The following is a 54,186-nucleotide window of genomic DNA, read 5'->3' on the forward strand; positions in this document are numbered from 1 at the left end:
GTTCGCAAATTTAAGACACGTATTGAAGGACAAATACCATGCTCAACAAACAAACATTGATCAGTATAGAAGATGCCTTGCCAGGTAGAGATCAACCAATGCAGATTGACGATCATCATTTTGTAAATAAATCTAACCTAAAGGCGCCTCTGACGTCACACCAACAGCAGATCTTGCTCGGAATGGGCTGTTTTTGGGGCGCTGAGCGCGTATTTTGGCAACTCGACGGCGTTGTATCTACTTCGGTCGGTTACGCTGGGGGTTACACACCCAATCCCACGTATGAAGAAGTCTGTACGGGTAAAACGGGTCATACAGAAGTCGTTCGAGTCGTTTTCGATGAACGCGTCATCTCATTAGAAAAGCTACTGGCTGTTTTTTGGGAAAAACACGACCCAACTCAGGGAATGCGTCAAGGTAACGACTTAGGTACTCAATATCGTTCTGCAATTTACACTTATTCGACGGAGCAGCTCGAGAGCGCAGAGAAATCGAAACTCTTGTATCAGCAAGCACTGCAAGAAGAGCAGCGCGCGAACATCACCACCGAAATACAACCAGCAGGTCCGTATTACTTTGCGGAAACCTACCACCAGCAATATTTGGCGAAAAACCCTGATGGTTACTGCGGCATCGGAGGAACGGGAGTTTGCTTCCCACCAAGCCTCCAAGGATAAACCTAACCAGCAACAAAAAGAGCGACCGATATGGTCGCTCTTTTCTAAATCTAAGTGGGTACCAAGCTAACTAAGCCGATAATGATGCTATCACTTGGTTGACTTCTTTAAAGATGGTGAGTCTTTTATGATCGTTGACGTCAGGTAGTAACACTTTGCCATTGTCGAACTGAAAACAGCCAACCCCAACAATAAAAAATTGACCTTTGAACAACGTTTTAACAAAACGGGCCACTTGTAATGGTCGATATACAGCAAACTCACGTAGCATAACTCACCTCAATTCCTTTGAGAAAACACGGATTGCTTATTTTTCCTCTGCAATCTTAATGCGCAATTTGCGACGGAACTCATTTTAGCAAATTCTAAATATAACGCAAGATTACACCACTCCATACGTTAAATAAATGTTATCAACGGTCCTACAAATTTCTAGGATCTGGATATATACTGGAAGCTTCCAAACCTCGTACGGAATATAACAATATGAAAACTAAGACTCTCCTACCTCTATTACTGGCCTTAACGCCAAGCTTGACCTTTGCACACAACTTGTCAGTGGGAAAAAGCGTTCCTCCTGTCAATGTTGCCGCTTACGGCGAGATTGTTTTACAAGGCGAAGGCGTTGCATACCAACCCTGGGCAACTCAACATATGCAAGGCAAAGTTCGTGTCATTCAAGCCATTGCAGGCCGTAGCAGTTCAAAAGAGATGAATGCCCCTTTAATGTCAGCAATAACAGCGGCAAATTTTCCACAAGAAAGCTACCAGACGACGACTATCATCAACCAAGATGATGCAATTTGGGGGACAGGCTCTTTCGTGAAGTCTTCAGCTCAAGACAGCAAAAAAGAGTTTCCTTGGTCATCCATGGTTCTTGATGAAAATGGCGTAGTTGCTAATACTTGGGACCTGAAAGAAGAAAGCTCGGCTATTATTGTTCAAGACAAAACGGGCAAAGTTCTGTTTGTCAAAGAGGGCGCACTTGAGCAAGATGAGATAACAAAAGTTATTGAGCTTATTAAACAGAACATCTAGCTTCATTGAATGGCTCCTTGCTCTTGTTGTAAGGAGCTATATGAATTTGATTAGAAGCATGGGCAGTGACAACTCTGCTCTTTATAAGTGCGACACTTCCATCAGAGAGTATTACCAATATTTTTCGGCACGTATGTGTTGAGTTAAATTTTTCTGCTAGCCAACAAAAGAGTGAACTTTTACTCATTATGGGTGTTATATTATAACAGTCGGTAAGAGGAGCTCAGATGTACCACCACCAGCAAAAAACACTAAGATATTGGTATCGCACTGCTTTATTTTTCAGTGTTGCGTTGCTGATCGCTTGGAACTTTGCGGTTGTACTTCATCAAGTTGATCTGACGCCCGACCATCATACCCATCATCATTGCCAATTATTTTCTGGTGTTCAGCACGGTATAGCAAAGGTACAACCTACCCTCTCTACACCGACTTTTACGCGCGCCCAGCATCATCATGTTTTTTTGCATCTCGTGTACGGCGAAGAAGTTCTTGGCGCTGCTCGTGCCCCTCCTTATTTTGCTTAATTTCCAAACTATTCCACACTCAAAATTATTGAGTTCATTTCCGCACCTAGTGTGTCAGGGAACAATAACTTAGTGAAACTCGAATCTGAGCAATACCGCCTTTGGTTAATGCCAGTAAAATTAGGAAAAATACAATGTCATCAAAACACGTTTTAGCCCTTGCTATTGGCCTCACTTTATCGACAGCAGCGAATGCAAACGAATACCGCCAGCATGGTGCTCATGTGCATGGTCACGTCGAGTTTAATATCGCCCAAGATGGCAAAGATCTGTTAGTAGAGATCACAGCTCCTGGAGCTGATGTTGTGGGTTTCGAACATGCTCCAGAAAACGCACAACAAGAGCAAGCGCTTAAACAAGCCGTCGCTACACTCGAAGACAGCAACGCATTGTTCGCTATTAACTCACAAGCTGATTGTAATATTGAAGAAGCTTACGTGAGCCACAACCTAAGCGAAACTCATGAGGAACATGATCATAGTGAGCACGACCATGATGACCATGCACATCACGATCATGAAGGGCACGAACATCATGATCATAATGATAAACATGACCACCATGACGATCATGATGAGGCGCACGATCATGGCAGTCACGGTGAATTTTCGGTGCAATATCGCTTCAATTGCGAACAAGTTAATCAGCTTAGCCAAATCCAAACCGATTGGTTTAACCAATTCCCAACTACAGAGTCCATCAGCGTCAATATATTCACTGATACCATGCAATCAGCAATTAAATTAAGCAAAGATAACACCCAAATCGTAATCAAATAACACGAGTGGCGTGTAAGTACCCACTTACACGCCACAGCTTTGGTGATTTAATATGACTGAAACCACACCAAATGTTGTCGAGCTAGAGGATGCCCAATTTTTCTGGCCCGGTTCAACCAACGCGACCATCCACATCCCCAAATTACACATTACACAAGGCGAACATGTGTTTATCAAAGGTCCAAGTGGCTGCGGTAAATCGACCTTGCTCGCTTTGTTGACGGGGATTAACACATTAACTTCAGGCTCTCTATCTGTACTCGATACTGACCTTGCTAGTTTAAGTGCCAGTCAGAGAGACCGCTTTCGCGCCAATCATATTGGCTACATCTTTCAACAGTTCAATTTATTGCCGTACCTTAACGTACTTGAAAACGTATTATTGCCATGTCAGTTCAGTAAAATACGACGTGACCGTGCCCATTTAGGTGCCTCATCTCAAACGTTAAATGAACAGGCTCAGGCCCTACTAGAACGACTGCACTTGCCAAACGAGCTTCATACACGCCCTGTCTCTGAATTGAGTATTGGTCAACAACAACGTGTGGCTGCGGCTCGAGCTCTGATAGGACATCCAGAGTTAGTGATCGCTGACGAACCAACCTCAGCTTTAGACTATGACAATCGTAAAGCATTTATTGAGCTCCTTATGGAGCAAGCGAATCAAGCCAATGCCACACTGGTATTCGTTAGCCACGACCCAACACTCGAACCCTTATTCGATCGCACGCTCAATCTACCCGACATTAATCAAGTATCTAGCCTAGGAGCCATATCATGAGTGCTGTTGTAAAGCTCGCCTGGAAAAGCTTGATGAACCGCAAAGCGACGGCAATTCTAACCATCATGACCGTTGCGATTTCAGTGGTACTCCTCTTGGGCGTCGAGCGTATCCGAACTCAAGCCAAGGATAGCTTCGCCAATACAATTTCAGGCACAGACCTCATTATTGGTGGACGCTCTGGGCAAGTGAACCTATTGCTCTATTCTGTGTTTCGTATTGGTAATGCGACCAACAACATCGATTGGAAAAGCTACCAAGAGTTTGCCAATCATCGTTCAGTCGATTGGGCTATTCCAATCTCGCTTGGCGACTCGCATAAAGGCTTCCGAGTTATGGGAACCAATCACAGTTACTTTGAGCATTACAAGTTTGGAAGTAAGCAACCACTAACATTTGGCAAGGGTAGAGAATTCAATGGTTTATTTGAAACCGTGCTAGGTTCTGATGTCGCTAAACAACTTGGTTATGATATCGGTAGCGAAATCATCATTGCCCACGGCATTAGCGACGTTGGCTTTAGCCGTCATGACAATCTGCCATTTAAAGTTGTCGGTATCCTTGCTCCTACAGGAACACCAGTCGACAAAACTGTCCATGTATCATTGGAAGCCATCGAAGCCATTCACGTTGGGTGGGAAAGTGGTGCGCGTTTGGGCCCGACACCCAAGGCACAAGATCTCAAAAACAGAGACTTTCAGCCCAAACAAATTACCGCTATGCTCGTTGGTTTGAAATCTCGTATTCAAACTTTCGCCCTGCAAAGACAAATTAACACCTACCCCAAAGAGCCGCTTAGCGCCATTATGCCCGGCGTTGCGTTGCATGAGTTATGGGGAATGATGTCGGTTGCAGAGCAAGCCCTAATGGCAGTATCTGGTTTTGTCGTGATTGCAGGGTTGTTAGGTATGTTAAGCAGTCTATTAACTAGCCTACAGGAACGCCGCCGTGAAATGGCGATTTTGCGTGCCATGGGAGCAAGGCCTCGTCATGTTTTCTCACTCTTAATTAGTGAAGCTAGCTTGCTTACTGCTGCTGGTATTATTACTGGCGTTACTGGGCTGTATGCCATTCTTGCTATCGCGCAGCCGATCATCCAACAGCACTATGGAATACATCTCACCTTAAGCATCTTATCTACTTATGAGTGGATGCTATTAGGTTTCGTACAATGCGCTGGTATTGTGATTGGTTTCATTCCCGCACTCCGCGCCTACCGACAGTCACTGAGTGACGGAATGACAATAAGGATTTAATAAAATGTGGAAAAAAATACTCGCAAGTTGCTTGCTGGTCGTCGCATTCACAGCGCCTGTTATGGCCAGCGAAGAACCATTAAAGCTTGACTGGATTGACCTTGTTCCAGAAAAAGAGCGTAAATTGTTCGACAGTATAGGCATGCCTGCATCTGATCACAGTGGTGGCGCAGCCCAGCAGTCCAAGATTGGTAACGTTCGACCAGAACTGAACGGAAGCCAAGTTAAAATTCCGGGGTTTGTTATCCCACTTGAAGGTGATGCCGATACCGTCACCGAATTTTTATTGGTGCCATATTTTGGAGCTTGTATTCACGTGCCACCACCGCCTCCAAACCAGATCATTTACGTGAAGTTTCCGAAAGGCGCGCCTGTTCAAGAGTTGTGGGATGTCATATATGTGGTTGGAACGTTGAAAACCGAGACGATAAACCACGAACTGGCAGAAACGGCTTACGTTATTGAGGGATCAAAAATAGAAGCCTACGACGATATGTAATTTAAGTCGTCGATAAGCCTCGCTACACCTAAGGCGTCACACTGGCGCCTTTTTTAGCTTTGTGCTACACGATATAACGAGATAAATACGCTAACACGCCCACATAAATAACCAAAAGAAACGCTATCGACAGGTGCTTTTTGAGTTTACCTGCTTCTGAGAACTTCATAGCCCCTCCAAAATAACGATAACAATTTTAACAACTCATTATCATTTTGAATAGCCCTATTCGTTCAAAAACTGAGAACTCCTGTCTGGTCGCTTGGTCAGATAAGGTGTAAATTTAAACGTGCGAACCGCGCAGTTCTTGGTAGGAAAACGAATGGCAGACCCGACAAAGCAACCTGTTGTCATCGAACATCAGTCAGACACAAAAAAAAATACGCAACAAGAAAAGAAACAAGGCTACATAAAAGACAGTGCTAGTAAGGTAAAAACCATAGCCCAAATACACGGTCTTGACGCCTTACTGCAAACTGAACCGCCAGCCAAATCTGCGTTTGAAAGAGCCCAATTGCGAGAGCAAAGACGCCAAGAACAGCGACAAAAAAACTTAGAACAGATTTTAAAATTAGCGCACAGTTCATGCCGAGATGAGACAGCGGGAGAGCCAGACCAAGATTGGTTGCATCGATTTTTTGAGATGGCTCAAGACATCCATAACAGCGCGATGCAAAAGCTATGGGCTCAAGTGATGAAGCGTGAAGTGACCAATCCGGGTTCAACGTCCATGAAAGCGTTGAAAACCCTCAAGGATATGTCACCAAAGGAAGCACAAACTCTGCAAAGAGCCGCCTCTTTAGCGTGCAGTTTTGGAGGGGATCACAGCAGAAAACTGCTGATTGGTTACAAAGCCCAAGGAGGCATATTTAGCTTCGGCAAGCGAGACGTCGCTAACAGCCTAAATATGGGAAGTTTTCAACTGCCGTATTCAAGCTTGTTGCTCTTAATTGAATTAGGGCTGCTGCACAGTGCCGAACTTGAATCTGGCGAAATTAGTATCGAGACACCGTTGGTCCTCACCTACCAAGGTAAAAACTTGTCACTGAACGTAAACAGTAAAGGTGTCCGCCTTTTATATTACCGCTTCACACCCACAGGTAATGAGCTCTGTACCTTACTCGGAAACAAACCACATGCCAAATACTACGATCAAATGCTTGCACTGTTAAATCATAGATTTAGTGTCCATAGTGAAGCTAAAAGTACGGTTCATCATACCGTCTAGCCAGCTTGAGAAGCATTTGACCACCTATGATCCAAATACTTCTCCAGCTGCTCAAAGAGCTTTAGGTCACCTATGATCTAAATGCTTTTTTATCGGATCACACCGCGTTGTTTAAGATCGATTAAGCACAAATCCACCAGCCCATCGACACTCTTTTCTCCCGCGGGCAAATCGATTTCAGGGTTCTCTGGCGCTTGATATTCCGAATCAATACCAGTGAAATTAGGAATCTCTCCCGCACGGGCTTTACGGTATAAACCCTTAGGATCTCGACCTTCGCAAACCTCTAGAGATGCATTGACATACACTTCAATAAACTCGCCTTCTGGCAATAAATCGCGTACTAACTTCCGCTCTGCACGATGCGGTGAAATAAACGCCGACAGAACAATTAAACCCGCATCTGCCATCAACTTCGCCAGTTCACCAATGCGACGAATGTTCTCGCGACGGTCCTGTTCAGAAAAACCTAAATCGCTACACAAACCATGTCGTACATTGTCACCATCCAATAAATAGGTGTGGTAACCCAATGCTGCAAGGCGATTTTCCAACGCCCCTGCTACGGTTGATTTACCCGCTCCAGATAAACCAGTGAACCACAATACGGCAGGTTTTTGCTTCTTTAATTCAGCACGAAGCTGTTTATCAACCGAATGCTGGTGCCAAACAATGTTTTCATCTTTTACCGTCGTTTCGGCAGTCATAACGTATCCTTGTAAATATCGGAATTAAAACGGGAAAAAGACCGGGATCAAAGTAAGTACTAATACAGAGTACACAATCGAAATTGGCACTCCAATTCTCACGTAGTCGGTCAATTTGTAATTTCCTACGCTGTACACCAGCAGGTTAGTTTGGTAACCGTAGGGAGAGATAAAGCTCGCACTCGCGCCGAACAAAACCGCCATGATGAATGGCATCGGATCCACGCCATAACCCACCGCCATGCTATAGCCGATAGGAAAAGAAAGCGCAGCCGCGGCATTGTTTGTCACCAATTCAGTGAGTACCAATGTCATGATATAAGTCGCCACCAAGGCACCAAATACTCCCCAGCCATTAAACGCTTCAATAAACATCACTCCCATTCGTTCTGACAATCCAGAAGAGATCATCAGTTGAGCAATAGACAAAGCGGAACCGACAATCACGACGATATCAATCGGAAAACGGCGGCGCAGTTCTGAAATCTGCACAATACCAAACGCAATAAGCGCGATAAGGTACGTTGCTAGACCTTTAATAATCGGTACTAACTCTAATAGAGCGCATCCAATTACGGCTGCAAAGCCCAGTAATACAATGGAAGACTTATTAGTATCAAGCCGAGCGCTAGAGTCCAAGTCATGCACTAAAACAAACTCTTTACGATGAGCTCGGCGTTCAGACTCAAAACGCTTGCCTGGAACCAGAACTAACGTGTCCCCTGGCGCTAAGGTAATGCTACCCAAGCCACCTTCTAGGCGTTCGTGGCCTCGGCGAATCGCCACAACAACGGCATCGAATCGGTCGCGGAATCGGCTCTCTTTGAGGGTTTTGTAGCAAAACGTCGCCGACGAGCTCACCACAACTTCGATAAAGTTTTGCCCATTTAAGTGCTGCTGACCAAACAACTTGAGGCCCGGAATTTCTTGCAGGGTCGCGACGCTCTCAACATCGCCACAAAATAACAGGCGGTCTTTTGCATTGAGCACAAAATCCGGCCCCACAGAAGAAACAGTAACACCATCGCGCACCACTTCTGCAAGAAACAGTTTGCGCAGCGCACGTAAATTATTCTCGCTGATCGTACGCCCAACTAACGGTGAGCCTGGCTCAACGCGAGACTCAAGAAAGTAAGGTAAATCTTCTTGGTTTTGATCATCATAATTCGGTAGCAAGTAGCTGAGCGGGATAAGAATCAGCATCCCTCCCACCAGCACAGCCAAACCTATCATCGTGGGTGTAAAAAAGCTCAGGCTCGGTAAGCCTGCGTCTTCGACAAAGCTGTTGATGATTAAGTTAGTCGACGTACCAATCAAAGTTAATGTGCCACCAAAAATGGCGGCGTAAGACAAGGGAATAAGTAATTTCGAAGGTGCATGCTGCTGATTACGCTTAATCGCCCCAATCAATGAGACAACCACAGCGGTATTATTCGTAAATGAAGAGAGCAAGGCTGTCGATACACCGAGCTTAGCAATCACGCTGCCTAACTGGCCCTCAGAGATACTTCGGCTCACCCAACTGATCAGCAGTGTTTTTTCTAGAGCACAGGATGCAAGAATCAATAGAACCAGGGTTAACAATGAAGAGTTGGTAAAATTGGATGCGATAGTGGCTGAATCCATCATCCCAGACATGAATGCAATAAAAGCGGCACCCGCAAAGACATAACTAGGCTTAATTTTCGTGACAAGCAAGCAAGTGATAATGCCAAGCAAAATCGCTAACACAAACCCTTGTTCCCACATAGCCTTTCCTTACCAAATAGCCCTAAAGGGCACAACAACGACTCATTTATCCATGAATCACCGACAAACGAGCAAACAGACAAAAATCAGCGCAAGCGAAAAGAACATCAGAATGCTCGGTTTCTTGGGCTCCACCGAAGCATTCTGGTATTAGGAGAATACCTAACGACATTTCGCAATTCAGTTAGGTAGCGACACCCCAAGTACAACAGCAAACAGTGCCTGAAATTATCGTACTTGGGTGAGCCAGTTACTTTTTCAGAAACTGGCTGACGTCTTTTGCTTCCCAGTGTGGGAAGTGTTTACGGACAAGCGCATTAAGCTCAACTTCAAACGCAGAGATGTCCGTCAAATCGCGCTCAACCACGGCGAGGCTCTCTTTAACCATGCCAGCACCAACCGTCACGTTTGTCAGACGATCGATAATGATAAAGCCACCGGTATCTGCACAGTCTTGATAATTGTCCAGCGCGACTGACTCATTAAGAGACCATTCACACAAACCAATACCATTCAATGGCAGCTCTGCCGAGCTATGAGTCGAGAGATTATTAATGTCATATTGATGACGAATCGCTTCAACATGACCTACGGTTTTCTTACCTGCGATTTTGATGTCATAGTCACGACCCGGTTGCAGGGGTTGCTCTGTCATCCACACCACATCGGCAAGCAAATGGTTTGTGGTTTCCACTTGAGCATTATCTAGAACAATCAAATCGCCACGGCTAATATCGATCTCATCGCTTAGCGTCAGAGTGACAGCTAATCCGGCACGAGCTTCTTCGATATCACCATCAAAGGTCACAATACGTGCCACAGTTGACGTTTTACCCGATGGCAATGCTTTAATGGCATCACCGACTTTGATCGAACCAGAAGAAATGGTCCCCGCAAAACCACGGAAATCGAGGTTAGGACGATTAACGTATTGCACAGGGAAGCGGAATTCACCCGCGCCTTTTTCTTGATCCACATCGACCGTTTCAAGAAGCTCAAGCAATGATGGGCCTTTAAACCAAGTCAGGTTTTGGCCTTTATCCACCACATTGTCCCCTTCAAGCGCTGAGATCGGGATGATTTGAATATCAATATCCCCTGTCAGATTCTCAGAGAACTTCAGATACTCATCGCGGATCTCTTCAAAGCGCTCTTGGGAGTAATCCACTAAGTCCATCTTGTTGATCGCCACAACAAAGTGCTTCAAACCCAACAGGTTGGAAATGAAAGAGTGACGACGAGTTTGATCGAGAATGCCCTTACGTGCATCAACCAGAATCACAGCTAAGTCACATGTCGATGCGCCTGTAGCCATGTTACGTGTGTACTGCTCGTGTCCAGGAGTATCTGCAATGATGAATTTACGTTTCTGCGTCGAGAAATAGCGGTAAGCCACATCAATCGTGATCCCCTGCTCACGCTCAGCTTGTAAGCCATCGACCAACAACGCAAGGTCAGGTTTTTCACCCGTGGTGCCCACACGTTGGCTGTCTGAGTGCACTGCCGCTAGCTGATCTTCATAAATTTGTTTTGAGTCATGGAGTAAGCGACCGATTAATGTACTTTTACCGTCATCCACCGAGCCACAAGTCAAGAATCTAAGTAACGACTTGTACTGGTGTTGTGTTAAATAGCCTTCGATACCAAGCTCGGCTAATTGAGCTTCAACTGCACTGTTCATTATCTTTCCTTAGATCCTTTAGAAGTAACCTTGACGTTTCTTAAGCTCCATCGATCCTGACTGATCGTGGTCGATCGCTCGGCCTTGGCGCTCACTCGACGTTGCCACCAGCATCTCTTCAATAATGCCAGTTAAAGTGTTTGCTTCAGACTCGATGGCCCCGGTCAATGGATAACAACCAAGGGTACGGAAGCGCACACTCTTCTCTTCAATCACTTCACCCGGTTGAAGCTCCATACGATCATCATCAACCATGATCAGCATGCCATCGCGTTCAACAACTGGACGTTTGTCCGCGAGGTAAAGCGGCACGATCTCGATGTTTTCTAAATAGATGTATTGCCAGATATCAAGCTCAGTCCAGTTAGACAGCGGGAATACACGAATGCTCTCACCCTTATTAACCTGACCGTTGTACGTCTTCCATAGCTCAGGACGTTGGTTTTTAGGGTCCCATGTATGGTTCTTATCGCGGAATGAATACACGCGCTCTTTCGCCCGTGATTTCTCTTCATCGCGGCGCGCGCCACCAAAGGCCGCATCAAAACCGTACTTGTTAAGCGCTTGTTTTAAGCCTTGAGTCTTCATGATGTCAGTGTGCTTAGAAGAACCATGAACAAACGGACTACAGCCCATGGCTAGACCTTCTGGATTCTTATGTACCAAAAGCTCAAAACCGTATTTGGCCGCGGTGCGATCACGAAATTCAATCATCTCGCGGAACTTCCAATCGGTGTCGACATGCAGCAATGGAAATGGAATCTTACCTGGGTAAAAAGCTTTACGCGCTAGGTGCAGCATCACTGATGAGTCTTTACCAATCGAATACATCATGACTGGGTTATCAAACTCAGCCGCAACTTCACGGATGATGTGGATACTCTCCGCTTCGAGTTGTTTAAGGTGAGTTAAACGTTGTTGGTCCATGTTTTGTATTTCCTTTTTAAGCTTGAAGGCGCATTACGTCTCTAATCTTTGGTCTGAAATTATATGGAGTTGGCAATAGCACTTTTGTTGAATTCAGTACTAGACAAAAACCAGTCTAACTTTTGAGACAGTCGCACTACCTCTCCGACAACAATCAAAGATGGCGATTGTGCTTCCTTCGATAAATCAGAGAGTTGGGAGAGTTCTCCCGTAAATACTTTTTGTTGAATCTGCGTGCCACGCTCAATAATGGCAATCGGAGTCGACGCTGAACGGCCATGCTTAATGAGTTGATTCTGAATATAGTGTGATTTCATCAGCCCCATGTAGATCACTAAAGTCTGATTCCCACGCGCCAACGTGGACCAATCCATCTCATCACTTTCTTCTTTCAAGTGGCCAGTCACAAAGATGGCCGATTGCGCATAATCACGATGAGTCAGTGGAATACCAGCATAAGCGGTTGCGCCAGCTGCTGCGGTAATGCCAGGGACAACTTGAAAACGAATGCCAGCATCTGCAAGCACTTCTAACTCTTCACCACCACGACCGAATACAAACGGATCACCACCTTTAATGCGCACTACTTTGTAGCCCTGCTTGGCAAAATCCACCAAAAGCTGATTCGTCTTCTCCTGCGGCACACTGTGATGCCCAGCTCGCTTCCCAACGCACACTAAAATCGTATCGCTTGGAATCAATGCCATGATTTCTTCAGACACCAAGTAGTCGTACAAAACCACGTCAGCTTGCTGCAAGCAGTTCAGTGCTTTCACCGTCAGAAGTTCAGGATCGCCTGGTCCTGCACCTACTAAGGCAACTTCACCAGGCTGTAGCGATTGCTTTGCAAAACGAGTAACACCAGCGACTGGGTTGTCAGAAACTAACCGGGGCTTTGGTTTAGGAAAAGAAGTGACTGAATCGTTCGTTGCCATGTGCTTGCTCATCGTCCATTGATATCGTTATGCAAGCATTATGGCGGGGCGTTTATATTACCTGAAATTCTAAAATTTCATTTTTTATTCAAAAATCTGCTAAGAAGTTTTTGTTTGGTCTCATTCAAAAGCGTGAAAAAGTCGGCGGTTAATATGAATAAGGTTCAGTAAACTGATTAATGTTCACAGTTTTCTGTATCTTTATCATCGAGTTGCACCTGTGTTTGATACATTACGCAGTACGATTTCCCCTTATCATTGAATTGGAGCACCAAATGAAAGTGGCAGTTCATCCTATTTCCCTCGCAGTATTAAGTGGCATGCTAACGCTTGCTGGCCCAGCAATGGCCGATACCATCAAGCTTCGTATTATCGAAACCACCGACATTCACACCAACGTGATGGATTACGATTACTACAAAGACCAACCATCACAGCAAATCGGTTTAAGTCGCGCTGCGACAATAGTGAGACAGGCTAAGTCCGAGACAGAAAACACGGTACTAGTAGATAACGGTGATTTAATTCAGGGCAGCCCAATGGGCGATTACATGGCGGCGAAAGGGATTAACGCTGGCGATGTGCACCCAGTCTACAAGGCGATGAACCAACTAGACTACGATGTGGGCAACATTGGCAATCATGAGTTCAACTATGGCCTAGACTTTCTACAAAAGACGTTGGCGGGCGCTAACTTCCCTTACATCAACGCAAACGTATTTGTTGAACAAACCGGTGAGCATTACTTCAAGCCTTATCTCATCAAAACTCACACCTTTAAAGACACAAACGGCGAAGCGCATCAAATAAAAGTGGGTTACATCGGCTTTGTACCACCACAAATTATGGTCTGGGATAAGAAGAACTTAGAAGGCAAAGTCTTTGCTAAAGACATTAAGGAAACAGCAGAGAAACTGATTCCTCAAATGAAGAAAGAAGGCGCAGACGTGATTGTGGCGATTCCACACTCGGGCATTTCTACTGATCCATACAAACTAGGCGCTGAAAACTCTGTTTACTACCTCACAGAAGTTGAAGGTATTGATGCGATTGCTTTTGGCCACTCTCACGCCGTCTTCCCAGGGAAAGACTTCGCAAACCTACCTGGTGTTGATATAGATAAAGGGACCATCAATGGTGTAACGTCCGTGATGCCGGGCCGCTGGGGAAGTCACGTAGGTGTGATGGATTTGATGCTAAAAGAGAAAGACGGCAGATGGCAAGTCGTCGAAGGCCAAGCAGAAGCACGCCCTATCTTCGATAAAGTAAATAAGAAGTCATTAGCTAAAGCCGATGAAGATATTGTGAAAGCGTTAGAAGAAGATCACAAAGGCACTCGTGAATTTGTAAATCAACCAATCGGCAAAGCAAATGATGTCATGTACAGCTTCTTGGCATTAGTGCAGGACGACCCCACCATTCAAATCGTTAACCTTGCTCAGAAAGACTACGTAGAACGCTTTATTCAAGGCGACCCAGACCTTTCTGACATTCCAGTACTGAGTGCGGCAGCACCATTTAAAGTCGGCGGTCGTAAGAACGATCCGAATAACTTTACAGAAGTAGAATCCGGTCAGCTCACCTTCCGTAATGCGGCCGATCTTTACTTATATCCAAACACCTTGGTTGCGATGAAAGTGAAAGGTAAAGAAGTTCGCGAATGGCTAGAGTGCAGTGCGGGTCAATTCAACCACATCGACATCAACAATCCTGAACCGCAATCTTTGATTGATTGGGATAATTTCCGTACGTACAACTTCGATGTTATTGATGGGGTTAACTACCAAATCGACGTTACCCAACCACCGAAGTACGATGCGGATTGTAAAGTGATTAATCCAGCTTCTCAGCGCATTGTGAATCTGACGTTCAATGGTAAGCCTGTCAATCCGAAGCAAGATTTCATCATCGCAACCAATAACTACCGTGCTTATAGCAATACTTTCCCTGGTACAGGCCCAGATTTCATTGCATTTGACGCACCAGATGAAAACCGCTCTGTCGTCGCCACTTATATTTCTCGCGTGAGTGAAGAAAAAGGAGAAGTGACACCAAGCGCTGACAACAACTGGTCTTTCGCACCGATTAAGTCCAATAACAAGCTAGATATTCGTTTCGAAACCTCCCCTAGCGATAAAGCGGCGCAGTTCATCAAAGAGAAAGGACAATACCCAATGAAACGCGTGTCAACAGACGACATTGGTTTCGCAATTTATCAAATCGGTCTGAATAAATAAGGTTGATTTGACAACAACACTAAGCGGCTCTCATGAGCCGCTTTTTTGTTATCAATAAAACCCGTTAAAATAAAGAAAACCGTTTCTGAGTTATCACATGCACAGCGATCTTTTTTCAGACTTAGTCAATCATGGCTTTTTAGAGACAGAAGCAAACCAACTTATTGAAAATGGTGAGTTGCTCGAACTGCCTACACGCCACATTCTTAATCACCAAGGGGAGTTGAGCTCACACCTTTACTTCATCATTGAGGGGTTATGCCACGCAAGCTATCTCACTGAGCACGGCAAAGAATTCAGTAAAGAATTTTATTGGGAGAAGGACTGGGTTATCGGCTTTGAGAGCATAATAAAGGACCAACCTTCGCCTTACTTATTGGAAACGCTGAGCGCTTGTCAGCTATTTTGCTTGCCAATTGAAACGTTGCATCACTGGCGAGCAGAAAAGCACGCCATTTACTTAAAGCTACTCGAAAACCAACTGGTTAATAAAGAGAATAAAGAACGCTTTATGTTGCTCTACTCTCCAGAGGAACGATATCAATTATTTTGCGCTCATTACCCAGATTTAAAGCAACGTATTACCGATAGTCAAATTGCGGCCTACCTGGGCATTACGCCAATCAGTTTGAGTCGAATCAAAGCACGCTTAACCAAAGATCACACTCTCAAATAAACTCAAAAAAGAAAAAAGCTCTTCAAACGAAGAGCTTTGTCTCTGCTATTTGAGCTATTTAAGAATTCGCGCCCGGAACTGGCGCCCTTTCATCTTGCCGTTACTAATGGTCTGTAGAGCCTTTTTAGCCACAGACTTTTCGACGGCAACATAAGCGCGCACAGGGAATAGGTGAATCTTTCCGACTTGAGAGCCTGGAATACCATTTTTTCCTGTCAAACAACCTAAAATATCACCCGGTCGGACTTTCTGTTTCTTACCGCCATCAATGTTAATCGTCACCATTTTCGCTTGGTATGGCTGCTGATTTGATTTGGCAGGCAATGTTGCTGGTACCACGTCCATCTCTAGGTATTCTTCAATACGAGCTACACGTAAACCGTCTTTCTCACCAAAAAAGCTAAACGCTAAACCTTTACTACCCGCACGACCTGTACGACCAATACGGTGCACATGAACCTCAGGATCGCGCGATAGCTCAAAGTTAAAGACTGCGTCAAGATTATCAACGTCCAAACCACGCGCTGCAACGTCTGTTGCAACAAGGATAGACACACTCTTGTTAGCAAACTGCACCAATGCTTGGTCGCGTTCACGCTGCTCTAAGTCCCCATGGATATCGATAACGCTGAATCCTTTGTGATGCAACTCATCTGCGACACTTTGAACTTCTTTTTTGGTATTACAAAAAACCACCGCGGACTCTGGTTGGTGAGTCAGCAGCAAATTCGCCAACGCTTCATCACGTGCTTCCGAGCCTTCAACTTTATAGAAGTACTGCGCAATGCTTGAGGTATCATGCGTCGATTCCACCTTAATCACTTCCGGTGTCTGCATTATACGCTGCGCAATTTGCTCAATTTTTTCTGGAAAAGTAGCACTGAAAAGTAGAGTTTGACGCTGCTTTGGCGCTGCATCGATGATTGCATCTAATGCGTCTTGGAAACCCATGTCCAACATGCGATCAGCTTCATCTAGCACCAAGGTATTCAGTTCGCTAAGATCAATTCGGCCTTTTTCAAGGTGATCCAAAATACGACCAGGTGTACCAACTAGGATATGCGCACCATGCTCTAACGAACCAATTTGTGGCCCCATTGGCATCCCACCGCAGAGAGTAAGCACTTTAATATTATGAATGCCGCGACCTAAAGTACGAATTTCCTTCGCTACTTGGTCTGCAAGCTCACGCGTTGGACACAATACTAATGACTGGACACGAAAGCGTTTGACGTTGAGGTTCGATAAAACCCCTAAACCAAATGCAGCGGTTTTACCTGAGCCCGTTTTACCCTGCCCGATGACATCACGATGTTTTAGGATTGCAGGCAAGCTCAAAGCTTGAATTGGCGTCATGTGGGTATAGTTCAGGGAATCAAGTGTGGCGAGTAACGCTGGGTTCAGCCCAACTTGATCGAATGTTTGTTTGCTCACGGGGATATCCTCAGGTGAGATGGAAAGAGGGCACATTATCACCAGATTTGGTGGGAAAACCAGTGCTAATTAACCTTTGTTAATGAGTATGAGCTCAAAACAAAGTAAAGTCAGTCACTCTATTCTCATTACGGATAACAACATGCTCACTTGGATTACTTTGCCCTTTGCTCAGCTAACAACCACACAGCTGTATGAAATGATGAAATTGCGTGTGGATGTATTCGTTGTTGAACAAACCTGCCCTTACCCTGAACTGGATGGTAAGGACACGCTGGAAGGCGTTTATCATCTAATAGGCTATCACGGTGATGAACTGGTTGCTTGCGCAAGATTACTGCCCGCAGGCACTACGTATGACAATGTGAGTATTGGTCGAGTGGTCACCAAACAAACTGCGCGTGGTGATGGTCTGGGACATAAGTTGCTGGAAGAGGCATTAACACAGTGTGAAATATTGTGGCCAGGACAGACGATTGATATAGGAGCTCAAGAGCATCTCATCCAGTTTTATGCTAGTCATGGATTCAAGGTTATCTCAGAGTGCTATCTTGAAGATGGTATCCCTCATGTGGATATGCGGAAAGAATCCGTAGCGCTATAAGCTTCAACTCGATTGGTTACTATGAAAACTAATCGCTATGAAAAACTAACTAAAAAGACGCGATATCTTCGCGTCTTTTCATTTGAAGCGTTTACTTGTTACGTCCAAAGGTCCCATCCGATAAACGGAAAAACATAACGGACCGCCCGCTTTTTTCCAGCTGTAGCATATCTAACTCACCTTCGTCACTAAGCTTAAAGCGAATCAATTGTCCCTGCTTTATTTGGCTTAGCGGCTTATCACTGCCTTCTATTTTGACCAGAGCGCTAAGATCCGCCATAGAGAGCTGATTACTTCTGAAAACCTGCGCTAATGTATCACCATTTTTAACCGTGTACTCTTTCCAGTCTTCAGATTTCGGTCCAGAGTTCTGAGAGGTTCTCTGCTGGCTTAAACTCTGCGCGTTCAGCTCAATCGCTACGCGTTGATGATCGACCTCAGTCTGCTCAACTGGCTGGTCTGTTTTATTCGGCAAAGGAATAACAAGGAGTACCAGAATCAATGGCACTAAGACCATCAAAGCACGCTGGTGAAATTTAGGCAGACGCAACCAAAACTGCTTAACAGGCTGTATACGCTCCAACCATTGCTCTTTGTTGAACGGCTGCTTCCAGTCGATAGCAGCGAATTTTTGTTTAACCAATTCGACATAGTCGACTTGCTGCTTTTTCTTTCTGCGACGATTCATTGTAATGAGTCCCTTAATACTTCTACGGCCAGTATAAAAATACCGACGCGGAGAGTATATGTTTTTCACCAAACTAAAATGGAATTGGGATTAAATTAGCAGAAATTTCACTTGGAGTAAGAGATAAGTCACAACCTGGCCGCCTCAATTAAGCATTCAGTCGCAATCATTTAAACCTAAGCTCGAAACTGATATCCTGTTACCTTTATCACTCCTAATAAGAGCGACATTCATGTCTGAAATTAAATTTGAAACTGCAGAACAAAAAGCAAGCTACGGCATTGGTCTGCAAATGGGTCAGCAACTTGCAGGCTCTGGTCTTGAAGGTCTTAGCGTTGATGCTATCGCAGCGGGTATTGCAACAGCACTAACTGGTGACATGCCATCAATCGAAATTGATGAAATCAACAAAGCACTACAAGAACTTCACACTCGTGCAGAAACAGCTCGCCAAGAAGCAGCAAAAATTGCGGCAGCAGAAGGCGAAGCGTTCCTAAAAGACAACGCTCTACGACCTGAAGTTAACGTTCTAGACTCTGGTCTTCAGTACGAAATCATTTCTGAAGGTACTGGTGCAGTTCCTACAGCAGAAAGCTCAGTTCGCGTTCACTACCACGGTGAGCTAACTGACGGTACTGTATTCGATAGCTCTGTATCTCGCGGTCAACCTGCTGAATTCCCTGTTACAGGCGTAATCAAAGGTTGGGTAGAGGCACTACAACTAATGCCTGTTGGCTCTAAGTGGAAGCTATACGTACCACAAGATCTTGCGTACGGTGAGCGTGGCGCTGGTGCGGCTATCCCTCCATTTGCAGCTTTAGTTTTCGAAGTAGAACTATTAGATATTATCTAATTGAAACCATTTTCAATTATGATTAAATAAAACGGCGCACTAGCGCCGTTTTTTTGTCTAAACTGAATAGACTTTCTCACCTCTGAACCTTTCACTCTGATAGCCTTTAAAAATAAAATCACTTTTAAAAAACGCTCAACCTTTGGAGGTACTATGCGTAAAACACTCCTAACTCTAGCACTCCTATCAATCAACATTGGTAGTGCGCACGCATTCTTAGATTCAGTTACTCAAAAAAGTAAAGAAAGTGGCCTGATGGACATGGTCGGCAGCAGCTTGAACACCGAGTCATCTCCATTAACAGACATGCTAACTAGCCAATTACCAGTATCCACTGAGCAAGCAGCCGGAGGCAGTGGTGCGCTACTCGCTTTGGCTCAAAGCCAGCTTTCGCAAGAAAATAGTAGTGAATTACAGTCTTTGATTCCTGGACTTTCAAACTTGCAAGGAGCACAAAGCTTACTAGGAAATATTGAGAATATCAGTGCAGTAAAAAGTGCATTCGATACGTTAGGTTTAGACCCATCTATGATCAGTCAGTTTGCTCCAGTAATCTTGGATTACTTGAACAAGCAAGGCGCTAGCGAAGGGCTTCTAAGTTCGTTGGGCGGGTTGTGGAATACTAGTAAATAAGCGTAAGTGATAATCACTTTTTAAATTGCCAGTCTGCATGGGTTGAAATAAATGCAGGCTGGATATAAAGGTTTACTGAATTACAGATACAAAAAAGCCGAGCTAATGCTCGGCTTTCTCGTTCTTACGAACTGATTACTCAGCAGCTTCTTCAGCAGCTGGGCGATCTACAAGCTCAATGTAAGCCATTGGAGCTTTATCACCAGCACGGAAGCCAGCTTTTAGGATACGAGTGTAACCGCCCTGACGAGCAGCAAAACGTGGACCTAGTTCGTTAAATAGTTTTGCAACTACTTCGTTGTCACGAGTACGTGCAAATGCTAGACGACGGTTAGCAACACTGTCAGTCTTAGCTAGTGTAATCAAAGGCTCAACTACGCGACGTAGCTCTTTTGCTTTTGGCAAAGTAGTCTTGATAACTTCATGACGTACTAGAGAGCTAGCCATGTTGCTGAACATCGCTTTGCGATGTGAGCTGTTGCGGTTGAGTTGACGACCACTCTTACGATGGCGCATGACCTAATCCTTCTAACTAGTATCGATTAATCTTCAGCGATTGATGCAGGTGGCCAGTTTTCTAGGCGCATGCCCAGAGACAGACCACGTGACGCAAGTACGTCTTTAATCTCAGTAAGAGATTTTTTACCAAGGTTAGGCGTTTTAAGTAGCTCAACCTCAGTACGTTGTACTAGATCACCGATGTAGTGAATCGCTTCTGCTTTCAGACAGTTAGCAGAGCGAACTGTTAGTTCAAGATCGTCTACAGGACGCAGTAGGATCGGATCGAATTCTGGCTTCTCTTCCTTCTCCTCAGGAACTCGTACATCACGAAGATCTACGAATGCATCCAATTGTTCAGCTAGGATTGTAGCTGCACGACGGATTGCTTCCTCAGGTTCTAGAGTACCGTTTGTTTCCATATCGATAACAAGCTTGTCTAAATCAGTACGCTGTTCTACACGAGCTGCTTCTACAGCGTAGGCAATTTTGTCTACTGGGCTGTAAGTAGCATCTACTAGTAGGCGACCGATAGGACGCTCGTCTTCTTCGTTATGGATACGCGCAGAAGCTGGAACATAACCACGACCACGTTCAACTTTGATACGCATTGCGATCTCAGCGTTGTCATCCGTTAGGTGACAAATTACGTGTTCAGGGTTAGCGATCTCTACATCACCATCATGGGTGATGTCACCTGCAACCACAGGGCCCGAGCCTGATTTGTTCAAAGTAATGAACACTTCATCTTTGCCTTCGGCAACGCGCACAGCCAAACCTTTAAGGTTTAGAAGAATTTCAAGAATATCTTCTTGAACGCCTTCTTTCGTGCTGTACTCATGAAGTACGCCTTCGATTTCTACTTCTGTTACAGCACAACCTGGCATAGAAGATAGAAGGATGCGGCGAAGTGCATTACCCAGAGTATGACCAAAGCCACGCTCTAATGGCTCAAGAGTTACTTTTGCGTGAGTCGAGCTGATTTGTTCGATGTCAACTAGACGTGGCTTAAGAAATTCTGTTACAGAACCCTGCATTGTGTCCTCTCTTTAGTTTAAACCTTACTTAGAGTAAAGCTCGACGATCAATTGTTCGTTGATGTCAGCTGATAGATCAGAACGCTCAGGCATACGCTTGAATGTACCTTCCATCTTGCCACCATCTACTTCAATCCAAGTTGGTTTTTCACGTTGTTCAGCAACTTCTAGAGCTGCTTTGATACGAGCTTGCTGTTTAGCTTTCTCGCGAATAGAAACAACGTCATTAGCCGCTACTTTGAAAGAAGGAACGTTTACAACTTTACCGTTTACTAGGATAGCTTTGTGGCTAACTAGCTGACGTGCTTCTGCGCGAGTTGCGCCAAAGCCCATGCGGTAAACTACGTTATCAAGACGACCTTCAAGAAGCTGAAGTAGGTTTTCACCAGTGTTGCCTTTTAGGCGAGCAGCTTCTTTGTAGTAGTTACGGAATTGTTTTTCTAAAACGCCGTACATACGACGTACTTTTTGCTTCTCACGAAGCTGAACGCCATACTCAGATAGACGACCGCGACGAGCGCCGTGTACACCTGGTGCGTTATCAATTTTACACTTGGTATCGATCGCGCGAACACCAGACTTAAGGAATAAGTCAGTGCCTTCACGACGGCTAAGCTTCAGCTTAGGACCCAAATATCTTGCCATGATTCTTCTCCAATTGTCCTAGAAACGTTATACGCGACGTTTCTTAGGTGGACGACAACCGTTATGAGGGATTGGTGTAGCATCAACGATGTTTGTGATGCGGAAACCAGCGGCGTTTAGTGCACGAACAGTAGATTCGCGACCTGGACCAGGACCCTTAACCATAACTTCCAAGTTCTTTAGGCCGTATTCTTTAGCCATTTCAGCACAACGCTCAGCAGCAACCTGTGCAGCGAACGGAGTAGACTTACGAGAACCACGGAAACCAGAACCACCTGCAGTAGCCCATGCAAGAGCGTTACCTTGACGGTCAGTAATGGTTACGATTGTGTTATTGAAAGAAGCATGGATGTGCGCAACGCCATCTGCAACTTGCTTGCGTACGCGCTTACGAGCGCGAGTTGGTTGTTTAGCCATTGTACTCTACCTTCCCGATTATTTCTTGATCGGCTTACGCGGACCCTTACGGGTGCGAGCGTTGGTTTTAGTACGCTGTCCACGTAGTGGTAGACTGCGACGATGACGAAGACCACGGTAACAGCCAAGGTCCATAAGACGCTTGATGTTCATAGATACTTCACGACGTAGATCACCTTCTACAGTGTACTTAGCTACACCATCACGCAGTTGATCGATCTGCTCTTCAGTTAGTTCACTGATCTTAACATTTTCAGCAATACCCACTTCAGCTAGGATAGCTTGAGAGCGAGTTTTACCGATGCCGTAGATCGCTGTTAGAGCGATTACTGCATGTTTCTGATCAGGAATGTTAATGCCTGCTATACGGGCCATTATTCACTCCTAAGTGTTTCTATAAAAGAATTAGCCGCAGCAAAGCCCGTTATGGATACGCTGCGGAATACTACTTCTTTTGCACGCAAAAGGTAGGCCGAGGAATATACTCGACCCAACCTTCATTTTCAAGTAAAAATTTCTGCTAATTAGCCTTGGCGCTGTTTGTGCTTTGGCTCACTGCAAATCACGCGAACGACACCGTTACGCTTGATTACTTTACAGTTACGGCAGATTTTTTTAACGGAAGCACGAACTTTCATTGCTAAACTCCGTAAATGAAACTGAGTCTACCGCCGGATTAACGGCCGTAGCCTTTCAGATTCGCTTTCTTCAACACAGAATCATACTGTTGAGACATCAGATGAGTCTGTACCTGTGCCATAAAGTCCATAATTACAACAACTACGATTAGTAGCGATGTACCGCCGAAGTAGAAACGTACGTTCCACGCGACCATCATGAACTCGGGAATCAGACAGATAAAGGTAATGTACAGTGCACCAGCAAGGGTTAGACGTGTCATTACTTTATCAATGTATTTCGCTGTCTGCTCACCTGGGCGGATACCGGGTACGAATGCACCAGACTTCTTCAAGTTATCTGCTGTTTCACGTGGGTTGAAAACCAACGCAGTGTAGAAGAAACAGAAGAAGATAATTGCTGCTGCATAAAGCATTACATACAACGGTTGACCTGGGCTAAGAGCCAAAGACACGTCAGTTAACCAACCAAACGCGCTGCTCTCACCGTTTTGACCAAACCACTGAGCCAATGTTCCTGGGAACAAGATAATACTTGATGCAAAAATCGCTGGAATTACACCTGCCATGTTAATTTTAAGAGGCAAGTGCGAGCTTTGCGCAGCAAATACTTTACGACCTTGTTGACGTTTCGCATAGTTAACGACGATTCGGCGTTGACCACGTTCCATGAAAACAACGAAGTAAATTACTGCAAAAGCTAATACCGCGATTAGCAACAGAAGAAGTACATGCAATTCACCTTGACGCGCTTGCTCGATTGTTTGACCGATTGCAGAAGGCAATCCAGCAACAATACCTGCAAAAATTAGTATCGAAATACCATTACCAATTCCGCGCTCTGTAATTTGTTCACCTAACCACATCAAGAACATGGTACCGGTTACTAAACTTACGGTAGCAATTAGCGTAAACATGGTTTGGTTGATAACAACCAGATTGTCGACCATGTTTGGTAGGCCAGTTGCAATACCTATAGCTTGGAAGGTTGCAAGTACAAGCGTGCCGTAGCGTGTGTATTGGCTTATCTTACGACGGCCTGCTTCACCCTCTTTTTTGAGTTCAGCTAACGCTGGATGAACTACAGTTAGCAATTGGACAACAATAGATGCCGAAATATACGGCATGATGCCCAATGCTAATATAGATGCACGCTCAAGAGCACCACCGGAGAACATGTTAAACATTTCAACGATGGTACCTTTTTGCTGTTCGAACAAATCGGCAAGTACAGCAGCGTCAATACCAGGAATCGGCACAAAAGAGCCGGCTCGGAATACTAAAAGTGCACCAATTACGAATAACAAGCGCGACTTTAGTTCACTTAAGCCGCTCTGAGCACTACGAAAATCTTGTCCTGGTTTCTTAGCCATCTGTACCTCGTTCCTCGAGATTATTCCTCGATTTTACCGCCTGCAGCTTCGATTGCAGCTTTAGCGCCTTTAGTCACACGTAGACCTTTAACAGTCACTGCTTTGTTGATTTCACCAGAAAGAACAACTTTTACAAATTCGATGTTCTTAGTGATGATGTTAGCAGCTTTAAGACTGTTTAGATCAACTACGTCACCAGAAACTTTCGCTAGCTCAGCTAGACGAACTTCAGCAGACACTAGACTCTTACGAGAAGTGAAACCGAATTTTGGTAGACGTTGTTTCAGAGGCATCTGACCGCCTTCGAAACCTGGACGAACACTGCCGCCAGAACGTGATTTTTGACCTTTGTGACCACGGCCACCAGTTTTACCTAGGCCTGAACCGATACCACGACCTACTCGCTTCGCAGAAGTTTTCGCGCCAGCAGCCGGTGCTAGAGTATTCAAACGCATTCTGATTACTCCTCAACTTTAACCATGTAGTAAACCTTGTTGATCATACCGCGAATACACGGAGTATCTTCAAGTTCTACTGTGTGGTTGATTTTACGAAGACCTAGACCGCGCAAAGTAGCTTTGTGCTTTGGCAGACGACCAATTGAGCTTTTAGTTTGAGTTACTTTAATAGTTGCCATGGTGTTCTTACTCCGAAATAGATTCAACAGTTAGACCACGTTTAGCAGCAACCATTTCTGGTGACTTCATGCTACCTAGTGCATCGATCGTTGCACGAACGATGTTGATAGGGTTCGTAGAACCGTACGCTTTAGATAGTACGTTGTGTACACCAGCAACTTCTAGTACTGCACGCATCGCACCACCTGCGATAACACCAGTACCTTCTGCAGCAGGCTGCATGTAAACTTTAGAGCCCGAATGGCGACCTTTCACTGGGTGGTGAAGAGTGCCTTCGTTTAGAGCGATCGTAGTCATATTACGACGCGCTTTTTCCATTGCTTTTTGAATCGCTGCAGGTACTTCACGAGCTTTGCCGTAACCGAAACCTACACGACCGTTACCGTCACCAACTACTGTTAGTGCAGTGAAGCTCATGATTCGACCACCTTTAACCGTTTTAGAAACACGGTTAACTGCGATTAGCTTTTCTTGCAAATCATTCGCTTGAACTTGTTGTTCTTTAGCCATCTTCCAACCCTACCTTAGAATTTCAGACCAGCTTCGCGAGCAGATTCTGCTAGCGCCGCTACTCGACCGTGGTATTGGAAACCAGAACGATCAAATGCAACTGCAGTTACGCCCTTCTCTAGAGCGCGCTCAGCAATAGCTTTACCCACTGCTTTAGCTGCATCAACGTTACCAGTGTATTTCACTTGCTCACGGATCGCTTTTTCTACAGTAGAAGCTGCTGCGATAACCTCAGAGCCGTTAGCCGCGATAACCTGTGCGTACACGTGACGAGGAGTACGGTGTACAACTAGGCGAGTCGCACCCAGTTCTGCAATCTTACGACGTGCACGTGTAGCACGACGGATGCGAGATGCTTTCTTATCCATAGTGTTACCTTACTTCTTCTTAGCTTCTTTAGTACGCACATTTTCATCTGCGTAACGAACACCTTTGCCTTTGTATGGCTCAGGCTCACGGTAAGAACGAATGTCAGCCGCAACTTGACCAACTAGTTGCTTGTCAGCACCAGTGATCACGATTTCAGTTTGGCTTGGACATTCAGCTTTAATACCCGCTGGCAACTCGTGCTCAACTGGGTGTGAGAAGCCTAGTGTTAGACCTACAGCGTTGCCTTTGATAGCAGCACGGTAACCTACACCTTTAAGAGTTAGCTTCTTAGTAAAGCCTTCAGTAACACCAACAACCATGTTGTTAACTAGAGCGCGAGCAGTACCTGCTTGAGCCCATGCGTTAGCAACACCTTCTTTAGGACCGAAAGTCAGGTTATTTTCTTCCTGAGCGATTACAACTGCGTTGTTAAGAACGCGAGTTAGTTCGCCTTTCGCACCTTTTACAGTGATTTCTTGGCCGTTTAGTTTCACCTCTACGCCAGCTGGAATAGCGACAGGTGCTTTTGCAACACGAGACATAGTCTACTCCTTATTAAGCTACGTAAGCGATGATTTCACCACCAAGACCTGCTTTACGTGCAGCGCGGTCTGACATAAGACCCTTGGAAGTAGAAACGATAGCAATACCAAGACCACCCATTACAGAAGGAAGTTCATCTTTCTTCTTGTAAACACGTAGACCTGGACGAGAAACACGTTTAAGTTGCTCGATTACTGGTTTAGCTTGGAAGTACTTAAGTGTAACTTCTAGCTCAGGTTTTGCTTCGCCTTCGACAGCGAAGTCAACGATGTAACCTTCAGCTTTTAGTAGTGCAGCAATTGCAACTTTAAGCTTTGAAGAAGGCATTTTTACAGCAACCTTGTTTGCTGCCTGACCGTTACGAACGCGGGTCAGCATATCCGAAATCGGATCTTGCATGCTCATATGATTTACTCCAAATGATTAAGTGGCAATTACCAGCTAGCCTTACGAAGACCCGGAATCTCGCCTTTCATGCAAGCTTCACGAACCTTAATACGGCTTAGACCGAACTTACGTAGGTAACCGTGTGGACGACCAGTTTGGTTGCAACGGTTGCGCTGACGTGATGCACTTGAATCACGTGGAAGAGATTGCAGTGTAAGAACCGCGTTCCAACGATCTTCTTCAGATGCGTTTACATCGCTGATGATAGCTTTTAGCGCTGCACGCTTTTCAGCGAACTTAGCTACTAGCTTCGCACGTTTTGCTTCACGTGCTTTCATTGAATTTTTAGCCATAACAGTAACCCTTCACCTTACTTACGGAATGGGAAGTTAAAGGCAGCCAGCAGAGCACGGCCTTCCTCATCAGTACCAGCAGACGTCGTAATAGTGATGTCTAGACCGCGTACTCGATCAACTTTATCAAAGTCGATTTCCGGGAAGATGATTTGCTCGCGAACGCCCATGCTGTAGTTACCGCGACCGTCAAAAGACTTAGCGCTAACACCACGGAAGTCACGTACACGTGGAAGAGCGATGTTAATTAAACGCTCAAGAAAATCCCACATACGTTCGCCACGCAAGGTTACTTTACAACCGATAGGGTAGCCTTCACGGATTTTGAAACCTGCAACAGATTTGCGCGCTTTTGTGATAAGTGGCTTTTGACCAGAGATCGTTGCCATATCAGACGCTGCATTTTCTAGCAGTTTCTTATCGTTGATTGCTTCACCAACACCCATGTTTAGGGTGATTTTCTCGATTCTAGGGACTTGCATGACGCTTGTGTAACCGAACTGTTTGGTCAGTTCAGCGACTACAGACGACTTGTAGTAATCATGCAGTTTCGCCATAGTAGAACTCCAAATTACTTCTATTAGTTAGAAACGGTTTCGCCGTTAGACTTGAAGAAACGAACTTTTTTGCCGTCTTCAAAACGGAAACCGATACGGTCAGCTTTACCAGTAGCTGCGTTAAAGATAGCCACGTTAGAAACGTCGATAGCTGCTTCTTGCTCTACGATACCGCCTTGGATACCCATAGCTGGAACAGGTTTCTGATGTTTCTTAACTAGGTTGATACCTTCAACGATAACTTTACCAGTTGCTAGAACCTTAGTTACTTTACCTTTCTTGCCTTTGTCTTTACCAGCAAGAACGATTACTTCGTCATTACGACGGATTTTAGCTGCCATTTCTACGTGCTCCTTACAGAACTTCTGGAGCCAGTGAAACGATCTTCATGAACTTATCGCCACGAAGTTCGCGTGTCACAGGACCAAAGATACGTGTACCGATTGGTTGCTCAGTATTGTCGTTTAGCAATACGCAAGCATTTCGGTCGAAGCGAATGACAGAACCGTCAGGACGACGTACGCCTTTACGGGTGCGCACTACCACCGCCTTCAGAACATCACCTTTTTTAACTTTACCGCGAGGGATTGCTTCCTTCACAGTAACTTTGATGACGTCACCGATATGTGCATAACGGCGGTGAGAGCCACCCAGAACCTTAATACACATTACGCTGCGTGCGCCTGAGTTATCAGCTGCGTCCAGCATACTTTGCATTTGGATCATGTTAGTGCTCCGCTAAATATTAATAACTAGACCCATCACGGGTCGGGCTGCCTCTTTAAAAGGGACGCGAATTGTACCACCCTTTTTTGTGATTGGGTAGTCAAAAAATAAACGGCTCCAAAAATATTTTGGAGCCGCTTTAGTTTCATAGAATTAACGAGATTAAATCTTCGCCTTTTCTAGAACTTTTACCAAAGTCCAAGACTTAGTCTTAGACAGTGGACGACACTCTGCGATTTCAACTGTGTCGCCTAGGCCACACTCGTTGTTCTCGTCATGTGCGTGTACTTTAGTCGTACGTTTTACGTATTTACCGTAGATTGGGTGTTTTACGAAACGTTCGATAGCAACAGTGATAGACTTGTCCATCTTGTCGCTAACAACACGACCTTGTTGAGTACGTTTTACTTCGCTCATTATGCGCCTGCCTTCTCAGTCAAAACAGTTTTCACACGTGCGATATCACGGCGTACAGCTTTCAGAGTATGAGTTTGCTGTAGTTGACCAGTCGCAGCTTGCATGCGCAAGTTGAACTGTTCGCGTAGCAAATTCATTAGCTCAGCGTTAAGCTCTTCAACGCTTTTCTCGCGTAGATCTTGTGCTTTCATCACATCACCTGCTTAGTTACAAATGTAGTTTTGAAAGGCAGTTTACGTGCCGCAAGACGGAACGCTTCACGTGCCAATTCTTCAGGTACACCACCCATTTCGTACATAACCTTACCAGGTTGGATTTGGGCTACCCAGTACTCAACGTTACCTTTACCCTTACCTTGACGAACTTCAAGTGGTTTTTCTGTGATTGGTTTGTCTGGGAACACACGGATCCAGATTTTACCTTGACGCTTAACGTGACGTGTCATTGCACGACGTGCCGCTTCGATTTGACGAGCAGTTAGACGACCACGGCCAACAGCTTTAAGACCGAATTCGCCGAAGCTTACATCAGTACCTTTAGCTAGACCACGGTTACGACCAGTCTGAACCTTACGGAACTTAGTACGTTTAGGTTGTAGCATCTGTCGACTCCTTACTTACGGCCTTTACGCTGCTTCTTAGGCTTGTCGCCTTTAGGCTCTACAGCGTTAGCTGCTGGCATACCACCTAGGATTTCACCTTTGAAGATCCAAGTTTTAATGCCGATCACACCGTATTGAGTGTGAGCCGAAGAAGTTGCGTAATCAATGTCAGCACGTAGAGTGTGTAGAGGCACACGGCCTTCACGGTACCACTCTGAACGTGCGATTTCAGCGCCGCCTAGACGACCGCTTACTTCCACTTTGATACCTTTAGCGCCTAGGCGCATAGCGTTTTGTACTGCGCGCTTCATAGCACGACGGAACATAACACGACGCTCTAGCTGAGACGCGATGCTGTCACCAACAAGTTGCGCATCTAGTTCAGGCTTACGTACTTCAGCGATGTTAATTTGCGCTGGTACACCTGCAATTTTAGCTACAGCTGCGCGTAGCTTCTCAACGTCTTCACCTTTCTTACCGATAACAACGCCTGGACGAGCAGTGTGAATAGTCACACGGATGCTCTTAGCAGGACGCTCGATAACGATACGTGATAGAGACGCTTTTTTCAGTTCACTTGTAAGGAACTGACGTACCTTGAAGTCGCCGTCTAGGTTGTCAGCGAAATCTTTGGTGTTAGCAAACCATGTAGCATTCCAAGGCTTAACGATGCCTAGACGAATACCATTTGGATGTACTTTTTGACCCATTGCTTACTCTCCTAGTCTCTAGCGATCTGCTACAACAACAGTGATGTGGCTTGAACGCTTCAAGATACGATCCGCACGACCTTTAGCACGAGGCATAATACGCTTCATGGTTGGGCCTTCATCTACAAAGATTTTTGCGACATTCAGATCGTCAATATCTGCACCTTCGTTGTGCTCCGCGTTAGCGATAGCAGACTCTAGAACTTTCTTAACTAGTGCAGCAGCTTTTTTGTTGCTGAACGTTAGGATTTCTAGAGCTTGGTCAACAGATTTACCACGGATTAGATCCGCAACTAAGCGAGCTTTCTGAGGCGAAATGCGAGCAAAGTTATGTTTAGCAATTGCTTCCATTATCTACTCCTTAGCGCTTCTTAGCTTTCTTATCCGCAGCGTGACCGCGGTAAGTACGTGTTGGTGCGAATTCACCCAGTTTGTGACCGATCATTTCATCAGTTACAAATACTGGTACGTGCTGACGACCATTATGGACAGCGATGGTCAAACCGATCATCGTAGGGATGATCATTGAACGACGGGACCAAGTCTTAATAGGCTTTTTGTCTCCGCTTTCCACCGCTTTCTCTACCTTCTTCAGCAAGTGTAGGTCAATAAAAGGACCTTTCTTGAGAGAACGTGGCATGGCGATTCCTCTTTATATAGATTACTTGTTACGACGACGTACGATGTACTTGTCAGTGCGTTTGTTCTTACGAGTCTTGAAGCCTTTAGTAGGCATACCCCAAGGAGATACTGGGTGACGACCACCAGAAGTACGGCCTTCACCACCACCATGTGGGTGGTCAATCGGGTTCATTACAACACCACGAACCGTTGGACGGATACCGCGATGACGTGATGCACCTGCTTTACCAAGTTCACGTAGCATGTGCTCAGAGTTACCAACTTCACCGATTGTTGCACGGCCTTCAGAAAGAACTTTGCGCATCTCGCCAGAACGTAGACGGATAGTTACGTACGCACCGTCGCGAGCAACGATTTGAGCGTAAGCACCAGCCGAACGAGCTAGCTGACCACCTTTACCAGGCTTAAGTTCAACGTTATGTACTGTTGAACCTACTGGGATATTACGCATTGGTAGAGTGTTACCAGCTTTGATTGGTGCATCAACACCAGACTGAATAACATCACCAGCTACAACACCTTTAGGTGCTAGGATGTAGCGACGCTCACCGTCTTTGTAAAGAACTAGAGCAATGTTTGCGCTACGGTTTGGATCGTATTCAAGACGCTCAACTGTCGCTGGAATACCATCTTTAGTACGTTTGAAGTCAACTACACGGTAGTGGTGCTTGTGACCACCGCCGATGTGACGTACTGTGATACGACCCTTGTTGTTACGACCACCGTTCTTAGAGTTTTTCTCTAGAAGAGGTGCGTATGGCTTGCCCTTGTGTAGGTCAGCGTTAACAACTTTAACAACGTGACGACGACCAGGGGAAGTCGGCTTACATTTAACAATAGCCATTTTTAACTACTCCTGTTATTCCGCGCCGCCAACGAAGTCAAGATCTTGACCTTCTTTCAAAGTAACGTACGCTTTCTTAACGTCGCTGCGGCGACCTTGGCGTAGACCTTGACGTTTGGTCTTACCCTTAGTGATAAGAGTATTTACAGACTTAACTTCAACTTCAAATAGCTTTTCTACAGCTGCTTTGATCTCTTTTTTAGTCGCATCTTTAGCTACTTTGAAAACGATAGTGTTCGCTTTCTCAGCTGCCATAGTTGCTTTTTCAGAGATGTGCGGTGCACGTAGAACTTTTAGGATACGCTCTTCAGTGATCATGCTAGCATTTCCTCTACTTGCTTAACTGCTTCTGCAGTCATTACAACTTTGTCAAACGCGATTAGAGATACTGGATCGATACCAGCAACATCACGTGCGTCAACTTTGTATAGGTTACGAGCAGCTAGGAATAGATTCTCATCTACTTCGCTAGTCACGATTAGAGCGTCAGTTAGCTCAAGCTCTTTAAGCTTAGCAACTAGCTCTTTAGTCTTTGGTGCTTCAACTGAGAAGTTATCAACAACGATTAGACGCTCTTGACGAACAAGCTCAGAAAGAATGCTCTTCATAGCACCACGGTACATTTTTTTGTTTACTTTTTGGCTGTGATCTTGTGGTTTCGCAGCAAAAGTAACACCACCTGTACGCCAGATTGGGCTACGGATTGTACCAGCACGCGCACGGCCAGTACCTTTTTGACGCCATGGCTTAGCGCCACCGCCAGAAACTTCTGAACGTGTTTTTTGAGCACGAGTACCTTGACGAGCACCTGCTGCGTACGCAACAACTACTTGGTGTACAAGAGCTTCGTTAAACTCACGTCCGAAAGTAGTTTCGGAAACAGTTAGTGCATCGGCACCTTTAACCATTAGTTCCATTACTTACTCCTGAGACGTTATGCTTTAACAGCTGGTTTAACGATCACGTTGCCGCCAGTTGCGCCTGGGACTGCACCTTTAATAAGAAGCAGGTTGCGCTCAGCGTCAACACGTACGATCTCTAGGTTTTGAGTCGTTACACGCTCAGCACCCATGTGACCTGCCATTTTCTTGCCTTTAAATACGCGACCTGGAGTCTGACATTGACCGATAGAACCAGGAGCACGGTGAGACAATGAGTTACCGTGAGTCATATCTTGAGTACGGAAGTTCCAACGCTTAACAGCGCCTTGGAAACCTTTACCCTTAGATGTACCAGTAACGTCTACTTTCTTAGTTTCGTTGAATAGTTCAACAGTTAGTTCTGAACCAACTTCGAACTCTTCGCCGTTTTCTAAACGGAATTCCCAAAGACCGCGACCAGCTTCAACGCCAGCTTTAGCAAAGTGACCTGCTTCAGCTTTGTTTACACGGTTAGCTTTCTTAGAACCAGCTGTAACCTGGATTGCTGCGTAGCCGTCAGTTTCAAGAGTTTTCACTTGAGAAACACGGTTAGCTTCAACCTCAACAACTGTTACTGGGATAGAAACGCCTTCTTCAGTAAATACGCGGGTCATGCCCACTTTACGACCGATTAGACCAATCATACTTCTAATCTCCCTTAACCTAGGCTAATTTGAACGTCAACGCCCGCAGCAAGGTCTAGACGCATTAGAGCATCAACAGTCTTGTCTGTTGGCTCAACGATGTCGATTAGACGCTTGTGAGTACGGATTTCGTACTGGTCACGTGCTTTCTTGTTAACGTGTGGAGAGATAAGAACTGTGAAACGCTCTTTACGAGTTGGCAGTGGGATTGGACCACGAACCTGTGCGCCAGTGCGCTTAGCTGTTTCAACGATTTCCGCTGTAGAAGCATCGATTAGTTTGTAATCGAAAGCTTTTAGGCGGATACGGATACGTTGGTTCTGCATGAGACAGAGCTCCAAATTTAATAAATTACACAAACAATATCGCCACTCAAACTCGTCAAGACGAGAGAATGCCGATTGATTTATGTGAAACCGTAGCATCCAAGATTAGGACGCATTGTCAGTTAATTTTCGATTAACTATCCCTATATGCCAAAGTCACCTTTGAGGATAGTTTTTCCGAAGAAAAGATAGCTAATTGTATTAACCGCGAACATAAGCTGAGTATACATTACCTCACAAATCCTTAGATTTGCTCGCTCCTCACTGCTCATTGGTTCACAACTGGCTTAACCAGTGCGCTGCATTATACAGATCACACTTTAGGTTGCAAGCGCTGAGTGAAAAATAATCGGGAATATTCCAAACCCTATACATCTCTCTTCGCTTGGTAGCCATTAAACAAAAAGGACGCCGAAGCGTCCTTTTCTAAACTGTAATCGTAATAGCGGCTGCTATTATTTCTTACCGCTTGATAGTGCACCGAAACGCTTGTTGAAGCGATCAACACGGCCGCCTGTATCAACGATACGTTGCTTACCAGTGTAGAATGGGTGACACTTGTCACATACGTCTAGGTGGATAGACTCTTTACCTAGAGTAGAGTTGAACTCAAAAGAGTTGCCGCAAGAACAAGTCGCTTTTACTGCTTTGTATTCTGGGTGGATACCAGCTTTCATGGGATAACCTCAATAGTAGGCCGTGTCGCTATACGAATCTAAGCCGCACACCACACGCAATTAATAATAAAATGGGATACCGCATCAACTAATTGCCGAAGCCATATCTCAAGGCGCGATATAGTAAAGAATCACATTGCTCGGATCAACACATTTGGCAACTTTTTCGCCACTTTTTTAGCCAGACTAATCATAGAGGCACGATTCACGCTGAATCATATTGCTTTACTCGAATTTCCATACCGATTTTAATAGACTCTCATTTCCTTTCCCTCTTTTTAATAGCTAAAAATTTATGCGCCCAACCATTGCTAGAGTGGCATTACCCGTTCCGCTCGACAAACAATTTGATTACGCCATTCCGGGGCACCTGTTTCCGATCATTGGCGGGCGCGTATCCGTACCTTTTGGACGTCAAACGTTAGTTGGCATCGTCACCGCAATGGTAAACCACTCCGACTTTCCTAAAGATCAGCTTAAGCCAATCAAAGCGGTATTAGACTCCCAACCGATATGGCCAGAGACGCTTTATTCTCTGCTAAATTGGTGCAGCCAGTTCTACCAATACCCACTTGGAGATACGCTACACAATGCGATGCCAGCAGCTCTACGTAAAGGAAAGCCTGCAGATTTTGCGACGCTACAAGAGTGGCAAATTACCGAATCCGGTAAAGACAAGCTGATGCAAGGGCTTGATCGTCGAGCGGTCAAACAACAGAAGGTCTTGCAAATGTTGGTTAACTGCGCTTTGCCTCACCAGGAATTTGTCGACCAAGAGATAGCCTCAACAGTACTAAAGTCTTTAGAAGAGAAAGGCTGGATTGAACGTATCGAGAAGAAGCCTGCAATCACCCAGTGGGGACAGCACGTTGAATGCGACGTCGAGAAGCCAAAGCTCAACCACGAACAAGCGCTGGCTATTGCGAGTGTAAATAGCCAAACAGGTTTTGCTTGCTATTTATTAGAGGGAGTAACTGGCTCTGGTAAAACAGAAGTTTACTTAAACCTTATCAAGCCAGTTTTAGAGCAAGGGAAACAAGCATTAGTTTTAGTACCTGAGATCGGTCTAACGCCCCAAACCATCAACCGCTTTAAGCATCGATTTAATGTCCCGGTAGACGTGATTCATTCAGGTTTGAATGAAACCGAGCGACTTAACGCTTGGCTTTCTGCCAGGGATAAAGCAGCGGGAATCATCATTGGCACTCGTTCAGCCCTGCTCACACCTTTTGCTGATTTGGGGATTATTATCGTGGATGAAGAGCATGACGCTTCTTATAAGCAACAAGACAGCTTGCGTTACCACGCTCGTGATGTTGCTGTCATGCGCGCCCATAAAGAGCAAGTACCGATTATCCTGGGCTCAGCCACACCTGCACTGGAGACATTGCACAATGCCCTGTCAGGCAAGTATCACCATTTAACACTAACCCGACGAGCTGGCTCTGCCGTACCAACCACCAATAAAGTGTTAGATGTAAAAGGTCAGTATTTAGAAAGTGGCTTATCTGCCCAACTGATTGCCGAGATGCGCAAGCATTTAAAAGCAGGCAATCAAGTGATGTTGTTTCTTAACCGTCGAGGCTTTTCGCCCGCTTTGATGTGCCATGAATGCGGTTGGATTGCAGAATGTAAACGCTGTGATGCGTACTATACGTTCCACCATTACAGCAACGAAATACGCTGCCATCACTGCGGATCACAACAACCGGTGATTCATCAATGTCAGGGGTGTGGTTCAACTCAATTGGTTACCGTCGGCGTAGGAACGGAACAACTCGAACAACAATTGGCTCAGTTATTTCCAGAATACAACGCTATTCGCATCGACAGAGACAGCACACGTCGCAAAGGTAGTTTGGAAGATGCCCTTGAATCAATTCGTAAAGGTGAACATCAAATTCTGATTGGCACCCAAATGCTGGCTAAGGGGCACCATTTTCCAAATGTAACGCTCGTTGCTCTTTTGGATGTTGATGGCTCTCTCTATAGTAGCGACTTCCGCGCTTCCGAGAGACTAGCGCAGTTGTTTATTCAGGTCGCAGGTCGTGCCGGCCGCGCAAGTAAACCTGGCGAGGTTATCCTGCAAACCCACCATCCTGAGCACAGCTTGCTGCAGGCCCTGCTTCAAAAAGACTATCGCCACTTTGCTATGACTGCTCTGGAAGAACGCAAACTGGCTCAGCTTCCGCCTTATAGTTTCTTGACTCTTTTCAAAGCAGAGGCAAACCAAAGTGAGGTAGTTGAAGACTTCCTGCGTCAGGTTCGTTTTACGTTAGAGTCACACCCTCTGTTCGATGATTCTTGTATGGTATTAGGCCCAACTCCTTCACCTTTGGCTAAGCGGGCTGGTAAATACCGCTGGCAACTATTACTACAAACTCAACATCGTTCATTGATGCAAAAGTTATTAACCAGTGCCAAACCTGCTATTGAGTTGTTGCCAAATGCTAAGAAAGTACGCTGGAATTTAGACATAGAACCACAAGATCTCAGCTAGCAAACGTTTAACTATGTAATGAATTACCATTTAATGTGACCAAAATCACACCGAGATTGCAATTTTTGTTAAACAGACCGTAACTTTCACTTTAGAAATGAATAGACTATCCAAATTAGAAAAGTCTAAAGTGACTTGTTTGCACAGGCTTAAATTAAAACAATGACTATTCCCATAAATTGATATCGCGGTGAAGAATCCATTTTCCCAATCGTTAACACGAACTGAGCGAAGAGCAAACACAGCTCTAACTCGGTTGATTACTCTGATTTCAAACCGGAATAACGTCACCTTGGCAAAAAATAAATGAGAGGTTAAAAACTATGGCGACAATGAAGGATGTTGCCCAGCTTGCGGGAGTGTCTACGGCTACGGTATCTCGAGCCTTAATGAATCCAGAGAAGGTCTCTTCTTCTACAAGAAAGAGAGTAGAAGAAGCCGTACTTGAAGCGGGTTATTCTCCAAACTCATTAGCGCGTAACTTACGTAGAAACGAATCAAAAACCATTGTTACTATCGTTCCCGACATCTGTGATCCTTATTTTTCTGAAATTATTCGCGGTATTGAAGATGCAGCCATGGAACATGGCTATCTAGTCCTTCTGGGCGATAGCGGACAACAGAAGAAACGCGAAAGCTCTTTCGTTAATCTCGTATTTACTAAGCAGGCAGATGGAATGCTACTGCTTGGTACAGATCTACCATTCGATGTCAGTAAGCCAGAACAAAAGAACTTACCTCCGATGGTAATGGCGTGTGAATTTGCGCCTGAACTCGAGCTTCCGACAGTACATATTGACAACCTGACCTCAGCATTTGAAGCGGTGAATTACCTGACCCAATTAGGTCATAAAAGCATTGCTCAAATCTCTGGACCAGATACAGCAATATTGTGTCAGTTCCGCCAACAAGGCTACCAACAAGCCCTGCGCCGTGCCGGCATCAATAAAGATCCACAATATAGTGTCATTACTGAATTCTCTTTTGATGGCGGAGCAAAAGCCGTTCGTAAACTGCTCGAATTGCCAGAGCCACCAACGGCTATTTTCTGTCACTGTGACACAATGGCCATCGGCGCAATTCAAGAAGCGAAAAAGCTTGGCTTACGAGTCCCGCAAGATCTCTCTGTTGTGGGCTTTGATGACATTAACTTCGCTCAGTACTGCGATCCACCGTTGACCACTATCTCTCAGCCTCGCTATGAGATTGGTCGACAAGCAATGCTAATGATGCTCGAGATGTTAAAAGGCCACGACGTGCATTCAGGCTCGCGTCTGCTTGAAACTAATCTCGTCATTCGCGGAAGTGCAGCGCCACCACAGCGCCCTTAACCTAAAGATTAGTATTCATCCCTAAAGCGGTGCTAAGGCGCCGCTTTTTATTTACCCTCCTGCTTTTTGTGTATCCCTGAATAAATATAAGCGAGAACTGAAACACCCCCCTATACTCGGGCGTTGTCGCGCTTTAGCTATCAAGATTCTATCAATAGGGTGTTTTCTCAACTCGTTCTGGATTAACATATTTGCAAGAATCCTTGATGACCAGAAATAACCGTGGCAAATAGAGATTATGTAAGACGGGGGCGAGGCGCCCCAAAAAAGTCGACAAAAAAACAGCCGCCGATAAGAAAAAAGCCTTGGCGTAGTGGTCTGCTCGCTATCTTGCTAGTGGGTAGTTTTGGCTATGGTCTTTACCTTTTGAGTAGCGATCCAGAACCTAAACAGCCTGTAGTGAAACAGCCAACAACCACTGTAAGTAAACCAAAACCGAAAAAAGATTTGCCGCCACCACCAGAAGAAAAATGGGAATATGTTGAGTCACTACCGAAACGTGAAGTTGAAGTTGTGGCCAAAGAAATTGAAGTTTCTAAAATTCCTTACATCATGCAGTGTGGCGCGTACAAAACCCAGGCACAAGCAGAAGAGCGCAAGCTTGCAATCGCATTCCAAGGGATGTCGAGCAAGATTCGTAAGAAAGAAGGCAGTTCATGGTATCGCGTGGTACTAGGTCCGTATAAGTTCAAACGTGATGCAGAACGTGACCGTCATAAACTGCAACGCGCGAAAATCGAGCCGTGCGCGATTTGGAAAGAAAATCTTTAAACTCAGGCCCTAGGAGCTAAGATCCTAGGGCCTTTCTTTTTGCCCCCTTGAATCCCCATTTCTCCTCCCCCATATACTGAATTAAATCCAAAGAGAAATAATCAAGAGGTCGACTGTGACTACCATTGTATCTGTACGTCGAAATAATAAAGTCGTCATCGCGGGTGATGGCCAAGTATCTCTAGGCAATACCGTAATGAAAGGTAATGCGCGCAAAGTTCGCCGCCTATACAACAACCAAGTACTAGCGGGCTTTGCCGGCGGTACTGCGGATGCCTTCACCCTTTTTGAGCGCTTCGAAAGCAAACTGCAAATGCACCAAGGTCACCTAACCAAAGCAGCAGTTGAGCTAGCCAAAGACTGGCGTAGCGATCGTGCTCTGCGCAAGCTCGAAGCCTTACTTGCCGTTGCCGACGAAACCGCATCGTTAATCATTACCGGTAATGGTGATGTCGTACAGCCAGAACACGACCTGATTGCGATTGGCTCTGGTGGTGCTTACGCACAAGCAGCAGCAACCGCCCTACTAGAAAACACAGATCTAGATGCTCGTGAGATCGCGGAAAAAGCTCTTAATATCGCGGGTGATATTTGTGTCTTCACTAACCATCACCACACGGTAGAAGAGCTAGACTCAACAGTAGAGCCTGAAAAACCAACCGCGTAATCGTAACGAAGTAAGGAAAGAATATGTCTGAAATGACGCCTCGCGAAATCGTTCATGAATTGAACCGCCACATTATCGGTCAAGAAAAAGCCAAGCGTTCGGTTGCGATTGCACTTCGCAACCGCTGGCGCCGCATGCAGCTTGAAGAAAACTTGCGTGCCGAAGTGACGCCCAAAAACATCTTGATGATTGGTCCTACTGGTGTTGGTAAGACCGAAATCGCACGACGCCTCGCAAAACTGGCAAATGCCCCTTTCATCAAAGTTGAAGCGACAAAATTCACCGAAGTGGGTTACGTTGGTAAAGAAGTTGAAACCATCATCCGTGATCTAACAGATGTCGCGGTAAAAATGACGCATCAACAAGCGATGGAAAAAGTGAAGTTCCGCGCAGAAGAGCAAGCGGAAGAACGTATTCTTGATGCGCTACTGCCACCGGCACGTGATAGCTGGGGTCAAGCAGAGCAAACGGAAGAGTCTTCTAACACTCGCCAGATCTTCCGTAAGAAACTGCGTGAGGGCCAACTAGACGATAAAGAAATTGAACTCGACGTAGCCGCACCACAAATGGGCGTAGAGATCATGGCGCCTCCTGGTATGGAAGAGATGACTAACCAGCTGCAAGGCATGTTCCAAAACCTCGCTGGCGACACTAAGAAAAAACGTAAGCTGAAAATCAAAGACGCAATGAAAGCGTTAGCGGAAGAAGAAGCGGCGAAACTGGTAAACCAAGAAGAGCTAAAAGAAGCAGCGATTTTCAACGTTGAAAACAACGGCATCGTATTTATCGATGAGATCGACAAGATCTGTAAACGCGGTGAGAGCTCAGGCCCAGACGTTTCACGCGAAGGTGTTCAGCGCGACCTACTTCCATTAATTGAAGGCAGCACAGTATCAACCAAGCACGGCATGGTAAAAACAGACCACATTCTGTTCGTTGCATCTGGTGCATTCCAAGTGGCAAAACCGTCTGACTTGATCCCAGAGTTGCAAGGTCGTCTACCAATTCGTGTTGAGCTAGAAGCACTAAGCAGCAACGACTTCAAACGCATTCTAACAGAGCCGAAAGCCTCTCTAACAGAGCAGTACGTTGCGTTGATGAAAACGGAAGATGTGGACATCGAGTTCACAGAAGACGGCATCACGCAAATCGCGGAAGCGGCATGGACGGTCAACGAAAGCACAGAAAACATCGGTGCTCGTCGCTTACACACCGTAATGGAACGCTTGATGGATGAAATCTCTTACGACGCAGCGGAGCAATCTGGCGCTAAATTCGTTATTGATTCCGCTTACGTGAAAGCGCGCCTAGGCGATACGATTGAAGATGAAGATCTAAGCCGATTTATCCTATAAATAGTAAGATTCAATTAGCCTAGTGAATTACATTGTGTAAATGTGCACACTTGGAAACTTTCATTTGGTTAATTTAAGTTCATTCAAGCCATTACCGTCACGCCACTTTTAATAGGGATGACACTGTGTAATGGCTTTCTTTATCTACCTAAGATTTTGTAGCTTATAGTTCGTCACAATGCTCGTTAGGTTTGACAGTAAGGTCTTGCAAAGATGTGGATTGCACTGTTTGGTCAAGGAATGCTGCTGATGTTCCAACTAAAACAGACACAACAACACCACTAGATGTAATAGTTCCTTTCGGACCAAATACTGGCGCAGCAGCGATCACACCTGCAACACTCGCTGTTCCAGTAATAGCCCTACCAAGCGTTTGATACAAAGACATAAAAACTCCATTATTAATAAGTAGAAAAAGGGTTGCCGTTGGCAACCCTTTTTATGGAAAAACAAACTTTGCAACGTCTCGTTATCTAACAAGAGCACCGTATGCATCAAATGATATATATTTATAAATTTCCAACATCCGTACTCTTATTAGGTGAACTTAATTCTATCGTTCACTTCACAACTTTTATCTCTCCATTATTGAACAGTCTCCTAAGTCAAAGTAGGTAACAGCAATTTCAACATAGCCAGAACTAAATAGTCTAAGCTCAAAATTAAATGTTCTCTGAAAACTTACTTAGTTGTTAAACATTTAGAATTCTTTCCAACTTCCCTTGGAATCAATTATTTTCAGATATATGTCCTCTTAGTGAAGTTCCTATCGTTTCACTCTTGGAGGACCTATGCCGACCGATAACCTTCACTACCAAAAACAAAAGAAACACCAAGAAAATGAAATCCTAGAGCATGCTGCTGAAATCCTAGCTAACCGCTACGTTCGAGGTAATGCCCTTTGTAACCCTGAAGCAACCAAAGAGTATGTTCGATTCAAACTAGCCAGCGCGGAGCACGAGGTTTTCGCTCTGCTACTACTTGATAACCAGCACCGTGTCATCGAGTTTAAATCACTCTTTAAAGGCACCATTGACTCCGCCAGCGTTTATCCGCGCGAGGTCGTCAAAAGCGTCTTGGAAGTGAATGCAGCGGCAGTCATTCTGGCGCATAACCACCCTTCTGGTAACCCTTCCCCATCTCAAGCGGATAGGCGTATCACACGCAAGCTTATCGACGCTTTAGCGTTAGTGGATGTAAGGGTGCTTGACCATATCGTTGTGGGAGAAAGTAGTGTCTCGTTTGCAGAAAAGGGGTGGATATGATCAACACTATTTATGGTGGTGTTTCTTTAGCGCCACAATTGCGTCAGCAGTTGGAGAAGCTATTGAAGGGGTACTCTTTACCTGACAATGCCAAACAGTTGCTCTTGACTTGCCGCCAATTAAGCTACTACCGCTATGGCCGAGGCATTCACCCTGTTGAAGTGCAGTTCCAACGCACTGCAAATTCAGAGCCCTGGCAGATTGTCTTCTTTATCAGCTTTTCTTACCCATTTGAGAGCGCGCTCAACGTTCAGCCTGAACTGTACTTTCATCTTGCCAAGGGATGGTGTTATCAGCCCGATACAGGGGCGGTAAACCTTGAACATCCAGAAGTAATCGACCTTCTTCAGGTATGGATGAAAACGTTCGCTCGGCATCTTTCAAGCATGGATTTTGACGAAATCGATTTATCCATCGTTGGAAAGTAAGCCTCTGCCCCCTTAATCACGACACTTCATGACGTAGGTGTGACAAATTTCGTCGTATCATTTTTGCTTAAGGCATTGATACGACAAGCTTTGTCGCGCCTTTTTGATATTGTCATACCCAACAAAACGAACCTTGTTGAACTGACCATGACGCCACCTAACCAAACTCAGTATCACCTTGAGCTTATCTTGGCGATTTACAACCTTATTCCTTACAATAAGAAAGTCACCGCCAGGCAAATTCAAGCTCAACTTTCCCCGCTTGGTTTAGAGCGCTCCTTGCGTACTATCCAACGTAATCTGTCCGCTATCTGTGCCATGTTTCCCAATGTAATGGTGGATGATAGAGACAAACCCTTTGGTTACCAAAAAACCGAAACTCTGAAGATGAGCACGACGGCTCACGAAGCGGTATTGATCTATTGGCTCATCGAGTCAACCAAGCATCATCTGCCTAGCAGCCTTGCTCCACTCTTAGATGACCTCCTTTCGAACATAACTCCTGAAGACATCAATAACATTCAAAATCATTGGTCATCCAAAGTTCCTATCACAGCCCCAACCCCATTGAGTAAACACGCTCAAGTCGATATCCAAATTTTTCAGATTGTATGTCTAGCGACACTTCAACAACGTCTTATCTCATTAAAGATAAACAAAGGAGACGGCACTCTACGCCTAACTAACGTTCAACCAATAAGTCTCGTACTCCATCACGGCAGCCCTTATCTCGTTTGGCGTACACACACGCATACCAAGTTGAACACCTTACCTCTTTGCAACATCCAGGAGGCCACGATGTCGAGCTTTCGCTTTGAGCTTCAAACAGATGCGACTCTGCTCTCGTCTGAAGTTAAAGAGCTGTTTGATATCGCTGACTCTCATCTTGAATTAAACAAAATAGTACCCTCTAAAACTTATTATGGAGAAATAGAATGAACCTATCTAAACCCCTACTTACCATCGCTCTCTTTACTATTCCTTTAGCCTTAATCGGATGTGGCGGCTCTTCTGGCGGGCGTGACAATAACGACTCAGGGCAATCATATCAATTTGGTGGTGCAGTACAGAAAGGTCCTCTACAGCCTGGTTCAGTCGTCACCACATATGAACTTAACCAAGACTTAGAAAAGACCGACATCTCTTACACCACTCAAATAGAGGACTATGAAGGTAATTACAACATGAATGAGCGATTCAATACGCCTTATGTCGAGCTCGTTGCACAGGGGAATTACTTTAATGAGCTGACAGGAAAAAGTGATGAGCAGATGCGCATGAGCGCTTTTGTCGATATGAACGCAACGACACAAGTGAACTTCAATGTCGCTACAGCGGCCATGAAAGCAAGTATCATGGCAAAGGTACAAGCCGGGCAGACCTTTGAAGAGGCGGTGCATGAGGCGACCACTGAGCTGCTAAGCCTTTATAGTTATGATCCTGAGCAATGGGCAGATGGCATTAACTTCTATAACGTCAACCTTTCTAACGCTGGCGATACCAGCACTGTGCTACTCGTGATCTCTGCAAGTACTTTAACTATGGCAACCGAAAACGGACTCACGTTAGAGCAACAAATCGAGAAAATTGGTCAGGTATTGTTAGAGCCTAACTCCGTTCAGTTTGAAGAAATGAAACAAGCTCTGACCAAGTACAGCCTAGCACTGTACAAAACAGCAGCTTACGAGAACACTCAGAAGTACTACGCAGACAACGGTCTAGACTTTGATATTCCACACGTAGATTACTTTATCGATGTTGATGGTGACGGCGTGTTACCTAACAAAGACTTACCTGTGTTTGCTTACACTGGCGGTGTTAATATCGGCTCTGATGAAATCGGAGGACTACGTCCAGCTGGTGCATGGGCTATCGACTACCAAGGTCGTCCTATGACATTCGAAGTTATTGGTGAATTCCAGCACGGTGAAATCGCATCAATTGAATACACTGATACTGGCGTTAGTATTTGGTATCGTCTAACGGATGTAGACTTTGAAGGTCAGTCATTCGAAGACTGCGTTACGGTTAATACAGTAAAGCCTGCACCTGCTAACTTTCCATGGAAGGCATGTGTAACTCTAACCAAATAGTAATCTTCAGCAGATCGAAAAAATAGGAGGCCTAGCTTCCTATTTTTTGTCAGACTCCCAATGTCATTATGGAGCACAACGAAGCGTATTCAGAAATAATACATGAATAACTAAGTACGTGAGACGGCATTTACACTGACACAGACGTAGGGGCCTGAGAACTGATACCATTAACACTACTGATGTTATCGAGGCCAATCTACCAACAGTGCATGACCGTACCACCGAATGCTGCGTGCTTATTTAGCATACCCCGAATGGCAAGTTGAACCTAAGGGACCATATGCTTCTCCAGTTATCTCTACACTTATAATCAATCTATAGAGCAATCACGTTTCGAAATACTAAACAGATGAGCAGATTAATATTAGCTATCATCCCTGACTAGTTCCAAAGCAACGTTTTCCTTCACCATAATGCTTCGTTCTATTTTTGGCAAAGTAACTGAGTCTTGTAAAGAGGGCCTGGTATTTGTTCTCGAAGTCGTATTTATTTTGTTCTAAATAATGCGTACCTTTATAAACAAGTTGAACCAACCTATCTGCATTATCAACACACTCTCCTAGTGCGCTATTCCATGCATCCATAATGAGTCTTGCTAAACTTTCTTCATTATCTCTATAACCGCTACTCCAATATCTATCTTTATTAAAAAACAGGACAAGGTGATAGTGGTCATTTGTAGATTTATTCCTTTCCCTACACCAAACATACCGTAGGTGACATGGATATACCCTTTTACCACTCGCTTTCATTCTTTTTTCTTGCGCTTTTATTTTTGCCTTCAAGGATTCAAAGAATCGTTTAATGATATTTTTTTGATTAAATGTATTGTTCAAAATCTCATCTCTGAAAAGTATGTCTTTTTCACTGTCAGAAACAGGAAGTCTCAGATCCAGTCTTAACGCATGAACTCTCTTATAGTCTTTTAATACTTTAGACATGGTTAATATAATACGATCTAGATAGTGTGTATTGAGTTGATCGACCGGATAAAGAACCTCTAAACCTTTGTAAGTATAAGTCATCATTCATTCTCTTTGGTATTCATCCAAAGATATGAATTACTGTGTTATTTAATACATGGTATTTAAGGAGAGTATACCAATTCTACTGAGGTAGAGTGTATAGGATATAAGTACTTAGTTAAGTGAGTATGTACGGTTAACTATATATTTAATTATGTATGTATATTAACCATACCAACATATCTAGTAAGCGTTAATTCTAAGCCCCCTGTACAACACATGCGAAAGAGCGACTCTGAAGTTAGCCACAACCATGAATGATTAGTGACTATCAACTTTTAACTTACATCACTGAAAAAACTACATTGTAGTTTTGAAAGATAAAGGTTGAGCAGATTGAAACTACATTGTAGTAAATGTAAGATACTGGCTGATAAAAATTACTATTTAAGAGGGTTTAATTATGGAAGATTACGATGTAATGATTAAAGATGAAAACATGGGAAAGTTCTATACTAACCAGCTATCAACACATGGTATTAGAGCAGTATGGGAAGAATCATTAAGTATTAAAGAAAATGAAAGTATAATAAATGCTGCTCTTAAATCATATTCATTTGAAGATTGCAAAAGGATTGTCGGGAAAATAGAAGAAAAATACAATTCAATTTTATACATAAAAAATGAAATACGAAAAAATGAAAGATTTTGTAATTTTTCATGGTTTTACATTCAAAAAAAACTATCCGGAAAACTATCATTAAATCCAAATGGAAGCAGTTTTAAAGAAAGAGTAGACTGGGTAACATCATATATAAGAAAGGTAAATAGAAGCAAACATAGCCATATTGAACTAGAGAGGGGTATTGTAAGAAAGTGGTATTTATCACGTGATAAGACTGAGATCATTTCATGGTTGAAAGATGATGAAGAAAAAATAAAGTGGGCATGGAGCTACATACTTAAACATGAGCCTTTGGTTATTAAATACATTTGGAATAATAAAATCTCAACGCAAGACCTGAAAGATTTCATTATCGCTTTTTTTGATGCAATTGAAGAGAACAAAAGAGAAATCACTATTAAGAGGATAAAAAAGGCATGGGATCAAAAGAAGTTTAGAGATAAAGTTCAATCTAAAAAGCAATATTGTATAAACTTATCTGAAAGCAGCAATGAAAAACTTAAAGCTATATCAATTTCAAAAAACATGAAAAGAAATAAAGTTATAGAATCACTCATAAATAATGAATACTTAAGGCTATAGGAACCTCGCTGTATTGCTTTTAATACTCATATTAGTTTACTTAATCGTCTCCTATTTGATTTAAGTTAATAGTGTACATAAAAATTTATGTCTATACTGGGCACATTGGTTACTAGCACGAAATTTCCATGAAACAATCTCTACAGATCTGGCTTGAAGCCGCTCGTCCAAAAACATTACCTCTGGCATTGGTCTCTATCTTAACTGGTAGCGTACTCGCCTACTCGGCAGGTCATTTTTCACTGACAATTGCCATCATGGCTTTCGTAACCGCTACATTGCTGCAAATTCTGTCCAACCTGGCAAACGACTATGGCGATGCCGTTCAAGGTACAGATAACGACAAACGCCTCGGCCCATTACGAGCGATGCAGTCAGGCGCTGTAAGTGCGAAACAGATGAAACAGGCAATTATCTTTAACATCGTTCTGACCGCTATCTCAGGCTTGATGTTAGTTTTCTATTCACTAAGTTCACTGGAAAGCATTGTCACTTTTATCGGGTTGGGAATTTTGGCCATTCTCGCAGCCATTGCTTATACCATGGGTAGTAAACCATACGGTTACGTGGGGCTTGGCGATATATCAGTGTTCTTGTTTTTTGGTCTACTCGGCGTATCCGGTACCTACTTCTTGCATACCGGTCACGTAGACACCACGCTATTCTTACCCGCTTTAGGCTGCGGTTTACTCGCTGTTGCAGTACTCAATATCAACAATATGCGTGATATAGAGAACGACCGAGAGTGTGGTAAACGCACGGTGGCGGTACGCTTAGGTCAACGTAAAGCCAAACAGTACCACTTTATTTTACTTGGCGGAGCTATCCTTGCCTTTGCGGCTTACTTGTTAATTCAAGACAAACCCGTTTGGATTAGCTTGCCATTCTTACTTAGTATTTATTTCGTGGCCGATCATGGTAGAGCGGTTTGGCATACACAAAAGCCCGCTCAGATAGCACCAATGATGCCAGTCATCGTGAAATGCTCTCTAGTCACCAACGTTTTGTTTGCAACAATTGTGGTAGCTCAAACTCTAGTAAGTTAAAAAAGGATTGTCATTGCATTGACTTAATGCCTAGATATACTCAAAGACAACCAATTTCTGTTTAGAAAGGTACGCTATGGAATACAATACCTCAGCACTCTGTGATATCTACCTCGATCAGGTAGATGTGGTTGAAACAATGTTCAGTAACTTTGGCGGCCGCGCTTCATTTGCCGGGCAAATCACCACCATCAAGTGTTTTGAAGATAATTCGTTGATCCGCGAGACATTAGAGCAAGATGGACTTGGTCGCGTTTTGTTAATTGACGGTGGCGGTTCCCTACGTAAAGCCCTTATCGATGCAGAAATCGCAACCATTGCGGAAGAAAACGAGTGGGAAGGCATTGTCGTTTACGGCTGTGTTCGTGAAGTAGATGAACTTGAAGATATGAATTTAGGCATTCAAGCCCTCGCTTCTATTCCTGTTGGAGCGACCAGCCAGGGTATCGGCGAATTGGATGTACCAGTCAACTTTGGCGGCGTCAGCTTCTTACCTGAAGATTATATTTATGCCGATAGTACCGGAATTATCCTGTCGCCAGAACCATTGAATATTGATTTAGAGTTGGATGAAGAAGCATAGCGAGTCTTAGGTGTCTAAGTTATAAGGCCTTCTCCTAGCTCTTAGCGCCTAGCCTTGTCTCAACATTATCTACTTCCCTAAAACACAAACACCCGCTTAACGCGGGTGTTTTTAATTTGGAATGAAGAAGCTGAATTATTCCACTTCGTCCATTTTGCCAAGTAGTGCACGAATGCGCTCTTGCCATTGTGCGTGCTCTTGCTGTGCTTGTTGTGCTTTTTGCTCTAGCTCTTCACGTTGAGAGCGAAGCTCGTTCGCTTCTTCCGCAAGTTTAGCTTTATCTTCTTTCAGCTCTTCGACTTCCATCTGAAGAAGAGTGATTGTGTCAACTGCAGTTTGAATTTTAGATTCTAGTTGTTCTAGTACTTCAAAAGACATCTTGGCCTACCTATGTTATTCCGTTGGGACGATGTGCGAGATTGATGCACACCTAACCTATATAAGGTTCATTCTACTCAGCGTCGCGATGAGAAACACTCACTATATTCGATATTTTGCATCATTCGGTCAAAAAATCAGCGCAATCTCACTAAACGCTGACTTTTCTTGTCGCCGAAGCATTTTTGAGCAAGTATTTTGCGTCCCGCTACGCTGAAAATCGCCCTAAGTATTGATCAAATTCAAGTTAGATAAAGTAAAAGCCTCGCAAAAAGGCAAACGTTTACTCGACCTTGTGATAGAATCGCCGCGCAAATTCTTCTTCCCTCTTGCTTACTTGGAGACATCATGAAACGCGATTTAGCAATGGCATTTTCCCGTGTGACTGAAGGTGCAGCTCTGGCTGGTTACAAATGGCTTGGCCGTGGCGATAAAAACGCAGCCGATGGCGCAGCTGTTGAAGTTATGCGCACGCTACTGAACAAAACAGATATCAGTGGTGAAATTGTCATTGGTGAGGGTGAAATCGATGATGCGCCAATGCTGTACATTGGTGAGCAAGTGGGTATTGGTGGTGATGAAGTAGATATTGCAGTCGACCCGATTGAAGGGACGCGTATGACGGCAATGGGACAATCGAACGCACTAGCCGTACTTGCCGCAGGTGAGAAAGGCAGCTTTCTTAAAGCGCCAGATATGTACATGGAAAAACTGGTTGTTGGCCCTGGCGCAAAAGGCGTAATTGACTTAGAAAAGCCGTTAAAAGAAAACCTAGAAAACGTAGCAAAAGCCCTGAACAAGCCACTTGATACCCTAGTCGTTATTACCCTTGCGAAACCTCGCCACGATGACGTTATTGCAGAAATGCAAGCAATGGGCGTACGTGTCTTTGCGGTGCCTGATGGTGACGTCGCTGCCTCTATTCTGACTTGTATGCCAGACAGTGAAGTGGACCTGATGTACTGTATTGGCGGCGCGCCAGAAGGGGTAGTATCAGCAGCGGTTATTCGAGCGCTAGACGGTGACATGCACGGTCGCTTACTTCCTCGTCACGAAGTAAAAGGCGATAGTGAAGAAAACCGCATTTACGGTGCAGATGAACTAAAACGCTGCGATGAAATGGGCGTAAAAGCGAATGTTGTCCTCAAAATGGAAGACATGGCTCGTAGCGACAATGTGGTATTTTCAGCAACAGGCATTACTAAAGGTGACTTGCTAGAAGGCATCTCTCGCCAAGGCAATATTGCAACCACAGAAACGCTGCTCGTGCGTGGTCGATGCCGTACTATTCGTCGCATTAAGTCGACTCACTACCTAGATCGTAAAGATCCAGAAGTGCGTGATATTATTCTTTAAGCATTTCTCGAGGCTCTCGCTCAATCTGAGTGTGAGCCTTTCTTTTCGCACAACCGGACAATAGATTCTGAATCACACTCGTTTCTCACTGTTCAGAGTGTATATATTGGTTCGCATAAAGATAGCACCTACAAAGCCACACTCAAATTAAGTCAACACTTTTCTTTACTAACCCTATCGCGCATAATATCTACTGACGTATAAATGGTGGGTATATGAAGACCGTAGATAGGATATTGCAAATCGTTAAGCGTGATGGTTCCGTCACTGCAAAACAACTCTCCTCTGAGCTAGGTATGACAACCATGGGGGCTCGTCAGCACCTGCAAGGTTTAGAAGATGATGGCATTCTTTCTATCCATGACGTAAAAGTAAAAGTTGGTCGCCCTGCTCGTCATTGGTCTCTCACTCAAAAAGGTCATGAGCAATTTGCTGACCGTCACGGTGAGTTGACCATTCAGTTTATAGAAGCTGTCGAACATATCTTTGGCAAAGATGGACTGGAAAAAGTCACATCAGAAAGGGAAAAACTCACGTTACAAAGTTATCGTCAGCATCTTAAGCAATGCGACTCTCTGCAAAGCAAACTAGAAACACTCGTCACATTAAGAGAGCAAGAAGGCTATATGGCAGAGCTCGAGAAAGATGAGAACGGATTCATCTTGATCGAAAATCACTGTCCGATTTGTAAAGCCGCAACTCGCTGCCCAAGCTTGTGCCAATCAGAATTAAGTGTCTTTCAGTCTTTACTTGGACGTGACACCAAAGTAGAGCGTACCGAACACATCATTAGTGGCCAAAGACGCTGCGTTTACCGCATCCAACAACTGCAGTAACCACCACAACCAAACATCGACATGCCGCACTTATTCAATCTCAAGCTTGAAAGCTACTCTTATAAGTGAGACGGCTGAAGAATTCATCCTCTCTCCTCTTTCTAGTGGTATAGGCTTTTAGTAACTAAAGGCAATTTCCATAAGGATTTGGAGAGCATCGATGTCTAATCTACGTCATATCCCATCACAAACGCTTCCTCCATTCGATGAAATGGTTCGAATGGCAGAGCGAGACCCAGAAGCTTTTGAGCAATTTCGTCATGAGATGGCGAAAGAGATGATCGAGAGCGCATCAGAAAATATGAAAGAAAGATTGTGGGCTCAACAAAGCCACATTGATAGAGTCATCAGCACGTGTAAAAACCCTCATCACACCAATGTGGTATTGATGAACGAGTTGCAAAAACAGGTCGTAAAGTTCAAAGCAGCGCTACAAGGGGAAGCGGCACCGACTCAAAAAGCGGATGTGATTAGCTTAAATACGTTTAAAGATAGGGATGATTTTTACTAAAAGGCAGGAATAAGACTCTAGAACCCTAGAGTCTTATTCCAAAACATAGAGCTATACTTATTCCGGCTCAGGGCCATATTGGTTTGGTCCTGATGTCCCCTTTAAGAAACCACATTCAATTAGAATCCATAAACCACAAATCAGAGAAATGGAAGCGACGAACATCTGTGGGGTCGACGGCTCTTGCGCGGCAGGGCTAGTCATTGGCGTGGCAATTCGTCCTATAATCAACGGAATATTCAGTGCTAGCCAATAGATCGATTTGTTGCGGTCATGCCAACGCTTGGTGGTGATCGCCAAATCAGGGATCAACAGGACCACCAAGAAAATAGGAAGAAGCACATAAGAGAGAGTAGGAAGCAGTAGGCTGATACCGGCACCAAAGCCTAGAATGGACACATAGTAAATTACGTTCCAAATCCAGTAGGTTTTACGGTCTATACGTCCTTGAAAAGAAAACAGTAACTCTTTAGTCGACATCAAATTTACCCCAAAGTAGAAAGGTTATAGATTAGCCGAGTCGATATAGTTTGGAAAGGACACCGATAACTTGGGTGCCCACAACGTCCTTATAACAAGCAGAGCCAGGCTGAGAATTCGTAACAATAACCCCTCGCTGTTCTCGAGCAATCCAGCACCACCTAGTTCACTACCTTTTGGAAGCTATCTATATCCATGTCTCGGATATTGACCGTTAAACTGTGCACGTGACTAGCTTGCTCTTGAAGAGTCGCCATCAAGGCTCGTGACAGTTCTCGCTTTTGTTCTTGGGAGCGACCAGATAACAAATCAAAGTTGATATGGATAAAGTCGAGGCTATCACCCTCCTCTCCTATTAACCAATTGTGGCACCGGAGCGTTCTAGATTTCACAGACGCGAGTTCAAAAAGGCCACTATCTAACGCAGCTTTATGTAAGTCTTCCAGCAAACCTTGTACATTGACTCGCTCTTCCACTGAGTTCGAATACTCTAAAACTAAGTTTGGCATTTTGATTCCTTTCTACAACATAATAAATTCAGTGCGTAGTAATACCAATCTCAGCAGCAATTTCCGAGGAATGAACTATCATTCTGTCTACGCGATCACCAATCGGTTGCTTTTAACAAAAATAACAGGATCGATGCTTGGTCGAATCAGTGAAGAAAGCCGGACAAGACATGACGCCAATCATGATCTGTTCACATTATTCTGTTATATTCCTACGTAGATTTTTTACATTAATAGACTATTTACATTAAAAATAAGGGAGATATTCCTATGCGTCGTCCTGTAGTGATGGGTAACTGGAAACTAAACGGCAGCAAAGCAATGGTAACTGAGCTGCTAACTGGTCTTAACGCTGAGCTTGAAGACGTTGAAGGTGTTGACGTAGCAGTAGCTCCACCTGCACTTTACCTAGACCTGGCTGAGCGTCTAATTGTTGAAGGCGGTAACAAGATCATCCTAGGTGCTCAAAACACTGACCTAAACAACAGCGGTGCTTTCACTGGCGACATGTCTCCAGAAATGCTGAAAGACTTCGGTGCTTCTCACATCATCATCGGTCACTCAGAGCGTCGTGAATACCACAACGAATCTGACGAGTTCATCGCTAAGAAATTCAACTTCCTAAAAGAAAACGGTCTAACTCCTGTTTTCTGTATCGGTGAATCTGAAGCTCAAAACGAAGCTGGCGAAACTGAAGCTGTATGTGCACGTCAAATCAACGCAGTTATCGACACTTACGGTGTTGAAGCTCTAAACGGCGCAATCATCGCTTACGAGCCAATCTGGGCTATCGGTACTGGTAAAGCAGCAACAGCTGAAGATGCACAACGCATCCACGCTTCTATCCGCGCACTAATCGCAGCGAAAGACGAAGCAGTTGCAGCACAAGTAATCATCCAATACGGTGGTTCTGTTAAGCCAGAAAACGCTGAAGCTTACTTCTCACAACCAGACATCGACGGCGCTCTCGTTGGCGGTGCATCTCTAGATGCGAAAAGCTTCGCAGCAATCGCTAAAGCAGCGGCTAAAGCAAAAGCGTAATCTCGTTTTTACTGGGAGTAAAAATAACAAAGGGATGCATCATGCATCCCTTTTTGTTTGTGTTGTACCGTCGGAGTACCTAATAGGAAATTCCGATTTACGCTGGCTCAGCAATTTTCACGGTTGGCTTTTTCGCGAGCTCCGCACTGGAATCTTTCTTATAAAGGTTCTCGTAGCAGTAATTTGTAGCTTCAATGTAGCCTTCTACACTACCGCAATCAAAGCGTTGACCTTTAAATTTGTATGCCAAAACACAACCAGATTGAGCTTGTTGCATCAGCGCATCGGTGATTTGAATCTCACCACCTTTACCTGGCTCTGTATTTTCAATCAGTTCAAAGATATCAGGTGTCAGAATGTAGCGACCAATAATCGCTAGATTGCTAGGTGCAGTGCCTGATTCTGGCTTTTCAACCATGT

Annotated in this window: 72 protein-coding genes (1 of these 72 only partly in view); 29 read left to right on the forward strand and 43 right to left on the reverse strand. The window is 44.6% G+C overall.

The window, feature by feature from the left end:
- Positions 1-38: 38 nt before the first annotated feature.
- Entirely contained in the window at positions 39-677 is a 639-nt protein-coding gene (gene msrA / locus R8N46_RS11795; protein WP_017633451.1) for a peptide-methionine (S)-S-oxide reductase MsrA, read from the forward strand.
- Positions 678-747: 70 nt separating this feature from the next.
- Here the strand turns inward: msrA and R8N46_RS11800 are convergent, their stop codons facing one another.
- Positions 748-948, reverse strand: coding sequence for a DUF1107 domain-containing protein (locus R8N46_RS11800; protein ID WP_005379612.1), 201 nt, complete (start codon positions 946-948; stop codon positions 748-750).
- Between the two features lie 215 nt (positions 949-1,163).
- Between R8N46_RS11800 and R8N46_RS11805 the strand changes: the two genes are divergently transcribed.
- From R8N46_RS11805 to R8N46_RS11835, 7 genes are all read left to right on the forward strand, one after another.
- Positions 1,164-1,715 (forward strand): YtfJ family protein, encoded by a 552-nt coding sequence (locus R8N46_RS11805; RefSeq protein WP_005383122.1) that lies wholly within the window; start codon positions 1,164-1,166, stop codon positions 1,713-1,715.
- 227 nt (positions 1,716-1,942) lie between these two features.
- Positions 1,943-2,242 (forward strand): DUF2607 family protein, encoded by a 300-nt coding sequence (locus R8N46_RS11810; RefSeq protein WP_005379608.1) that lies wholly within the window; start codon positions 1,943-1,945, stop codon positions 2,240-2,242.
- A gap of 134 nt (positions 2,243-2,376) precedes the next feature.
- Positions 2,377-3,021 carry a zinc uptake protein ZrgA gene (gene zrgA / locus R8N46_RS11815; RefSeq protein WP_169644232.1) on the forward strand — a complete coding sequence of 215 codons (645 nt, stop codon included), beginning with the start codon at positions 2,377-2,379 and terminating at the stop codon, positions 3,019-3,021.
- A gap of 52 nt (positions 3,022-3,073) precedes the next feature.
- Entirely contained in the window at positions 3,074-3,802 is a 729-nt protein-coding gene (locus tag R8N46_RS11820) for an ABC transporter ATP-binding protein (RefSeq protein WP_042522447.1), read from the forward strand.
- Positions 3,799-5,058: an ABC transporter permease gene (locus R8N46_RS11825; RefSeq protein WP_053306844.1), complete on the forward strand. Its 1,260-nt coding sequence runs from the start codon at positions 3,799-3,801 to the stop codon at positions 5,056-5,058. The genes R8N46_RS11820 and R8N46_RS11825 overlap by 4 nt, the downstream gene beginning before the upstream one ends.
- Positions 5,059-5,062: 4 nt before the next feature.
- Positions 5,063-5,557, forward strand: a complete 495-nt coding sequence (locus tag R8N46_RS11830; RefSeq protein WP_115385702.1) for a DUF3299 domain-containing protein — start codon at positions 5,063-5,065, stop codon at positions 5,555-5,557.
- A gap of 322 nt (positions 5,558-5,879) precedes the next feature.
- On the forward strand, positions 5,880-6,785 hold the full coding sequence (locus R8N46_RS11835; protein ID WP_104975809.1) for a TIGR03899 family protein: 906 nt from the start codon (positions 5,880-5,882) through the stop codon (positions 6,783-6,785).
- Between the two features lie 89 nt (positions 6,786-6,874).
- Here R8N46_RS11835 and cysC read toward each other — a convergent pair whose 3' ends face one another.
- The 5 genes from cysC to cobA form a co-directional block, all read right to left on the reverse strand.
- Positions 6,875-7,492, reverse strand: coding sequence for an adenylyl-sulfate kinase (cysC, locus tag R8N46_RS11840; RefSeq protein ID WP_318098434.1), 618 nt, complete (start codon positions 7,490-7,492; stop codon positions 6,875-6,877).
- A gap of 24 nt (positions 7,493-7,516) precedes the next feature.
- Positions 7,517-9,241, reverse strand: coding sequence for an SLC13 family permease (locus R8N46_RS11845; protein ID WP_213911469.1), 1,725 nt, complete (start codon positions 9,239-9,241; stop codon positions 7,517-7,519).
- 250 nt (positions 9,242-9,491) lie between these two features.
- Positions 9,492-10,922, reverse strand: coding sequence for a sulfate adenylyltransferase subunit CysN (gene cysN, locus R8N46_RS11850; RefSeq protein WP_017633444.1), 1,431 nt, complete (start codon positions 10,920-10,922; stop codon positions 9,492-9,494).
- An 18-nt stretch (positions 10,923-10,940) separates the two neighbouring features.
- The gene (gene cysD / locus R8N46_RS11855) at positions 10,941-11,849 is read right to left on the reverse strand and encodes a sulfate adenylyltransferase subunit CysD (protein WP_005379592.1); all 909 of its coding nucleotides are present in this window, start codon (positions 11,847-11,849) and stop codon (positions 10,941-10,943) included.
- 59 nt (positions 11,850-11,908) lie between these two features.
- Positions 11,909-12,784: a uroporphyrinogen-III C-methyltransferase gene (gene cobA / locus R8N46_RS11860; RefSeq protein WP_017820291.1), complete on the reverse strand. Its 876-nt coding sequence runs from the start codon at positions 12,782-12,784 to the stop codon at positions 11,909-11,911.
- A gap of 275 nt (positions 12,785-13,059) precedes the next feature.
- Between cobA and cpdB the strand changes: the two genes are divergently transcribed.
- Positions 13,060-15,021, forward strand: coding sequence for a 2',3'-cyclic-nucleotide 2'-phosphodiesterase (cpdB, locus tag R8N46_RS11865; RefSeq protein ID WP_318098433.1), 1,962 nt, complete (start codon positions 13,060-13,062; stop codon positions 15,019-15,021).
- A 97-nt stretch (positions 15,022-15,118) separates the two neighbouring features.
- Complete coding sequence (locus tag R8N46_RS11870) at positions 15,119-15,697, forward strand: Crp/Fnr family transcriptional regulator (protein WP_033906009.1); 579 nt, start codon at positions 15,119-15,121, stop codon at positions 15,695-15,697.
- A gap of 54 nt (positions 15,698-15,751) precedes the next feature.
- On the opposite strand, the gene dbpA is transcribed toward R8N46_RS11870, so the two are convergent.
- Positions 15,752-17,131 carry an ATP-dependent RNA helicase DbpA gene (gene dbpA, locus R8N46_RS11875; protein WP_005379583.1) on the reverse strand — a complete coding sequence of 460 codons (1,380 nt, stop codon included), beginning with the start codon at positions 17,129-17,131 and terminating at the stop codon, positions 15,752-15,754.
- 142 nt (positions 17,132-17,273) lie between these two features.
- On the opposite strand from dbpA, the gene R8N46_RS11880 reads away from it, so the two are divergent.
- Positions 17,274-17,735, forward strand: coding sequence for a GNAT family N-acetyltransferase (locus R8N46_RS11880; RefSeq protein WP_213877241.1), 462 nt, complete (start codon positions 17,274-17,276; stop codon positions 17,733-17,735).
- A gap of 91 nt (positions 17,736-17,826) precedes the next feature.
- Here R8N46_RS11880 and R8N46_RS11885 read toward each other — a convergent pair whose 3' ends face one another.
- The gene (locus R8N46_RS11885) at positions 17,827-18,423 is read right to left on the reverse strand and encodes a LysM-like peptidoglycan-binding domain-containing protein (protein ID WP_017820296.1); all 597 of its coding nucleotides are present in this window, start codon (positions 18,421-18,423) and stop codon (positions 17,827-17,829) included.
- Between the two features lie 232 nt (positions 18,424-18,655).
- Here R8N46_RS11885 and R8N46_RS11890 point away from each other — a divergent pair, with 232 nt between their 5' ends.
- Both R8N46_RS11890 and R8N46_RS11895 read left to right on the forward strand, forming a co-directional pair.
- On the forward strand, positions 18,656-19,276 hold the full coding sequence (locus tag R8N46_RS11890) for an FKBP-type peptidyl-prolyl cis-trans isomerase (RefSeq protein ID WP_005383137.1): 621 nt from the start codon (positions 18,656-18,658) through the stop codon (positions 19,274-19,276).
- Positions 19,277-19,429: 153 nt separating this feature from the next.
- A complete protein-coding gene (locus R8N46_RS11895; protein WP_017820297.1) occupies positions 19,430-19,909 on the forward strand; it encodes a DUF2780 domain-containing protein in 480 nt (159 codons plus the stop codon).
- A 135-nt stretch (positions 19,910-20,044) separates the two neighbouring features.
- On the opposite strand, the gene rplQ is transcribed toward R8N46_RS11895, so the two are convergent.
- The 29 genes from rplQ to rpmE all read right to left on the reverse strand — a co-directional run bounded on the left by rplQ (position 20,045) and on the right by rpmE (position 34,381).
- On the reverse strand, positions 20,045-20,425 hold the full coding sequence (rplQ, locus tag R8N46_RS11900) for a 50S ribosomal protein L17 (protein WP_005383141.1): 381 nt from the start codon (positions 20,423-20,425) through the stop codon (positions 20,045-20,047).
- Positions 20,426-20,451: 26 nt separating this feature from the next.
- A complete protein-coding gene (locus R8N46_RS11905; protein ID WP_005383143.1) occupies positions 20,452-21,444 on the reverse strand; it encodes a DNA-directed RNA polymerase subunit alpha in 993 nt (330 codons plus the stop codon).
- Positions 21,445-21,468: 24 nt separating this feature from the next.
- Positions 21,469-22,089 carry a 30S ribosomal protein S4 gene (rpsD, locus tag R8N46_RS11910; protein WP_005383146.1) on the reverse strand — a complete coding sequence of 207 codons (621 nt, stop codon included), beginning with the start codon at positions 22,087-22,089 and terminating at the stop codon, positions 21,469-21,471.
- A 27-nt stretch (positions 22,090-22,116) separates the two neighbouring features.
- Positions 22,117-22,506: a 30S ribosomal protein S11 gene (gene rpsK, locus R8N46_RS11915; RefSeq protein WP_001118870.1), complete on the reverse strand. Its 390-nt coding sequence runs from the start codon at positions 22,504-22,506 to the stop codon at positions 22,117-22,119.
- A gap of 18 nt (positions 22,507-22,524) precedes the next feature.
- Positions 22,525-22,881, reverse strand: coding sequence for a 30S ribosomal protein S13 (rpsM, locus tag R8N46_RS11920; protein WP_005383154.1), 357 nt, complete (start codon positions 22,879-22,881; stop codon positions 22,525-22,527).
- 149 nt (positions 22,882-23,030) lie between these two features.
- Positions 23,031-23,144: a 50S ribosomal protein L36 gene (rpmJ, locus tag R8N46_RS11925; RefSeq protein WP_000868186.1), complete on the reverse strand. Its 114-nt coding sequence runs from the start codon at positions 23,142-23,144 to the stop codon at positions 23,031-23,033.
- Positions 23,145-23,182: 38 nt separating this feature from the next.
- Entirely contained in the window at positions 23,183-24,517 is a 1,335-nt protein-coding gene (gene secY / locus R8N46_RS11930; protein ID WP_005379562.1) for a preprotein translocase subunit SecY, read from the reverse strand.
- A 20-nt stretch (positions 24,518-24,537) separates the two neighbouring features.
- On the reverse strand, positions 24,538-24,972 hold the full coding sequence (gene rplO, locus R8N46_RS11935) for a 50S ribosomal protein L15 (RefSeq protein ID WP_005383155.1): 435 nt from the start codon (positions 24,970-24,972) through the stop codon (positions 24,538-24,540).
- Positions 24,973-24,977: 5 nt separating this feature from the next.
- The gene (gene rpmD / locus R8N46_RS11940; RefSeq protein ID WP_005379565.1) at positions 24,978-25,154 is read right to left on the reverse strand and encodes a 50S ribosomal protein L30; all 177 of its coding nucleotides are present in this window, start codon (positions 25,152-25,154) and stop codon (positions 24,978-24,980) included.
- Positions 25,155-25,161: 7 nt separating this feature from the next.
- Positions 25,162-25,665 (reverse strand): 30S ribosomal protein S5, encoded by a 504-nt coding sequence (gene rpsE, locus R8N46_RS11945; RefSeq protein WP_004745894.1) that lies wholly within the window; start codon positions 25,663-25,665, stop codon positions 25,162-25,164.
- Positions 25,666-25,679: 14 nt separating this feature from the next.
- Positions 25,680-26,033 carry a 50S ribosomal protein L18 gene (gene rplR, locus R8N46_RS11950; RefSeq protein ID WP_005379568.1) on the reverse strand — a complete coding sequence of 118 codons (354 nt, stop codon included), beginning with the start codon at positions 26,031-26,033 and terminating at the stop codon, positions 25,680-25,682.
- Between the two features lie 9 nt (positions 26,034-26,042).
- Positions 26,043-26,576 carry a 50S ribosomal protein L6 gene (rplF, locus tag R8N46_RS11955; RefSeq protein WP_005379570.1) on the reverse strand — a complete coding sequence of 178 codons (534 nt, stop codon included), beginning with the start codon at positions 26,574-26,576 and terminating at the stop codon, positions 26,043-26,045.
- Between the two features lie 13 nt (positions 26,577-26,589).
- Positions 26,590-26,982 (reverse strand): 30S ribosomal protein S8, encoded by a 393-nt coding sequence (rpsH, locus tag R8N46_RS11960; protein ID WP_005379572.1) that lies wholly within the window; start codon positions 26,980-26,982, stop codon positions 26,590-26,592.
- Positions 26,983-27,011: 29 nt separating this feature from the next.
- Positions 27,012-27,317 carry a 30S ribosomal protein S14 gene (gene rpsN, locus R8N46_RS11965; RefSeq protein WP_004410442.1) on the reverse strand — a complete coding sequence of 102 codons (306 nt, stop codon included), beginning with the start codon at positions 27,315-27,317 and terminating at the stop codon, positions 27,012-27,014.
- 17 nt (positions 27,318-27,334) lie between these two features.
- Positions 27,335-27,874, reverse strand: coding sequence for a 50S ribosomal protein L5 (gene rplE / locus R8N46_RS11970; protein ID WP_005379573.1), 540 nt, complete (start codon positions 27,872-27,874; stop codon positions 27,335-27,337).
- Positions 27,875-27,897: 23 nt separating this feature from the next.
- A complete protein-coding gene (gene rplX, locus R8N46_RS11975) occupies positions 27,898-28,215 on the reverse strand; it encodes a 50S ribosomal protein L24 (RefSeq protein ID WP_005379574.1) in 318 nt (105 codons plus the stop codon).
- A 13-nt stretch (positions 28,216-28,228) separates the two neighbouring features.
- Positions 28,229-28,600 carry a 50S ribosomal protein L14 gene (rplN, locus tag R8N46_RS11980; protein WP_004410450.1) on the reverse strand — a complete coding sequence of 124 codons (372 nt, stop codon included), beginning with the start codon at positions 28,598-28,600 and terminating at the stop codon, positions 28,229-28,231.
- 162 nt (positions 28,601-28,762) lie between these two features.
- Positions 28,763-29,017 (reverse strand): 30S ribosomal protein S17, encoded by a 255-nt coding sequence (rpsQ, locus tag R8N46_RS11985; RefSeq protein ID WP_005379575.1) that lies wholly within the window; start codon positions 29,015-29,017, stop codon positions 28,763-28,765.
- On the reverse strand, positions 29,017-29,208 hold the full coding sequence (rpmC, locus tag R8N46_RS11990) for a 50S ribosomal protein L29 (RefSeq protein WP_005379576.1): 192 nt from the start codon (positions 29,206-29,208) through the stop codon (positions 29,017-29,019). Before rpmC ends, rpsQ begins: the two co-directional genes overlap by 1 nt.
- A complete protein-coding gene (rplP, locus tag R8N46_RS11995; protein ID WP_005379577.1) occupies positions 29,208-29,618 on the reverse strand; it encodes a 50S ribosomal protein L16 in 411 nt (136 codons plus the stop codon). Before rplP ends, rpmC begins: the two co-directional genes overlap by 1 nt.
- A gap of 11 nt (positions 29,619-29,629) precedes the next feature.
- Positions 29,630-30,328 carry a 30S ribosomal protein S3 gene (rpsC, locus tag R8N46_RS12000; protein WP_005383161.1) on the reverse strand — a complete coding sequence of 233 codons (699 nt, stop codon included), beginning with the start codon at positions 30,326-30,328 and terminating at the stop codon, positions 29,630-29,632.
- Between the two features lie 18 nt (positions 30,329-30,346).
- Complete coding sequence (rplV, locus tag R8N46_RS12005) at positions 30,347-30,679, reverse strand: 50S ribosomal protein L22 (RefSeq protein ID WP_005383164.1); 333 nt, start codon at positions 30,677-30,679, stop codon at positions 30,347-30,349.
- Positions 30,680-30,689: 10 nt separating this feature from the next.
- Positions 30,690-30,968, reverse strand: coding sequence for a 30S ribosomal protein S19 (gene rpsS, locus R8N46_RS12010; RefSeq protein ID WP_004394525.1), 279 nt, complete (start codon positions 30,966-30,968; stop codon positions 30,690-30,692).
- Between the two features lie 21 nt (positions 30,969-30,989).
- A complete protein-coding gene (gene rplB, locus R8N46_RS12015) occupies positions 30,990-31,814 on the reverse strand; it encodes a 50S ribosomal protein L2 (RefSeq protein WP_005383168.1) in 825 nt (274 codons plus the stop codon).
- A gap of 15 nt (positions 31,815-31,829) precedes the next feature.
- Complete coding sequence (rplW, locus tag R8N46_RS12020; RefSeq protein ID WP_004398471.1) at positions 31,830-32,132, reverse strand: 50S ribosomal protein L23; 303 nt, start codon at positions 32,130-32,132, stop codon at positions 31,830-31,832.
- A complete protein-coding gene (rplD, locus tag R8N46_RS12025) occupies positions 32,129-32,731 on the reverse strand; it encodes a 50S ribosomal protein L4 (RefSeq protein ID WP_005379556.1) in 603 nt (200 codons plus the stop codon). Before rplD ends, rplW begins: the two co-directional genes overlap by 4 nt.
- A 17-nt stretch (positions 32,732-32,748) precedes the next feature.
- Positions 32,749-33,378: a 50S ribosomal protein L3 gene (gene rplC, locus R8N46_RS12030; RefSeq protein ID WP_005379555.1), complete on the reverse strand. Its 630-nt coding sequence runs from the start codon at positions 33,376-33,378 to the stop codon at positions 32,749-32,751.
- Positions 33,379-33,392: 14 nt separating this feature from the next.
- Positions 33,393-33,704 carry a 30S ribosomal protein S10 gene (rpsJ, locus tag R8N46_RS12035; RefSeq protein WP_004410492.1) on the reverse strand — a complete coding sequence of 104 codons (312 nt, stop codon included), beginning with the start codon at positions 33,702-33,704 and terminating at the stop codon, positions 33,393-33,395.
- A 455-nt stretch (positions 33,705-34,159) separates the two neighbouring features.
- Complete coding sequence (gene rpmE, locus R8N46_RS12040) at positions 34,160-34,381, reverse strand: 50S ribosomal protein L31 (protein WP_005379546.1); 222 nt, start codon at positions 34,379-34,381, stop codon at positions 34,160-34,162.
- A 295-nt stretch (positions 34,382-34,676) separates the two neighbouring features.
- Here rpmE and priA point away from each other — a divergent pair, with 295 nt between their 5' ends.
- From priA to hslU, 5 genes are all read left to right on the forward strand, one after another.
- Positions 34,677-36,881, forward strand: coding sequence for a primosomal protein N' (gene priA / locus R8N46_RS12045; protein ID WP_205390687.1), 2,205 nt, complete (start codon positions 34,677-34,679; stop codon positions 36,879-36,881).
- 302 nt (positions 36,882-37,183) lie between these two features.
- Positions 37,184-38,212, forward strand: a complete 1,029-nt coding sequence (cytR, locus tag R8N46_RS12050) for a DNA-binding transcriptional regulator CytR (RefSeq protein ID WP_257978021.1) — start codon at positions 37,184-37,186, stop codon at positions 38,210-38,212.
- 222 nt (positions 38,213-38,434) lie between these two features.
- Positions 38,435-38,983, forward strand: a complete 549-nt coding sequence (gene ftsN, locus R8N46_RS12055; protein WP_025998522.1) for a cell division protein FtsN — start codon at positions 38,435-38,437, stop codon at positions 38,981-38,983.
- 115 nt (positions 38,984-39,098) lie between these two features.
- Positions 39,099-39,650 (forward strand): ATP-dependent protease subunit HslV, encoded by a 552-nt coding sequence (gene hslV, locus R8N46_RS12060; RefSeq protein ID WP_005383176.1) that lies wholly within the window; start codon positions 39,099-39,101, stop codon positions 39,648-39,650.
- Positions 39,651-39,673: 23 nt separating this feature from the next.
- Positions 39,674-41,005: an HslU--HslV peptidase ATPase subunit gene (hslU, locus tag R8N46_RS12065; protein WP_017633435.1), complete on the forward strand. Its 1,332-nt coding sequence runs from the start codon at positions 39,674-39,676 to the stop codon at positions 41,003-41,005.
- A 163-nt stretch (positions 41,006-41,168) separates the two neighbouring features.
- On the opposite strand, the gene R8N46_RS12070 is transcribed toward hslU, so the two are convergent.
- Positions 41,169-41,393, reverse strand: coding sequence for a hypothetical protein (locus tag R8N46_RS12070; protein ID WP_046874058.1), 225 nt, complete (start codon positions 41,391-41,393; stop codon positions 41,169-41,171).
- Between the two features lie 403 nt (positions 41,394-41,796).
- On the opposite strand from R8N46_RS12070, the gene radC reads away from it, so the two are divergent.
- The 4 genes from radC to R8N46_RS12090 all read left to right on the forward strand — a co-directional run bounded on the left by radC (position 41,797) and on the right by R8N46_RS12090 (position 44,791).
- The gene (gene radC, locus R8N46_RS12075) at positions 41,797-42,270 is read left to right on the forward strand and encodes a RadC family protein (RefSeq protein ID WP_318098432.1); all 474 of its coding nucleotides are present in this window, start codon (positions 41,797-41,799) and stop codon (positions 42,268-42,270) included.
- Complete coding sequence (locus R8N46_RS12080) at positions 42,267-42,698, forward strand: DUF2787 family protein (RefSeq protein WP_318098431.1); 432 nt, start codon at positions 42,267-42,269, stop codon at positions 42,696-42,698. The genes radC and R8N46_RS12080 overlap by 4 nt, the downstream gene beginning before the upstream one ends.
- A 114-nt stretch (positions 42,699-42,812) precedes the next feature.
- Positions 42,813-43,637, forward strand: a complete 825-nt coding sequence (locus R8N46_RS12085) for a helix-turn-helix transcriptional regulator (protein WP_025998521.1) — start codon at positions 42,813-42,815, stop codon at positions 43,635-43,637.
- Positions 43,634-44,791 (forward strand): hypothetical protein, encoded by a 1,158-nt coding sequence (locus R8N46_RS12090; protein WP_064377272.1) that lies wholly within the window; start codon positions 43,634-43,636, stop codon positions 44,789-44,791. The genes R8N46_RS12085 and R8N46_RS12090 overlap by 4 nt, the downstream gene beginning before the upstream one ends.
- A gap of 374 nt (positions 44,792-45,165) precedes the next feature.
- Here the strand turns inward: R8N46_RS12090 and R8N46_RS12095 are convergent, their stop codons facing one another.
- Positions 45,166-45,822, reverse strand: coding sequence for an inovirus Gp2 family protein (locus R8N46_RS12095; protein ID WP_046874062.1), 657 nt, complete (start codon positions 45,820-45,822; stop codon positions 45,166-45,168).
- Positions 45,823-46,222: 400 nt separating this feature from the next.
- Between R8N46_RS12095 and R8N46_RS12100 the strand changes: the two genes are divergently transcribed.
- The 3 genes from R8N46_RS12100 (at position 46,223) to rraA (ending at position 48,655) form a co-directional block, all read left to right on the forward strand.
- Positions 46,223-47,026: a hypothetical protein gene (locus R8N46_RS12100; RefSeq protein ID WP_318098430.1), complete on the forward strand. Its 804-nt coding sequence runs from the start codon at positions 46,223-46,225 to the stop codon at positions 47,024-47,026.
- 128 nt (positions 47,027-47,154) lie between these two features.
- On the forward strand, positions 47,155-48,072 hold the full coding sequence (locus tag R8N46_RS12105; RefSeq protein WP_213966079.1) for a 1,4-dihydroxy-2-naphthoate polyprenyltransferase: 918 nt from the start codon (positions 47,155-47,157) through the stop codon (positions 48,070-48,072).
- Positions 48,073-48,148: 76 nt separating this feature from the next.
- Positions 48,149-48,655, forward strand: a complete 507-nt coding sequence (rraA, locus tag R8N46_RS12110; protein WP_318098429.1) for a ribonuclease E activity regulator RraA — start codon at positions 48,149-48,151, stop codon at positions 48,653-48,655.
- A gap of 135 nt (positions 48,656-48,790) precedes the next feature.
- On the opposite strand, the gene zapB is transcribed toward rraA, so the two are convergent.
- Complete coding sequence (zapB, locus tag R8N46_RS12115) at positions 48,791-49,033, reverse strand: cell division protein ZapB (protein ID WP_005379536.1); 243 nt, start codon at positions 49,031-49,033, stop codon at positions 48,791-48,793.
- A gap of 348 nt (positions 49,034-49,381) precedes the next feature.
- On the opposite strand from zapB, the gene glpX reads away from it, so the two are divergent.
- The 3 genes from glpX to R8N46_RS12130 all read left to right on the forward strand — a co-directional run bounded on the left by glpX (position 49,382) and on the right by R8N46_RS12130 (position 51,736).
- Positions 49,382-50,389, forward strand: coding sequence for a class II fructose-bisphosphatase (gene glpX, locus R8N46_RS12120; protein ID WP_206953601.1), 1,008 nt, complete (start codon positions 49,382-49,384; stop codon positions 50,387-50,389).
- A 215-nt stretch (positions 50,390-50,604) separates the two neighbouring features.
- On the forward strand, positions 50,605-51,225 hold the full coding sequence (locus R8N46_RS12125) for a helix-turn-helix transcriptional regulator (RefSeq protein WP_140367216.1): 621 nt from the start codon (positions 50,605-50,607) through the stop codon (positions 51,223-51,225).
- A 160-nt stretch (positions 51,226-51,385) separates the two neighbouring features.
- Positions 51,386-51,736 (forward strand): DUF3135 domain-containing protein, encoded by a 351-nt coding sequence (locus R8N46_RS12130; RefSeq protein ID WP_258646863.1) that lies wholly within the window; start codon positions 51,386-51,388, stop codon positions 51,734-51,736.
- A 57-nt stretch (positions 51,737-51,793) separates the two neighbouring features.
- On the opposite strand, the gene R8N46_RS12135 is transcribed toward R8N46_RS12130, so the two are convergent.
- Together R8N46_RS12135 and R8N46_RS12140 are read right to left on the reverse strand one after the other, a co-directional pair.
- The gene (locus R8N46_RS12135) at positions 51,794-52,216 is read right to left on the reverse strand and encodes a DUF805 domain-containing protein (protein WP_258646864.1); all 423 of its coding nucleotides are present in this window, start codon (positions 52,214-52,216) and stop codon (positions 51,794-51,796) included.
- A gap of 161 nt (positions 52,217-52,377) precedes the next feature.
- On the reverse strand, positions 52,378-52,725 hold the full coding sequence (locus R8N46_RS12140) for a 5-carboxymethyl-2-hydroxymuconate Delta-isomerase (protein WP_017635986.1): 348 nt from the start codon (positions 52,723-52,725) through the stop codon (positions 52,378-52,380).
- A gap of 270 nt (positions 52,726-52,995) precedes the next feature.
- On the opposite strand from R8N46_RS12140, the gene tpiA reads away from it, so the two are divergent.
- Entirely contained in the window at positions 52,996-53,766 is a 771-nt protein-coding gene (gene tpiA / locus R8N46_RS12145; RefSeq protein WP_318098428.1) for a triose-phosphate isomerase, read from the forward strand.
- Between the two features lie 97 nt (positions 53,767-53,863).
- Here tpiA and galU read toward each other — a convergent pair whose 3' ends face one another.
- Positions 53,864-54,186 carry the 3' portion of a UTP--glucose-1-phosphate uridylyltransferase GalU gene (galU, locus tag R8N46_RS12150; protein ID WP_315874274.1) on the reverse strand. It continues 556 nt past the right edge of the window, so only the last 323 of its 879 coding nucleotides appear in the window; its start codon lies off the right edge, out of view; the stop codon is at positions 53,864-53,866.

Source organism: Vibrio sp. 1874 (genome assembly GCF_033344395.1).
Lineage (GTDB): Bacteria > Pseudomonadota > Gammaproteobacteria > Enterobacterales > Vibrionaceae > Vibrio > Vibrio alginolyticus.

Bases quoted from the DNA above. Each gene is read 5' to 3' on its own strand.
- rplC (WP_005379555.1), bottom strand. From the start codon at position 33,378: ATGATTGGTCTAATCGGTCGTAAAGTGGGCATGACCCGCGTATTTACT.
- R8N46_RS12130 (WP_258646863.1), top strand. From the start codon at position 51,386: ATGTCTAATCTACGTCATATCCCATCACAAACGCTTCCTCCATTCGAT.
- rplD (WP_005379556.1), bottom strand. From the start codon at position 32,731: ATGGAACTAATGGTTAAAGGTGCCGATGCACTAACTGTTTCCGAAACT.
- rpmJ (WP_000868186.1), bottom strand. From the start codon at position 23,144: ATGAAAGTTCGTGCTTCCGTTAAAAAAATCTGCCGTAACTGTAAAGTA.
- rpmE (WP_005379546.1), bottom strand. From the start codon at position 34,381: ATGAAAGCTGGTATCCACCCAGAATACAAAGCAGTAAAAGCGACTTGT.
- R8N46_RS12100 (WP_318098430.1), top strand. From the start codon at position 46,223: ATGGAAGATTACGATGTAATGATTAAAGATGAAAACATGGGAAAGTTC.
- R8N46_RS12095 (WP_046874062.1), bottom strand. From the start codon at position 45,822: ATGATGACTTATACTTACAAAGGTTTAGAGGTTCTTTATCCGGTCGAT.
- rpsD (WP_005383146.1), bottom strand. From the start codon at position 22,089: ATGGCAAGATATTTGGGTCCTAAGCTGAAGCTTAGCCGTCGTGAAGGC.
- R8N46_RS12135 (WP_258646864.1), bottom strand. From the start codon at position 52,216: ATGTCGACTAAAGAGTTACTGTTTTCTTTTCAAGGACGTATAGACCGT.
- rplE (WP_005379573.1), bottom strand. From the start codon at position 27,874: ATGGCGAAACTGCATGATTACTACAAGTCGTCTGTAGTCGCTGAACTG.
- R8N46_RS11870 (WP_033906009.1), top strand. From the start codon at position 15,119: ATGCACAGCGATCTTTTTTCAGACTTAGTCAATCATGGCTTTTTAGAG.
- cobA (WP_017820291.1), bottom strand. From the start codon at position 12,784: ATGGCAACGAACGATTCAGTCACTTCTTTTCCTAAACCAAAGCCCCGG.
- R8N46_RS12105 (WP_213966079.1), top strand. From the start codon at position 47,155: ATGAAACAATCTCTACAGATCTGGCTTGAAGCCGCTCGTCCAAAAACA.
- R8N46_RS11820 (WP_042522447.1), top strand. From the start codon at position 3,074: ATGACTGAAACCACACCAAATGTTGTCGAGCTAGAGGATGCCCAATTT.
- tpiA (WP_318098428.1), top strand. From the start codon at position 52,996: ATGCGTCGTCCTGTAGTGATGGGTAACTGGAAACTAAACGGCAGCAAA.
- R8N46_RS12080 (WP_318098431.1), top strand. From the start codon at position 42,267: ATGATCAACACTATTTATGGTGGTGTTTCTTTAGCGCCACAATTGCGT.
- rpsJ (WP_004410492.1), bottom strand. From the start codon at position 33,704: ATGCAGAACCAACGTATCCGTATCCGCCTAAAAGCTTTCGATTACAAA.
- cysC (WP_318098434.1), bottom strand. From the start codon at position 7,492: ATGACTGCCGAAACGACGGTAAAAGATGAAAACATTGTTTGGCACCAG.
- cysN (WP_017633444.1), bottom strand. From the start codon at position 10,922: ATGAACAGTGCAGTTGAAGCTCAATTAGCCGAGCTTGGTATCGAAGGC.
- rplN (WP_004410450.1), bottom strand. From the start codon at position 28,600: ATGATCCAAATGCAAAGTATGCTGGACGCAGCTGATAACTCAGGCGCA.
- R8N46_RS12090 (WP_064377272.1), top strand. From the start codon at position 43,634: ATGAACCTATCTAAACCCCTACTTACCATCGCTCTCTTTACTATTCCT.
- R8N46_RS11805 (WP_005383122.1), top strand. From the start codon at position 1,164: ATGAAAACTAAGACTCTCCTACCTCTATTACTGGCCTTAACGCCAAGC.
- rplW (WP_004398471.1), bottom strand. From the start codon at position 32,132: ATGATCACTGAAGAGCGTATCCTAAAAGTTCTACGTGCACCGCACATC.
- rpsM (WP_005383154.1), bottom strand. From the start codon at position 22,881: ATGGCCCGTATAGCAGGCATTAACATTCCTGATCAGAAACATGCAGTA.
- R8N46_RS12125 (WP_140367216.1), top strand. From the start codon at position 50,605: ATGAAGACCGTAGATAGGATATTGCAAATCGTTAAGCGTGATGGTTCC.
- hslU (WP_017633435.1), top strand. From the start codon at position 39,674: ATGTCTGAAATGACGCCTCGCGAAATCGTTCATGAATTGAACCGCCAC.
- rpsN (WP_004410442.1), bottom strand. From the start codon at position 27,317: ATGGCTAAAAATTCAATGAAAGCACGTGAAGCAAAACGTGCGAAGCTA.
- rpmD (WP_005379565.1), bottom strand. From the start codon at position 25,154: ATGGCAACTATTAAAGTAACTCAAACTAAAAGCTCAATTGGTCGTCTG.
- R8N46_RS12070 (WP_046874058.1), bottom strand. From the start codon at position 41,393: ATGTCTTTGTATCAAACGCTTGGTAGGGCTATTACTGGAACAGCGAGT.
- msrA (WP_017633451.1), top strand. From the start codon at position 39: ATGCTCAACAAACAAACATTGATCAGTATAGAAGATGCCTTGCCAGGT.
- rplQ (WP_005383141.1), bottom strand. From the start codon at position 20,425: ATGCGCCATCGTAAGAGTGGTCGTCAACTCAACCGCAACAGCTCACAT.
- R8N46_RS11895 (WP_017820297.1), top strand. From the start codon at position 19,430: ATGCGTAAAACACTCCTAACTCTAGCACTCCTATCAATCAACATTGGT.
- R8N46_RS11835 (WP_104975809.1), top strand. From the start codon at position 5,880: ATGGCAGACCCGACAAAGCAACCTGTTGTCATCGAACATCAGTCAGAC.
- rpmC (WP_005379576.1), bottom strand. From the start codon at position 29,208: ATGAAAGCACAAGATCTACGCGAGAAAAGCGTTGAAGAGCTTAACGCT.
- R8N46_RS12140 (WP_017635986.1), bottom strand. From the start codon at position 52,725: ATGCCAAACTTAGTTTTAGAGTATTCGAACTCAGTGGAAGAGCGAGTC.
- rplB (WP_005383168.1), bottom strand. From the start codon at position 31,814: ATGGCTATTGTTAAATGTAAGCCGACTTCCCCTGGTCGTCGTCACGTT.
- zapB (WP_005379536.1), bottom strand. From the start codon at position 49,033: ATGTCTTTTGAAGTACTAGAACAACTAGAATCTAAAATTCAAACTGCA.
- R8N46_RS11810 (WP_005379608.1), top strand. From the start codon at position 1,943: ATGTACCACCACCAGCAAAAAACACTAAGATATTGGTATCGCACTGCT.
- rpsE (WP_004745894.1), bottom strand. From the start codon at position 25,665: ATGGCTAAAGAACAACAAGTTCAAGCGAATGATTTGCAAGAAAAGCTA.
- rplX (WP_005379574.1), bottom strand. From the start codon at position 28,215: ATGGCAGCTAAAATCCGTCGTAATGACGAAGTAATCGTTCTTGCTGGT.
- rplO (WP_005383155.1), bottom strand. From the start codon at position 24,972: ATGCGTTTGAATACTCTAGCACCGGCTGCTGGCGCGAAAACTTCTGCG.
- rpsS (WP_004394525.1), bottom strand. From the start codon at position 30,968: ATGCCACGTTCTCTCAAGAAAGGTCCTTTTATTGACCTACACTTGCTG.
- rplR (WP_005379568.1), bottom strand. From the start codon at position 26,033: ATGGATAAGAAAGCATCTCGCATCCGTCGTGCTACACGTGCACGTCGT.
- rpsK (WP_001118870.1), bottom strand. From the start codon at position 22,506: ATGGCTAAACAACCAACTCGCGCTCGTAAGCGCGTACGCAAGCAAGTT.
- R8N46_RS11880 (WP_213877241.1), top strand. From the start codon at position 17,274: ATGCTCACTTGGATTACTTTGCCCTTTGCTCAGCTAACAACCACACAG.
- rpsQ (WP_005379575.1), bottom strand. From the start codon at position 29,017: ATGAGCGAAGTAAAACGTACTCAACAAGGTCGTGTTGTTAGCGACAAG.
- rplP (WP_005379577.1), bottom strand. From the start codon at position 29,618: ATGCTACAACCTAAACGTACTAAGTTCCGTAAGGTTCAGACTGGTCGT.
- glpX (WP_206953601.1), top strand. From the start codon at position 49,382: ATGAAACGCGATTTAGCAATGGCATTTTCCCGTGTGACTGAAGGTGCA.
- R8N46_RS11890 (WP_005383137.1), top strand. From the start codon at position 18,656: ATGTCTGAAATTAAATTTGAAACTGCAGAACAAAAAGCAAGCTACGGC.
- R8N46_RS11825 (WP_053306844.1), top strand. From the start codon at position 3,799: ATGAGTGCTGTTGTAAAGCTCGCCTGGAAAAGCTTGATGAACCGCAAA.
- rraA (WP_318098429.1), top strand. From the start codon at position 48,149: ATGGAATACAATACCTCAGCACTCTGTGATATCTACCTCGATCAGGTA.
- R8N46_RS11845 (WP_213911469.1), bottom strand. From the start codon at position 9,241: ATGTGGGAACAAGGGTTTGTGTTAGCGATTTTGCTTGGCATTATCACT.
- R8N46_RS11905 (WP_005383143.1), bottom strand. From the start codon at position 21,444: ATGCAGGGTTCTGTAACAGAATTTCTTAAGCCACGTCTAGTTGACATC.
- zrgA (WP_169644232.1), top strand. From the start codon at position 2,377: ATGTCATCAAAACACGTTTTAGCCCTTGCTATTGGCCTCACTTTATCG.
- cpdB (WP_318098433.1), top strand. From the start codon at position 13,060: ATGAAAGTGGCAGTTCATCCTATTTCCCTCGCAGTATTAAGTGGCATG.
- rpsC (WP_005383161.1), bottom strand. From the start codon at position 30,328: ATGGGTCAAAAAGTACATCCAAATGGTATTCGTCTAGGCATCGTTAAG.
- rpsH (WP_005379572.1), bottom strand. From the start codon at position 26,982: ATGAGCATGCAAGATCCGATTTCGGATATGCTGACCCGCGTTCGTAAC.
- secY (WP_005379562.1), bottom strand. From the start codon at position 24,517: ATGGCTAAGAAACCAGGACAAGATTTTCGTAGTGCTCAGAGCGGCTTA.
- R8N46_RS11800 (WP_005379612.1), bottom strand. From the start codon at position 948: ATGCTACGTGAGTTTGCTGTATATCGACCATTACAAGTGGCCCGTTTT.
- priA (WP_205390687.1), top strand. From the start codon at position 34,677: ATGCGCCCAACCATTGCTAGAGTGGCATTACCCGTTCCGCTCGACAAA.
- R8N46_RS11830 (WP_115385702.1), top strand. From the start codon at position 5,063: ATGTGGAAAAAAATACTCGCAAGTTGCTTGCTGGTCGTCGCATTCACA.
- radC (WP_318098432.1), top strand. From the start codon at position 41,797: ATGCCGACCGATAACCTTCACTACCAAAAACAAAAGAAACACCAAGAA.
- rplF (WP_005379570.1), bottom strand. From the start codon at position 26,576: ATGTCTCGTGTTGCAAAAGCACCTGTCGCTATTCCAGCTGGCGTAGAG.
- R8N46_RS11885 (WP_017820296.1), bottom strand. From the start codon at position 18,423: ATGAATCGTCGCAGAAAGAAAAAGCAGCAAGTCGACTATGTCGAATTG.
- rplV (WP_005383164.1), bottom strand. From the start codon at position 30,679: ATGGAAGCAATTGCTAAACATAACTTTGCTCGCATTTCGCCTCAGAAA.
- cysD (WP_005379592.1), bottom strand. From the start codon at position 11,849: ATGGACCAACAACGTTTAACTCACCTTAAACAACTCGAAGCGGAGAGT.